Genomic DNA, 41,163 nt, shown 5'->3' on the forward strand with positions numbered 1-41,163 from the left:
AAGCGCAGCCGGTGAACGCGTGCTAGCGCTCGGAGCGCAGGTAATGAAGCTGCGCTGCCACCGACTGCTGCGCTGCGGAGCGCACTGAAGGATCGACCTCGGCGTATACATGGTCGGTGACGGAGCCGACGTCGGCATCATCAGCTGCCAGACCCAGCGCCACAAGCGCTGCCCGCACCTGATCAAGCCGCTCCAGCCTGTGCGTTCTATAGGCACGGACAACCTCGTCGAGATGCGGGAGCAAAGGGCCGTGGCCCGGCAGCACGCTGGCACTGCCCAGGGACTCGAGCGTGTCGAGAGACTGAAAATATTGGCCCAGGGTTCCATCCGGGTAGCTGAGGACCGTGGTGCCGTGTCCAAGAATCGTGTCGCCGGTCAGTACGGAACCGTCGGGGCCGTCGTCGGGTAAGTAGAAGCACACGGAATCTGCGGTGTGGCCCGGCGTGGCCATAACCCTGATTTCGACGCCGCCGGCGGTAACAATCTCGCCGTCATCGAGCGGATGGCCCCCGTGGCAATATCCGGGGTCGAGGGCGCGAACCGGCGCGCCGGTGATCTCGTGGAAGAGGGCGCTGGCCTCGGTGTGATCCCAGTGATGGTGGGTGATCAGCACCAGTTCCACGAGCCCGGCCGCTTGCAGGGCGGCTACATGGGTGTCGTCGGGCGGCCCCGGGTCAACCACAACCACGGCAGGTGAACCCGGCGCGGCGATGACATAGGAGTTGGTGCCGTCCAGGCTCATCGGTCCGGGGTTGGGCGCAAGGTGGTAGCGCGTAAGCGGGCTGCTCGGGGTCAGGCCGCCCTCTACAGGGGACACCGGTTAGCGGACTGTCTCTCGGATCTCGCCGAACGGAACCTCGGGGGAGACTTCCGCCTGGGTGTCGGGCCCGAGGTTCGTCGTGACCAGGACGCCGTGCTCGCCGCCGGCAATAGACTGCTTGAAAACGGGGATCAGGGCGGCGGCCGTGCTGTCGTCCAGCCCTGCAAGGTAGGCGCGGTAGGAATCGGGAAGCTCTGAGTAATCCGTCATGGTCCCCAAACTACGCCCGCGCGCGTCCCGCAACAACCGTCGGACCTCTTCGTCCGATACCTGCTCGAAGGCGCGGTAGGCGCTACCGACGGCGGGCAGGTTCGGCGCGGCCCACGGACTGACCAGCTCGTCGACGGCACTGCCCACTGTCACTGAGGCGCTGGACAGGAACACCGGTGCGGCGGCGACGATGCGCTTCACCCCGGCCTTTCGAAGAGCCGCTACGGCGGCGAGCATCGTGGCTCCGGTGGCAACGCCGTCGTCTACTATCACCACCGTCTTACCGGCCACGACCAGCGGCTCCATCCCCTCGCGGTACAGAGCTTCACGTCGCTGCAGTTCGGCGAATTCACGTTTCGCAACGGCTGCGAAGACGGCGTCGGCATCCCGTACCTGCTCCAGCACGCGCGGATTCCGGACCGTTTCGACGGCGCCGCCGATGGAGGCAAGGGCGCCCATCGCGAGCTCCGGGAACGAGGGGACCCCGACCTTGCGCACCATGACGACGTCGAGCCGTGCGCTGAGCGCTTCCGCCACCACTGCGGCGACCGGAACACCTCCTCGCGGAAGGGCGAGAATGAGCAGTCCATCGGCCTCGACCACCGGCATTAGCGCCGTGGCGAGGAGTCGACCGGCATCGGCTCGGTCGACGTATCGCTCTGGTTCTTCCTGAGTTCTCACCATCTTGGGCACCGGTCGGAAAGGAGGGTCTTTCATTCGAGCTTAGAGGATGATAAACCGGCAGTAGCCTTAGCAATTCGAGTCAGACGAAACCGAAACAACAGGAGAGAGGTACGTCATGGCAGAGCGGGGAAACACAACCCACGGTCCACAGGTGGACGACCAGATGAAACACGAGACACAGGGGCTGGTGCACAGTAACCATCCCACCCGTGCTGAGGACTGGCGTGAGACCGAAAGCGTGGACGACTCCGACGATACGGCCGAGGGCGATCAGCCCGTCTACGTGTCGCAAACCAACCAGGGCGAGGGAGCCGTCGTCGAGGACGGACTCACTCAATCGGTCGATGAAGCTGCCGGCAATGACGACGACGAGGAGGCGCAGTGACCAGCACCCTGCACATGCTCGCAGACCTCTACAGGAAGCCGGGTCCATGGGTGACCATTTACACGGATGCGAGTACCGGGACCGTTGATTCCCTCCACGCCGACGACGTCCGGCCGGACAATATTGCGACGGCGCTTGAGGAGGCGGGAGCGTCCAAGGAGGACCGCAAAGCGGTGGCTGAGGCCCTCCGCCAGTCTGCGAAAGGCATTCCGGATCCGGTGGCCCGGTTGCTCGTCGTCGCAAACGGCACGGTGGAGCTCGACGAGTTCCTGCCCGGCACCCTTGCACTGCCCGAGTTCACTTCGGTGAACGAAGTGCCGAACCTGTGTCCATTGCTTTGGCACCGTCCGGACGATTTCTCCTACGTAGTGGCCGAAGTAGGCCGCGACGGCGGCGAGATCCACCTTCGCCGCGCAGGTGGTCGGCAGGACGACGACATGACCCACATCGAGGGCGAGACCGAGAACCTCAAGAAGGTGCCAAGCGGTGGGTGGTCACAAGGACGCTACCAACATCGCACCGAGAATATCTGGAAGGCGAACGCCTCGGACATCGCCGGTGAGATCGACCGGATTGTCCGCAGCTGCCGGGCAAGGCTCCTCGTTGTCGCGGGTGACATCCGTGCCCGGAATCTGGTCGCGGAACAGCTGAGCGAACAGTCAAAGGAGATCCTCACCATCGTCGAAAGCCATAGCCGGACCGACGGTGCGGACAAGGGCGCCTACGCGCAGGAAATCGACAAACGAGTCGCGGAATGCATTGCGCGCAGGCAGGCGCAGTTGCTCGAGAGGCTCAACAACCAGAAGGCGCGGGCCAATCCCGAGTCAACGGAAGGCATCGGTTCGGTGGTGCACGCGCTGCAGCAGGCGCAGGTCGACACGCTGCTCCTCGAGACCGCCGGGCTGAACGGCCATCGGCTTCTTGCGCTGGGAGCAGAACCGTGGACCGCCGAGGTCGATGGGGAAACTGCAGGGTCACCCGTGCTCGGGGAGGTGCCGGCGCCGTCGTCGTTGTTGCGGGCGGCGGTACTCACCGACGCTGAGGTGGCACTCTTTCCTTCCGGCGCGCTCGACGGCGGACCAGTGGCTGCGCTGTTGCGCTGGCCGGTAGGGCCCACCGTTCCTTCCGCTCGCTGATGGGTGATCGGCTGGTAGCTGACGCTGTTGTCGAGCGGTTGACCGCCTGGGGAGTCGAGCGCGTGTTCGGCTACAGCGGGGACGGGATCAACCCGGTCCTGGGCGCGCTTCGGCGTGCCGGTGGGCCGGCCTTCGTTCAGGCTCGTCATGAGGAGAACGCAGCCTTCATGGCGGTGGGACACGCCAAGTACACAGGTGGAGTCGGCGTGATGCTCTCCACGCAGGGACCGGGTGCTGTTCACCTGCTCAACGGCCTGTACGACGCACGGATGGACAGCGTGCCCGTTGTCGCCCTGGTGGGGCAGCAGAGCCAGACGGTCCTCGGCTCGGCGTATCAGCAGGAGATCGACCTGCAGAGCCTGTTCAAGGATGTCGCCTCCGGTTTCCGCCAGCAGGTGAACAGCCCCGACCAGGCGCTCATGGTGATAGACCGGGCGTTCAAGGCGGCGCTCGCCACCCGCTCGCCCGCCGTCGTCATCCTGCCCCACGATGTGCAGCAGGAGCCCGCCCCGGAGCTGGAGCACGAGCACGGCGTCATCCCGTCCGCCCCGCTGTGGAGCCCAGGGAAGATGGTCCCGCAGGATCAGGACCTGCACGACGCCGCCGCCGTCCTGAATGCCGGATCGAAGCTCGCGCTGTTGGTTGGGCAGGGCGCACGGCTTGCGCAGGAGGAGGTGGTGGCGCTGGCCGAGAAGCTGGGTGCCGCCGTCGTGACCAGCCTGCTCGGTAAACCGTACGTGGACGAGGCGCTGCCGTACGCCGCAGGCACCATGGGACATCTGGGTACCAGCGCCAGTGGCTGGGTGATGGCCAACTGCGACACCCTGCTGATTGTCGGCTCGAATGATCCGTGGACCGAGTTCTACCCGCCGCCCGGTAAGGCCCGAGCGGTGCAGATCGACAATGACGCAAAGGCGATCGGCAACAGATACCCGGTGGAAGTGGCCGTGACCGGAGACGCCGCGGAGGCTCTCCGCGCTCTGCTGCCTCTGGTGAAGCATCGCACTGGTTGGCTGGCGGACGTCGAGCGCCATGTGGACGCCTGGCGGAGCCTTTCAGAGGCCCGGGCCTTCACCGCCGCGGATCCCGTGAACCCGGAGCGCGCTGTCCGGGAGCTGAACGGGCGCCTGCCGGATGATGCGCAGGTGGCTATCGACGTCGGCAGCTGCGTGTACTGGTACGCGCGCCAGCTGCATCTGCCTGCCGGCGTCCCCGCGCACCTGTCGAGTACCCTCGCAAGCATGGGGTGCGGTATCCCCTACGGTCTGGCGGCGAAGCTCGCGTCTCCTGACCGTCCGCTGGTGGTGCTGAGCGGCGACGGCGGCATGCAGATGACCGGAATGGCCGAGTTGATCACGGTCAGCAGGCTCTGGAAGAACTGGAAGAACCCGGTCTTCGCCATCTGCGTCCTCAACAACCGTGACCTCGCCGAAGTCAGCTGGGAGCAGCGTGAAACGGAAACCGAGCCGCGCTTCGATGACAGCCAGGACATTCCGGACGTGGACTACTCCGGCTACGCGCGGCTCCTCGGTCTGGATGGGGTGAGGGTGGAGAACCCTGACGACGTCGGTCCGGCCTGGGACCGTGCACTCTCCGCCGACCGGCCGTTTGTGCTCGACATCCGCACCGACGCTGACGTTCCGCTGCTTCCGCCGTTCCCCGGCGGGCAGGAGTTGGCCCAGTCGATGGAAAAGGCGCTGGAGACCGAGGGGAACAACCACGCCCTGGAGTTGCTGCGGGAGTACGTGCGGCTGGAAATCGAGGCTCAGCTCTAGCTCATCCAGAACGGGGTCATCCGGGCACGGGGGAGCGTCCCACCGAACGGGCGGATTCGGGGGGATAGTCCGGACTATCCCACGGAATCCACGAGTTCAGTGGGACCCGTCAAACCCGCTTACGTTTGTAGCTGCCGAACGTCAGCAGCAGACGGTGCGCCGTGATCACCAGCGCCAGCCAGGCGAGGCCCAGGGTCCACGCGACGGCAACGTCGGTCACCCAGTGGTGCCCGAGGTACACGCGGGTGGCGCCCATGATGAACGCGAAGGCGACGGCGCCGAGAACGGTCAGCGCCCGTGCGCGCTTCGAGTGCTGGCGCAGCACCAGCAAGTACGCCGTCACTCCCGCAATCACCACCGCATTCAACGTGTGGCCGCTGGGGAATGAGGGGGACACCTCGTAAGGCGGCACCGCGAACTGGAGGTCGGGCCGGAGCCGTCCGATCGCCTCCTTCCCCAGGACCGTCATCAACAGCGATCCGCCGGCAGCGGAGATCATGAGGAGGAACGGCGTGAAGGAGCGCCGCACCACGGTGAAGGCAAGTACCGCGCACGTTGCAAGGATGGGCATTCCCACCGGGCCCCCGAGGTGGGTGAACGCGGTTGCTGCGCCGTCGAGACCGGGGGACCGTAAGTCCACTGCCGCGTCGAGCGTCGGCTGGTCGAGCGCTGCGATTCCGTCGTCCTGGGCCACCGCCTCATACACCTCGGCAGAGGCGACCGTGAGCGACACCGCCGCGCCGATGCCGATGACCAGCATGATCACCAGTGTCCAGCGCGGTCCGATCCACTGGGCGACCGCCCTCACGCATGTGACCAGTAACCGGCCTACCGGTGTCGTCCACCGGGTGAGGTCGCGGGCGCCGACGTGACGGTCTTCGTTCTCCGGGTCCTGAAACGACATCTTCCGAGGTTAGCAACGCTGCCTGTTCTCTGCGTGGCCGTTCCGCGAGCGTAGGCTGGCCGCATGAATACACAAGCCCGGGACCTGCTGCGCGGGCTGCCCGTCTTCCCCGAGCAGATGCGTCCGTTCGATCCCGGCACCGCGCCGGCTTCACCGGTGGATCTGTTCACGGAGTGGTTGAGCGCCGCGATCGACGACGGTGTACCCGCCCCGCACGCAGTCACCCTGTCAACAACCGACGACGACGGACGCCCGGACGCCCGGGTGGTCATTCTCCGCGACCTCGACGAGAACGGATTCTCCTTTGCTACGAGCAGCGAGAGCCCGAAGGGGCGCCAGCTTCGGGAAACCCCCTATGCCGCACTGACCTTTTTCTGGCAGGCGGCGGGCCGGCAGGTGCGGGTCAGTGGTCCGGTGACGCCGGGCACGGCGGAGGAGAACGACGCCGACTTCCGCCGTCGTCATCCCACTGCACGCGCGCTCGTGCTCGCCGGCGGGCAGAGCGAGGTCATTCCCGAGGGGGAATCGGTGAGCGCCGCCGTCGAGCGGGAACTGGCGGGGATTGAGGGCAAGGGATCGGCGACGTGGACCGTCTACACCGTCGCCCCGGAGCGGCTGGAGTTCTGGCAGGCCGATGCGGAGCGTCGCCATACCCGCCTTCGCTACGTCCGCGACGGAGAGGGCTGGCGGCGCGACGTTCTCTGGCCCTAGTCCTAGTGGCCGAAGGAGTCGGAATCGGTGATGTCATCGTCGCCGGTGTCCAACGCCGACAGTGACTCCACCTCTTCCTGCTCCAGCTCGAAGCCGAACAAATTGATGTTCTGCTTGATGCGGAGCGGGTTCGCGGACTTTGGAATTGCGATCAGACCCAGCTGGAGGTGCCAGCGCAGCACGATCTGAGCGGGCGTCATGCCGTACTTGTCCGCGAGACGGTCCACGGCTGGATCCTGCAGGAGGGCGCCGCCCTTGCCCAGCGGGCTCCATGACTCCGTGATGATGCCGTGCTCGGCATGGAAGGCCCGCGACTCGGAACGGGTATGCCGGGGGTCGAGCTGGATCTGGTTGACGTCCGGTACCAAGCCCTCGTCGAGGACGCGCTGCAGGTGGGCGGGCTTGAAGTTTGAGACGCCGATGGCCCTGATCAAACCGTCCTCGCGGAGCGCGGCAAGGCCTTTGACAGCCTCGACGTACAGGTCCTGGTCCGGGTTGGGCCAGTGCACCAGCAGCAGGTCAATGTAGTCCACGCCCAGGCGGGCTGCGCTCTCCTCGTATGCTTTGCGGACGCCGTCGACGCTGTGCCATTGCTTGTTGAACTTGGTGGTGATGAAGACCTGCTCGCGGTCAATTCCAGACCTGCGGATACCCTCGCCGACCCCGGCTTCATTCCCGTAGTTCTCCGCAGTGTCGAACAAGCGGTAACCGGCGGATACGGCCTGCTCGACGGCGTCTGCTGCCTCCTCATCGTTGAGCGGCCAGGTGCCGAGTCCGAGCGCCGGAATGGACACTCCGCTCAGGAGTCCGATGGTTGGGGCCGCTGCGTCAGTCATAGTTCTCCTCGTATGGGTATGGGTATGGGTATGGGTCTTGGTCTGCCTTCTGCCCAGCCTTCTAGTTGGGCAGGGTGTGCGTCAATCCGTGACCAAGTGATCGGGTCCGGAATGGTGGTGCGAAACGGACCGGGCGGGCAGACTGGGACGGTGAGTCAAGGCCGGACCTCGTGGGTGCTGCACGTCGACCTGGATCAGTTCATCGCCGCGGTCGAGGTACTGCGACGGCCCGAGCTGGCGGGAAAACCGGTCATCGTCGGCGGCCGGGGTGATCCCACGGAGCGAGCGGTCGTCTCGACGGCGTCGTATGAAGCACGTGCATTCGGCGTCGGTTCCGGAATGCCGCTGCGCATCGCGGCCCGGAAGGTACCGGATGCCGTGATCCTGCCCGTGGATCACGAGGCGTACCTCGAAGCGTCAGAAGCGGTGATGGCCACGCTCCGCGCGCAGCCGGGCGCAACCGTACAGGTGCTGGGCTGGGACGAAGCCTTCGTTGGAGTGGAGGCGGGGGACCCGGAGGCATACGCCCGACGCCTGCGTGAAGCGGTGCTCGAGAACACCCGCCTTTCCAGCAGTGTGGGGATCGGCGACACCCTTGTGCGCGCGAAGGTTGCGACGGGCTTCGCGAAGCCTGCGGGGGTCTTTCGCCTGACCGAAGGCAACTGGCTCGAGGTGATGGGCGAGCGGCCGACGATCGACCTCTGGGGTGTGGGGCCGAAGGTGTCCCGCCGGCTTGCTGCGCACGGGATCGTCACCGTTGCCCAACTCGCAGCGTGTAATCCCGCCGATCTGGTCCCGGAGTTCGGTCCGAAGATGGGTCCGTGGTACGCACAGCTGGGACGCGGTGACGGCGAAACCGTGGTCGATGACACTCCCTGGGTTGCCCGCGGACACAGCCGGGAAACGACGTATCAGCAGGATCTCACCGCCCCCGCGCAGGTGGATGACGCCGTCAGGGAACTCGTGGCGCGGGTTCTCGAGGACGTTATCGCCGAAGGGCGCCCGGTGGTCGGTCTGACGCTGAAGGTCCGGTACGCGCCGTTCTTCACCAAGACCTATGCGAAGCGGATACCTGAGACGTTCGACCGCGAGGTGGTGCTGGACCGCGCTCTGGAGCTCGTCGGCAAGATTGAGCAGGGGCGGCCTGTGCGGCTTCTTGGTTTCCGGGCGGAAATGTCGATGCCGGAGGAAGCGCGGAAGGGGCACACTCCGACGCGCAGCGGGTGGTGAGAGCGCCGTCGTACTTCTGGGTTCCGCCCCGAAGCGCAAGCTCCCCGGATGCGGGCGCAACCGGGGAGCCTAGGGGCGAGCTGTTCAGCGCCTGACAGCTAGGAAACCGTCACCGGTTCCTTGCGGCCCGATACGCCGCGGACGGCCTCGTCGAACTCGGCCTCGATCTCCGCGTTCGGCTTCCAGGTCATCCGGCTGACCACGACGGCGACAAGCAGGTTGGCGAAGAACGCCGGGACGATCTCGTACATGGTGTCGGCGAGCGGTGAATTGCCCCAGACAAAGACAATCACAGCGCCAACGATCATTCCTGCCAGTGCGCCCGGCATGGTCAGCTTCTTCCAGAACAGCGAAAGCAGCACGGCTGGACCGAACGACGCACCGAAGCCTGCCCAGGCGAAGGCCACCAGAGCGAGGATCGACTCGTTACGGCCAGAGGCCAGCATCATGGCGACGACGGCAACAACCAGCACGCCGAGGCGGCCAAGCATGACGCCCTGCTTCGCGTTCAGAGTCTTCTTGGACACCATGTTGTGCAGGTCCTCGACCAGCGCCGAGGAGCACACGACCAGCTGTGACGAGATGGTGCTCATGATCGCTGCAAGCACTGCCGCCAGGACGACGCCGGCAACGAACGGGTGGAAGAACGCCTGTGACAGCGACAGGAAGACAGCCTCCGGATCCTGAAGGGTCAGGTCCGGGTTCTGCTGGAAGTATGCGATGCCGACCAGGGCGGTGGCAACGGCGCCGAGGACCGTGAGGACCATCCAACTGATACCGATCCGGCGTCCTGCCCTGGCGTCACGGGGGCTCCGCATCGCCATGAAACGGACGATGATGTGCGGCTGGCCGAAGTAGCCCAGACCCCAGGCCGCGGCGGAAATAACGGCGAGGATTGAACCGCCCGCGAAGAAGCTCAACAGGGACGGATCGACCGCGCTGATGGACTCGGTCATGCCCGTGAAACCGCCCACACTAACCAGTCCCATGATCGGGACGAGGAGCAGTGCGACAAGCATGAGGAGACCCTGCGCCACATCGGTGTAGGTAGCACCCATGAAGCCGCCGAACAGGGTGTAGAGGATGGTGACCGCCGCTACGAGGATCATGCCGAGGGTATAGCTGGAGTTGAAGGATGACTCGAAGAAGACGCCTCCGGCCACCATGCCGGAGGAGACGTAGAACGTGAAAAAGACCAGGATGATTACGCCCGAAACCACACGAAGAACGCGGGAGCGGTCCTTGAGCCGGTTCTCGAGGAAGCTCGGCACCGTGATCGAGTTATTCGACACCTCGGTGTAGCTTCGCAACCGTGGCGCGACGAACTTCCAGTTGAGCCAGGCGCCTACGGTCAGACCGATGGCGATCCAGATCTCGACCAGGCCGGATAGGTAGATCGCCCCGGGAAGCCCGAGCAGCAGCCAGCCGGACATATCGGAGGCTCCCGCACTGAGTGCGGCGACGCCCGGAGTGAGCCCGCGGCCGGCGAGCATGTAGTCGTCGAGATCGGATGTTCGCCGGTAGGCGTACCAGCCGATCCCCAGCATGGCGAGCATGTAAAGCGCCATGGCCAGGTACTGCCAGATCTGGTCAGTCATTGGTCAGATTCACATCTTCCTTGGAGTTGGCTGTGTGCAGCGGCCCACTATTCCAAGGGGTCGTCCAGTTTGGCCAATAAGGTGAACTGGCTCACAGAGTCTCCGGGCGGCAACCGCTCGAACGATGTTACTCACGGGTAATATGGAGCGATGCACCTGATCTTCCGGACTCTCTGGCTCCTCATCGCCTCCCGTCGACGCAAGGCAGTAAGCATCTGGGACCCGGCATCCCTGCCGCTGCGGGTTCAGCTCACGGACATTGATATAGCAATGCACGTCAACAACGGCATGTACCTCTCGCTGATGGATCTGGGGCGCTTCGACCTGATGATCCGGAGCGGCTTTTGGAAGGTCATGCGTCAGAAGGGCTGGAGCCCGGTGGTGAACGCGGAGACCATCACATTCCGGAAGTCCCTGCAGCTTGGCCACCGCTACACCATCGAAACCCGGATCGTCGGTTTCGATGAGCGCGCAATTTACTTCGATCAGCGCATGGTGCGCGACGACGAGGTCTACGCACGCGCCTATGTCGCCACGCGCTTACTCGGCTCAAAGGGACCCGTTCCAAATGCCGACATCTTCGAAGCGTTCGGATACCCGCCTGAGGATATGGTCCTTCCGGAATGGCTCCACGAATGGCGCTCGAACACCGCGCTTCCCAGCACTCGCAGGCCTGCGCCGCACGAATGGGTGCGCTAGGTATCGGCGCGGGTCGAGGGCGTCAGCCTCCGTTGAGGACTGCGCTCGCGACGACGAAGATCACGAAACCGAGAATCACTACGGCGATGCCGGCCATCATTACGTAGCTGACTTTCTTTTGGCCCTTCGGGGTGAGCTCGCCGTCGTCGATGGAGGGCTGCTTGTCCGGAGTCTCATTCATCAGGTGTCCTCAAGGTCGGCTTCGGCTGTCGTTCCATCGTAAGAAGTCCAGGATGAAAAGGAAAGGAAGCTTACTACCTCACCGGTAGCGGCGATGCAGGTCTTCCGCACTCAACGATGCTCCGGACGGTTCCGCACCGTTCGCCTCCGCAATCCACGGCCCTGTTCCGTCCGACTGGTCGAGGACGCCTTCCTCCAGCCATTCGTACCGGCCGTCCAGAACCCTTCCTGCGAGCCGGGAATCGGCGTTGTCTGTGTTACTCCACAGGTCGGTGAAAAGCTGCTCGATCCTCAACCGGGATTGCCGGCAGAACACGTCGGCGAGTTCGCCTGCCTCCTGACGCCCCTGTCCCTCCAGGTGTTTGGCGTGTGAGCAGGTTGCAGCCATTGCGAAGAGCTCCGCCCCGATGTCCACGATCCTGCCGAGGAATACCTGCCGGTGCTCGAGCTTCGCCTGCCATCGGGCCATACCGAGGAAGGTGTGACGGGCCAGGCGTCGGGATGCCCGCTCGACGAAGCGCACGTGGCCGGCGAGCCGGCCGAAGTCGGAATATGAGCGCGGGGACATGCCCGGCCCTGCCAACAGGTGCGGCAACCAGCCGGCATAGAAACTGCTGGCGCCGGCTGCCGCCTTTGCTTTTGCCCTCAGATCAGCGTCCGACGACGCAAGGTCGCCTGCCGCCGCGAGGTGGGCATCGACGGCCTCCCGTGCGATGAGAAGGTGCATGATTTCAGAGGACCCTTCAAAGATCCGGTTGATCCGCAGATCCCGGAGCTGCTGTTCAGCCGGCACGGCCCGCTCCCCGCGGGCTTTGAGGGACGCAGCAGTCTCATACCCGCGACCTCCCCTGATCTGCACCAGTTCATCGGCGATGCGGTAGGCCATCTCACTGGACCAGAGTTTCGCCAGCGCCGCTTCGATGCGAACGTCTTTCTGGCCCGAGTCAGCCAGCGCGGCTGAGAGCTCGAAAACGGATTCGAGGGCGAACGCCGTGGCCGCAATGAAGGAGATCTTCTGGGCGACCGCCTCATGTTTTCCGATCGGGCGGCCCCACTGCACGCGGGCATTCGACCACTGCCTGGCGATCTTGAGCGACCATTTCCCTGTTGCCGCACAGTTCGCGGGAATGGAGAGCCGGCCGGTATTGAGGGTTGTCAGGGCGATTTTCAGACCCTGGCCCTCTCTGCCCAGGCGGCTAGCCGCTGGAATCCGGACATTTTCGAAGCGGGTGACGCCGTTCTCGATTCCACGCAGCCCCATGAACGCGTTGCGGTGCGTCACCGTGATGCCAGGTGTGTCCGCTTCGACCACGAAGGCAGAGATACCACCCGGTCCACCGCTGTGAGGTGGCACCTTCGCCATCACCACTACCAGTTCGGCGATCACTCCGTTGGTGGTCCAGAGCTTGCTGCCGTTCAGGATGTAGGTGCCGTCGTCGTCGTCGGTATAGGTGGCGGTAGCGTTCATGCGGGCGGGGTCCGAGCCGACGTCGGGTTCGGTGAGGAGGAAGGCGGAGACCGCGCCGGACGCGCAGCGGGGAAGGTATTCGCGCTTCTGTTCCGGCGTGCCGAACATGCGGACCGGCTCCGGGACCCCGATCGACTGGTGTGCCGACACCAGTGCGCCGATGCTGGGGTGAACGGATGAGAGGAGCATCAGGGCTCGCCCGTAGTAGGTCAGCGAGAGGCCCAGGCCACCGAATTCCTTGGGAATTTTGATGCCGAAAACTCCGACGGAGGCCAGGTCGCGAAGGTATTCGTCCGGGATCAGCGACTCCTTCTCAATCCGTTGTCCCTCCATGGTGGCCAAAACCGAGGTAAGGCGGGAGAGGAACTGTTCGCCGTCGTCGTTCTCGGTGTAGGTGGAGGATGGCAAGGGGTGGATGAGGGAGATGTCGCAACGGCCCAGATAGAGGCCTTTCGCGAAGCTCGGCCGGTTCCATTCCGTCTCGCGGGCGGACTCGGCCACCTCCCGGGAAGTGCGCTCGTTGACGTTCTCCTGAAGTGCCTCGGCGCTCATGGCAGCCCCCTTCATTGGCAGGCTCCGCCAGCCGGAACCCGGCCATGGACTAATGCTACTCCCGAGTAGGAAAACGGAATCCTAGCGTCACAAAAAGAGTTATTAGAACGAGCCTTATGATTTCCCAAGGAATGCCCAAGGAGCGCGACGCACCCTTTCTGCAACCGAAGCTGATAGTAAGCAAGGTTTCGGTCTCACAAAGGGAGCTCTGAAATGTCCAATTCTCATTACGCGGTTGATCCACCGAAGGGACGCCGCACCCAACCCAAGAAGGTCACCGCCTCTGTCCTCACAAGCGTCATGTTGGTCGCAGCGCTTGCACCCCTGGCAGCCTCGCCCGCCCAGGCGGCCACCGCTGCTACCGGCCCCGTCAGTACGCTGCACGGTTATCCCGAATGGTTCGATGACGGGACCATCAAGCTTGCGCTCTGCTATGAAGCAGGCCGCGGTTGCCTGTCCGAGCCGCCTAATCCGGAACTGCCTGCCGCCTACCCGGACAACTTCCCGGACGAATCCTTCTGGTTCCAAGCCTCTGCGCAAGTGGGCACGCTGGGATCATACGAAGCTGCCCTCGAGGCGGCGCACGCCAACGAAGCAGTCATTCCCGGTGATCAAATCGGGTTCGGCCGGCTGAGGTTCCGCTTCGAAGGGCTTACCGCAGGACAGGTCTACACGATCACGCACCCCTACGGAACCCACCAGTTCACGGCTACGGCCGCCCCGGGTGGCGGTGGCGAGATCAATGCCACGATCGATAATGGTTGCCTTGAGACTCCCTGTGACTGGAACAGGGTTGGCGCAGCGTTCCTGGGCGACTTCGCCGTAGGGAGCACCGCGACATTCCTGCGACAGACCACGGCACCGGCGGGAACCATCGGTGATATCAACACGGCTCGCACAGTCACGGGTGCGCCGTCGGGAAACAACAGCGTTTCGATCGTCGGCCCCGGTGTTAACCAGTCGACGAACCTGTTCACGGTTCAGGGTCTGATCGCCGACGTTGTCGACGGAGCGCCATCGACGCCGAATCTTGATGACCTGAGCGACACCGGTCGCTCCAACGCCGACAACATCACCAACGACACCACGCCGACCTTCTCGGGCACGGCCACGGCAGGAGCCACTGTCGAGCTCGTCGTCAATGGGGTAGGTACAGGTGTTACCGCCGTAGCTTCGGCAACCGGCGCCTACACCTTGACTCCCACGACGGCGCTTACCAGCGGTGCCTACAGGGTTCAGGCCCGTGTCGTGACCGACGCGACCACGGGCGCAGTAGCTACTTCGGGAACCCTGCAGATGACGGTGGACACTGCCGCTCCTCTGGCCCCGACGTTCCAGAGCACGCCGTCGAACCCGACTGCAAGTAATACGCCGTCCTTCACGTTCAGTGGTGAGGCCTCGGCCACGTTGGAGTGCCAGTTGCTGCCGACGAACTCGGTCTGGCGTGCATGCACTTCGCCTCATTCCTACGACGCCCAGGTGAACGGTACCTACACGTTCAACGTGCGGGCCACCGACACCGCCGGCAACGTGAGCGCGAACGGTTCGTACACGTGGCAGATCGGCACCGCAACGACCCCTCCGCCTCCGGCCACCACCGCACGGCAGAAGGACATGAACGGCGACGGCCGGCCCGACCTCGTGGCACGCGACGGCGCAGGCACCCTGTGGATGTACCCATCCACGTCAGCCGGCGGCTTCGGCACCCGGATCCAGATGGGTACCGGCTGGGGCATCATGAACACCATCCTGCAACCCGGTGACCTGAACAATGACGGACGCTCCGACGTCCTGGCCCGCGATACCTCGGGACGGCTCTGGCTCTACACCGGAACCGGCACCGGCAGGATCAACGCCGGCGTCCAGATCGCCACGGGGACCAACTGGGGTGCTTTCAACTCCTTCGTCACCCCGGGTGACTTCAACGGCGACCGCCGGGCTGACCTTCTGGTCCGCGACGCCGCCGGCGCACTCTTCCTCTACCCAGGAAACGGTGCGAGCGGCTTCGGCACACGCACCCAACCGGGCAGCGGCTGGGGAGGGTTCACCTCCTTGGTCAGCACGGGTGACTTCAGTGGTGATGGCCGCTCAGACGTCATCGCCCGTAACTCCGCCGGAACACTGTTCCTCTACCGGGGATCGGGGACCGGCACCTTCAGCGGATCTGCCCAGATCGGAACCGGTTGGAACGGCTTCCACCTGATTGGCCCGGGTGCCTGGGGCACCGCTGACACCCGCGCCGACGTTGTCGCCAGGGACAGTGCCGGAGCCCTCTGGCTCTACCGCGGCAGCGGCACCGGAACATTCTCCGGAACCCGCACGCAAATCGGTACCGGCTGGGGCGCATTCACCATCGCCCAGTAAGGCACGCCGGCCATCTAGATAGCCGATGGCCCCTTTCCACTCCGGTGGGAGGGGGCCATCGACGTGCAGGGCGGGCCTCCGCGCGAACCTACCGGCGAGTAGGGATGCGGAATCCTACCCTGTCGCCTCACCGGACGGGGCCGAATTTCCCAAACCCCAAGAATTGTCCAAGGAGGACGGAGCACCCTGAAAAACACCGAAGCCGACAGTAAGCGGTTTTTGGTTTCGAACGAGGGAGCTCTGAAATGTCCAACCATCCATACGCGGTGGACCCACCGACGGGCCGCCGCACACTTCGCCTCACATCATCTGTTCTCACCGGCGCGCTGCTCATCACAGCACTCGCGCCCTTTGCCGCCGCACCCGCCCAGGCTGCCACCGCCGCAACCGGCCCCATCAGCACTCTGCACGGCTACCCTGAGTGGTACGACGACGGCACCATCAAACTGGCACTGTGCTACGAAGCAGGCCGTGGTTGCCTGTCCGAGCCGCCTAATCCCGAGCTGCCGGTGTCCTACCCCGACAATTTCCCGGACGAGTCCTTCTGGTTCGCCGCATCTGCCGACGTCGGCACGCTTGGTTCGTACGAAGCTGCCCTTGAGGCTGCCCACGCCAACGACGCTGTGGTCCCCGGCGACCAGATCGGTTTCGGCCGGCTGCGCTTCCGATTCGAAGGGCTTCAGGCCAACGGTTCCTATACCTTCACGCACCCCTACGGCGTTCACACCTTCACCGCTGACGGGGAAGGTGTCATCAACGAGACGATCGACGACGGCTGCGCCGATACACCCTGTAACTGGGAGGCAGTCGGCCAGGCATTCCTGGGAGACTACGCCGTCGGTACAACCGCGACGTTCCTGAGGCAGACCACCGCTCCGGCGGGAACCATCGGTGACATCAACACCGCCCGTACAGTCACGGGTGCGCCGTCGGGAAACAACAGCGTTTCGATCGTCGGCCCCGGTGTTAATCAGTCGACGAATCTGTTCACGGTTCAGGGTCTCATCGCCGACGTCGTGGACGGGGCACCGTCTACCCCCGACCTGGATACACTGAGCGACTCCGGCCGCTCCAACGCCGACAACATCACCAACGACACCACGCCGACTTTCTCTGGCACGGCCACGGCAGGAGCCACTGTCGAGCTCGTCGTCAACGGTGTAGGCACAGGTGTTACCGCTGTAGCTTCGGCAACCGGCGCGTACACCCTGACTCCTACGACGGCGCTTACCAGCGGTGCCTACAGGGTTCAGGCCCGCGTCGTGACCGACGCGACCACGGGGGCAGTAGCCACCTCGGGAACCCTGCAGATGACGGTGGATACTGCCGCTCCGGCGGCGCCGACGTTCCAGAGCACGCCGTCGAATCCGAGCGCGGACACTACTCCGTCGTTTACGTTCAGCGGTGAGGCATCCGCGAACTTTGAGTGCCAGTTGCTGCCCAGTAACGCTACGTGGCGTGCTTGCACCTCCCCGCACACGTACGACCAACAGCTTGCAGGTGACTACACCTTCAACGTCCGGGCCACCGACGTTGCCGGAAATGTAAGCGCCAACGGTTCGTACACCTGGCGGATCGGAACAACCACCACGCCACCTGCCGGCACAGCTGAGCAGAAGGATATGAACGGGGACGGTAATCCTGACCTCGTCGCACGCGATTCCAGCGGCAATCTGTACCTTTACCCCTCAACTGCCGCAGGCGGTTTTGGAACCCGGATTCTGATCGGCACGGGTTGGGGTGCGATGAACGCCATTCTGCAGCCGGGGGACTTCAGCGGTGACGGACGCTCGGACGTCATTGCCCGGGATACCTCCGGACGGCTCTGGCTTTACACCGGAACCGGCACCGGCAGGATCAACGCCGGCACCCAAATCGGCACCGGTTGGGGCGGCATGACCGCGCTGGTCACGCCGGGTGATTTCAACGGGGACCGTAGGGCAGACCTGCTGGCCCGCAGTAGCACAGGCGCACTCTTCCTCTACCCAGGAAACGGTGCGAGCGGCTTCGGCACCCGCACCCAGCCCGGTTCGGGATGGGGCGGCTTCACGGCCATCCTCAGCACTGGTGATTTCAGCGGCGACGGGCGGTCCGACGTCATCGCCCGTAACTCCAACGGCGCACTGTTCCTCTACCGGGGATCGGGGACCGGCACCTTCAGCGGTTCGGCCCAGATCGGAACCGGTTGGAACGGCTTCACCATTGTGGGTCCCGGAGCGTGGGGAACCGCCAACACGACCAGTGACCTGGTAGCCCGCGACAGCACCGGCAGGCTTTACGTCTACAACGGCAGCGGCACCGGCGGCTTCGCCGGAGCCCGTACCCAGATCGGCACAGGCTGGGGAGGCTTCACCATCGCCCCATAACCGCCGAAAAACACAGTTGAATACCGTGTCGATCCCCTCCCGTTCAGGCGGGAGGGGATCGACATGTGCAAGCACGAAGGCCGCCAAGCCAATAGATTAGGAAGATGGCTGAGCTCACACCCCTGGCGCAACTGGCAGAGAAGCACCACATCGGAACCACATTCAAGGGATGGGACGGAACTCCGCAAACGGTGAGCGACGCCACCCTCATCGCGGTCCTCACCGCTTTGGGCGTTCCCTGCGCGGATGACGACGACGTCGCCTCCTCCCTCCGTGCCGCCGAAGCGGCGCCGTGGCTCAGTACGCTGCCCGCCGCCGTCGTGATTCGCCAGGGCGACCCCACCACGGTGGCCGTTAATGTCGAGCCGGGTGCCGCACCCTCCCTCCGATTGGAGCTTGAGGACGGCAACCACTTGCCGTTGACCCCGGAAGCGGCGCAGGAGAAGGAGGTGGCCGACAAGACCATCAGCCGCTTCGAGGTGAAGATCCCGCTCGACCTGCCACTGGGGTGGCATACGCTCCTTGCGAACGATGGGTCGACCGACAGCAGCTGCACCGTCGTCGTGACGCCACGCAAGCTCAGCACCGCCGATCGCCTCAGCCGAACGTGGGGGCTCATGGCGCAGCTGTACTCCGTGCGGTCCCGGTCGTCGTGGGGGATCGGTGACCTCGACGATCTTGCTCGGCTGGCCGAGATCTCCGCTGACAAGGGTGCCGGATTCGTGCTGATCAACCCGCTGCACGCGGCGCAGCCCAAACCGCCGGTGGAGGCGTCCCCTTACCTGCCGAGCACGCGCCGTTTCTTCAACCCCATCTACCTGCGTGTGGAGAACATTCCCGAATTCAAGAAGCTTACTGACACCGACTCGGACACGGTCCGCGAGCTGGCATCCCGTTTCAAGGATGCAAACCAGAATGCGGAAGTCATAGAGCGGGATCCCAGTTACGCCGCCAAGCTGGAGGCGCTGGAACGCCTTTTCGCCGTACGGCGCACGCCTGAGCGGGAGGACGCATTTCGGCAATTCCGGAAGGAGGCCGGGCCGGGGCTCGAGAATTTCGCCCTGTGGTCGGCCCTCGCCGAAATCCTGCCCGAAGGGGCGCCTCAATGGGATGACCCGGAGTTCCTCGAGGCCCAGCGTTCCAACCTTGCCGACCGCATCGAGTTTCACGCCTGGCTCCAGTGGCTCTGCGACCAGCAGTTGGAGGAAGCCCAGCGGGCGGCAATCAACGCCGGAATGAACCTTGGAATCATGCACGACCTGGCGGTGGGCGTTCACCCCGCCGGCGCCGATGCCTGGACGCTGCGCGACGTGCTGGCCTCCGGTATCAGCGTCGGTGCCCCGCCTGACATGTTCAACCAGCAGGGCCAGGACTGGGCACAACCCCCGTGGCACCCGGAACGGCTTGCTGAATCCGGGTACGCGCCCTACCGGGACATGCTGCGCACCATCCTCCGGCACGCGGGCGGAATCCGGATCGACCATATCCTCGGTCTCTTCCGGTTGTGGTGGATTCCGCAAGGGTCCATGCCCGGGGACGGCGCCTACGTTTACTACGACCATAAGGCGCTCATCGGAATCCTTGCGCTGGAGGCAGAACGGGCCGGCGCCGTCGTCGTCGGTGAGGACCTTGGCGTGTTCGAGCCGGGCGTCCAGGAGTACCTGGCTGAGCGTGGCGTGCTCGGCACGTCGATCCTGTGGTTTGAGTACGACGACGATGAGCCCCGCCCTGCGGAGCAGTACCGGACGGCGTGCCTCACCACGGTCACCACGCACGACCTGCCGCCGACTGCCGGGTACCTGGCCCACCGCCACGTTGAGCTGCGCGAACAGCTCGGACTGTTGAGCCGGCCGGTGCAGGAGGAGAAAGCTGCAGACCGGGAAACGCAGGAACAGGTACTCTCCCTTGTGCGATCCACTACGGGGACTGCGCCTGCCACGGTTCAGGAGACGGTGGAAGCGATGCACTCCTTCATCGCCCGGACGCCTTCCGTACTGCTCGGCGTGGCGCTGACGGACGCCGTCGGCGAGGAGCGCACCCAGAACCAGCCGGGAACCACCGCAGAGCAGTATCCCAACTGGCAGGTCCCGCTGGCGGGACCGGACGGCGTCGTGCTGGTTGAAGACCTGCCGAAGCTGGCCCGGTTCGACGCGCTGGTCCGGGCAATCGGGGACTAACAACGCATACCGTTCATCGCATCACGATGACCGTTCACCGCTCGACGGCGATACTTGCCCCGGGCAATGTGTGACCTACTGCACAATGTTCTGTGGTGGGGGCCGAGCGGACGATGACGTCCAACATATAGAGAAGGGGCATTTCGTCCATGAGCTGGCTTGACAGGGAACACACCATCGCCCCACCCGGATACAACCGCTGGCTGATTCCGCCGGCGGCACTTGCCGTGCACCTGTGCATCGGCCAGGCATACGCCACCAGCGTCTACAAGACGGCGCTCGTGGAACACTTCGACGCAAGCCTGACCCAGATCGGTCTGATCTTCTCCATCGCCATAGTGATGCTCGGCCTGTCCGCCGCCGTCATGGGCACCTGGGTGGACACGAACGGACCGCGCAAGGCCATGTTCACCTCGGCAATGTTCTGGGTGAGCGGTTTCCTGGTGGGTGCGCTTGGCATTTTCACCAACCAACTGTGGCTGGTGTATCTCGGCTACGGCGTCATCGGCGGAATCGGTCTCGGTATCGGCTACATCTCGCCCGTGTCCACGCTGATCAAGTGGTTCCCGGACCGTCCGGGACTGGCCACCGGAATGGCGATCATGGGGTTCGGCGGTGGCGCGCTGATTGCCAGCCCGCTGTCCACCCAGCTGCTCAAAATGTATGACCCGAACTCGGGCAGCGAAGGATGGGTTGCCAGCGGCGACGCGGTGGGGATGCTCTTCGTGACCCTCGCAGTGATCTATCTGATCTACATGGTGTTCGGTGCTTTCACTATCAAGGTCCCCGCCGCCGACTGGCGTCCCGACGGCTTCGACCCGAGCACGCTGAAATCGAAGCCACTTGTCACCACTGACAACGTCTCGGCCAAGAACTCCATCCGCACCAAGCAGTTCTGGCTCGTTTGGGTTGTGCTCTTCTGCAACGTGACGGCGGGTATCGGCATTCTTGAGCAGGCTGCACCGATGATCCAGGACTTCTTCCGCCAGCCCGACGGACTCAGCGCTGTTTCGGTGGCGGTGGCCGGGGGCTTCGTTGGCCTGCTGTCCATCGGAAACATGGTTGGACGCTTCGTCTGGTCAAGCACCTCGGACCACATCGGACGCAAGCGCATCTACATGGTCTACCTCGGCGTCGGTGCCGTCCTCTACACGGTGCTGGCCCTCGCAGGCGCTTCAACCACGATCCTCTACGTGCTGCTCGCGTTCGTGATCATCTCCTTCTACGGCGGCGGTTTTGCCACCGTCCCCGCGTACCTTCGCGACCTGTTCGGCACATTCCAGGTGGGCGCCATTCACGGCCGACTGCTGACGGCCTGGTCCGCAGCCGGCATCGCCGGACCCCTGATCGTCAACGGGTTCCTCGACGCACGCGGAACGCCCGGACAGTTGGTTGCTGCGGATTACCAGCCCGCCCTGTTGACCATGGTTGGCCTGCTGATTGTCGGTTTCACCGCAAACCTGCTGATTAGGCCTGTGGATTCCCGCTTCCACGAACCAAAGAAGACCACCGAACCTGCGATGGAGGCATGAGATGGAAATGACCAAGGCTCGTCTGACTGTTGTCTGGGCGCTGGTGGCAGTGCCGCTCGCCTATGGAATCTTCCAGACCCTCACGCGGGTGGCCGCGCTTTTCACGGGATAGTCGCCAGCCCGTTCTACATCAGCGAGAGCACGAACGCGAGGACAAACCCTGCGGCAGTGGCAAGTGCCACTGCGGGTCCGCCGTGTTCATAGGCCTCCGGCATGAGGGTGTCAGCAAGCGACGCGATGACGGCTCCGGCGGCGAAAGCGAGTGGAAGCGAGATCGTCTCCGGGTCGGCGCCGGAGAGCGGTCCGGCACCGATAATGACGGCGATCACAAGCAGGACCGCACACGCCGTCCAGAGTCCGAGAATGCGGCCCTTCGGCATCCCCTGGCTCCGCATGGAGGCCGAGCCCACCAGCGACTCGGGTAGGTTCGAGACGAAAATAGCTGCGAGGAGCGCGAGTCCGCCGCTGCCTTCACCGAGAGCGACACCGAGCGCCACGTTCTCCGGCACGCCGTCGAGCGTGACAGCTGCAAGGAGGGCCAGACCGGCAGCGCCGCGCGCAGAGGTGCTGGAAGGCTTCTTCTCCTGGGCAGCGGCGTCCGTGTCGAGCTTGGGGCTGCCCTCGTACTCGTCCGCCGGAATATCCTGGTCGCCCGGCTGAGCCCACTTGTCGAGCAGTGCGCTCAGGACGGTGAAGACAACCGCGCCCGCAAAGAGGCCCACAGCAGCGAGAACGAGCCCGCCATGCTCATAGGCATCCAGGAAGAGTTCGAAGGCGAGCGCGGTAATGAGCGACCCTGCGGCGAAAGCCAGCAGGATCGCCAGGATCCGCTTCGGCAGCTCGAACCGGATACCGATCAGCGAACCGATGATCAGCGGCGTCGAAGCCACCAGACCGAAAAGCAGGGAGGTACCCATGCCGGAAGTATAAGCCTTGCGCGGGATTCGTCGATTGGTTGCAGGATCATCGGGTATGAACGACGATCCTCCAACCGATCGACGATTATGCCGAGTGGAGCAGTCGGATCAGACGCTTGCGGTGAGCTCCGCCGTCGGGATGGCTTCCTTCGCCGGGAACGACGGCGCGTGCACGCCTGCCATTTCCTCCATGACGCGCACAACCTGGCAGCTGTAACCGAACTCGTTGTCATACCAGACGTAGAGGACCAGGTTCTTGTCGTTGCAGATGGTGGCGAGGCCGTCAACGGTGCCGGAGCGGCGTGAACCAACGAAGTCGGTTGATACGACGTCGGGGGAGTCGATGTAGTCCAGCTGCTTGCGGAGGTCAGAGTGTAGCGACATCTCGCGGAGGTAGTCGTTGACATCGTCCTTCGTGGACGCGTCCTCCAGCGAGAGATTCAGGATAGCGATCGACACGTCCGGGGTAGGTACGCGGATTGAGCTGCCGGTGAGCTTGCCCTGCAGTTCCGGCAGCGCCTTCGCAACAGCCTTTGCGGCACCCGTCTCGGTGATGACCATGTTGAGGGCTGCGGAGCGCCCGCGGCGGTCGCCCTTGTGAAAGTTGTCGATCAGGTTCTGGTCATTGGTGAAGGAGTGGACGGTTTCGACGTGCCCGTGCACGACACCGAACTCATCGTTGATCGCTTTGAGCACCGGCGTGATGGCGTTGGTGGTGCAGGACGCCGCGGTTACGATCCGGTCGTCAGCGGTGATGTCCGTGTGGTTGATGCCGTGGACGATGTTCTTGAGCGCGCCCTTGCCCGGCGCAGTCAGCAGAACCTTCGCAACGCCCTTGCTCTGGAGGTGCTGGCTGAGCCCCTCCTCGTCACGCCAGCGCCCGGTGTTGTCCACGACCAGCGCGTCCTTGATGCCGTACTGCGTGTAGTCGATGGTGGACGGATCATTGGAGTAGATGACCTGGATGCGCACGCCGTTGGCGGTGATGGTGTTGGTTGCCTCATCCACCTGGATGCTGCCCTCGAAGGAGCCATGCACCGAATCACGGCGCAGCAGGCTGCCGCGCTTCATGAGATCGTTCTCGGCACCCTTGCGCACCACGATCGCACGCAGGCACAGCCCGTGCCCGCCGCCGGCCTTCTCAATCAACAGCCGAGCAACCAGGCGGCCGATGCGCCCAAAACCATAGAGAACGACGTCGGTGCTCGTCCGCTCGTCGGCGCCGCGCTTGCCCACGACGTCGGCCAGTTCCTCACGGAGGAACTCTTCCAGGGTAGGACTGCCGGCCTCCTCCTGAATCAACCTGTACTTCTGGCTGAGGCGGGCGACGTCGATGGATGCGGCACCAAGGTCCAGGTCCGCGAGGGTGCGCAGCAGAGGCGCGGTCTCTTCGAGGAGCAGCTCTTCCTTGCTCATGCGGCGGGCGAAACGGTGCGCCTTCAGGATGCCCATGGTGGACTTGTTGATGAGGCTGCGCCCGTGGATGCTGGTGACCACGTTGTTCTCACGGTAGAGGCGGCCGATGACGGGAATCATCCCCTCGGCGAGTGCCTCCCGGCTCATCCAGGTGTCGCGGGTGACTGAAGGGTTGTGATCCACGATGATCAGGTCCTCTCTCTCACCGGATTGTCCGGCGTTGCCGCTCCTCCGAGAAAGAAAGGGCGGCTGATTTTGTTGGTCTGTTGCCGTGCAGATCCGGTCGACATCGACGTCGGGCGGTGCGGCACGGTGATGCTGCAAGGATATCCGCCGCTACCTGCCGCAGATAACTCCTCAGGCCCATCTGTGACCAACGGCATAAGCCCCGAAAAGGCCGGAACGCCTCTACGGACATCTCATCCGAAGGAACTAGGTCATGCGGGGGAGCAGAACAGGACCGGCCGCTGACTACACTGGCGCAGGAACACTTCGGAGGGTGCTGGACGTCGACATGCTGAATATATTGAGGCGGCTCGTGCCTCCAACGGGCTCCGAGGAAAGCCGCTGGGAGCGGCCCAGCCCCACCCAGGAGCAGCTGCGCAGGGACCTGATCGGCGTTGTCGTTTTCTTCCTGATCAGCGCCGTCGCGCTGGAGTTGAGCAGGGGCGTCGGGGCCATGGCCGAGGAACGCAGCCCCATCTGGCTGCAGCATTGCGTTCTCGCCCTGATGATCTTCCCGCTCGTGCTCCGGCGCCGCTTCCCCGTCGCGGTCATGCTGGTGATGTCCGCGCTCTTCATCATCCTCAGCCTCTGGATTCCAGCCCTCTCCATCCAGCTCTCGTATCAGGTTGCCTATTTTGCCTCGCTGTACTCGGCGGTGGCGTGGGCCAAGGACAGGCGCGTGCTGTGGCTCGGCACCACCGTTGTGGTGGTCGCCATGACGCTGTGGCTGATCCTGTCCCTCACGGTTTCGAACACATTCGACGGCATGCTGGAGCGGGTCTCCGAGGGGGACGAAACCTGGCGGGGAATCCTTGACCCGCTGACCTCCGCGGCGGTCTACAACTTCATGGTGAATTTCGCGTACTTCGGCGGCGCCATCCTGGCCGGACTGTCCTCCTGGCGCAACGCCCTGCAGCGCACTCAGCTGGCTCAGCAGGCCGAGCAGATCGCGCAACAGTCCGCCGAGCTTGCCCGGCGGGCCGTCATCGAGGAACGGCTCCGGATTGCGCGTGAGCTTCACGACGTCGTGGCCCACCACGTGTCCGTGATCGGAGTCCAGGCCGGCGCCGCCCGCCGTGTGATGGACCGGAAACCGGACGTCGCGGCTGAATCGCTGCGCACCATCGAACAGGCCAGCCGTCAGGCCGTGACCGATATGCGGAACCTGCTGGGCGTGCTGCGGTCGGACACCTCGGTTGAAGAAGCCGACGACGGCGGCCGCCATCCGGAGCCCGGGCTCCCCGACATCAGTGCCCTGGCTGAGTTGCAGCGTGAGTTCGGCCTGGATGTCACCTTTTCCCGGATTGAAGACGTTTCGGGAGCCCTCGACGACGTGTCGGCGCCGCTGGCGCTTTCCCTGTACCGGACGGCGCAGGAATCCCTCACCAACGTCCGCCGCCATTCCACCGCCTCGGCAGCCGTCATGACCCTGCGGACCGGGCAGACCGCGGAACAGCGTTGGGTGGAACTCGAGACGGTGGACAACGGAAGGCCGCGCCCGCGAGCAGAACCCGGGTCAGGGTTCGGGCTGCAGGGCATCCGGGAACGGGTAGCGCTGCATCGCGGTGCCGCTGAAATCGGTCCCCGGGCGGACGGAGGCTGGCGGGTCCGCGCCCGCTTCCTGATGTCCTAAGCACAGGTCATCCCGAACGTCCTCACCATTCCCAAAACTTCACACCGAAAGACGTCATGGACAAGATTCGAGTACTGCTAGCTGACGACCAGGGGCTGGTCCGTGCCGGTTTCGCCACCATGTTGTCCGTCGAGGACGACATCGAGGTGGTGGGACAGGTCACCAACGGGCAGGAGGCGGTCGACTTCGCCACCTCGCACGATGTCGACGTCATCCTCATGGACGTGCAAATGCCGGTGCTGGACGGCATCAGGGCCACGGAGCAAATCACCGCAGCCGGCCGCGGCAAGGTCATCATCCTGACCACCTTCGAGCGCGACGACTACCTGTTCGACGCGATCCGCGGCGGTGCGAGCGGCTTCCTCCTGAAGAACGCCGAACCGGAAGATCTGATTGCAGCGGTCCACGCGGTGGCCGGCGGCTACGCGCTGCTGGCACCGGAGGTTACTGTCCGGGTGATCGAACGGTTCACCAGCCAGTTCGATGGTGCCGGCACCGCCCCGGCGCACAAGCACCCCACACCGGAGCAGCAGCACAAACAGCGGCTGCTCGCCTCGCTGACGCAGCGTGAAAAGGAAGTCCTGGTGTGCATGGCGTCAGGGCTCAGCAACGCCGAGCTTGCCGGGAAGCTGTTCCTCGCCGAGGCTACGGTCAAGTCCCACGTGTCCTCCCTGCTGGGCAAAATCCAGGTGCGCGACCGGGTACAGGCAGTCGTGTTTGCCTACGAAAGCGGGCTCATCCGTCCGGGTGAATGAAAGTTCCGTCTTTCGGCGCATCCCCGAACTGGCCCGCCTCCCTAGTGTTGATCCCAGGAAGACCAAACGGGAGGAAACCCATGTTGCAGGTGCAGAACCTGACCCGCCGTTTCGGCGAGAACACCGCCGTCGACGATGTGAGCTTCACTGTCCCTTCGGGCAAGATGACCGGGTTCGTCGGCGCAAACGGTGCCGGCAAGACGACCACCATGCGCATGATCATGGGTGTACTCACCGCGCAGGCCGGGGAGGTGCTGGTTGATGGACGTCCGGTCACCGCGAATGACCGCGCCACCTTCGGGTACATGCCCGAGGAGCGGGGCCTCTACCCGAAGCAGCCCATTCTCGATCAGCTCGTCTACCTCGGGCAGCTGCACCGGATGAGCCAGTCGGATGCGCGGTCGCGGGCGCAGGAGCTGCTTGAACGGTTCCAGCTCGGCGACCGGGGCAAGGACAAGCTGGAGTCGCTCTCGCTCGGTAACCAGCAGCGGGTGCAGATTGCGGCGTCGCTCCTTCACCGCCCGTCCGTACTCATTCTCGATGAGCCCTTCTCAGGCCTGGACCCGGTGGCCGTCGATTCGATGGTGGAACTGCTACGCGAACACACCGCGCAGGGGGTTCCTGTCCTCTTCTCAAGCCACCAGCTCGACCTCGTGGACCGGCTGTGCGACAACCTGGTGGTCCTGCAGAAGGGCCGGCTCGTCGCCTCGGGGACAGGCGACGAACTCCGCGCGACAGCGCCCCGGCGTCACCGGCTGACGGTCTCACCCGACGCCGGCTGGGTACGTGAGGAAACCGGTGTGCGCGTCATAGACGTGGCAGGACGGGACGCCGTCGTGGAATTGGACAACGACGACGACGCCCAACGCCTCCTCGCCGCTGCCATGACGCGGGGCAGTGTGCACGAGTTCAGCAGAATCCGACCCAGTCTCAGCGAAATCTACCGGGGGGTATCCCAATGAGCACCGAAACCGCATACAGGCAACAGCAGCGAGGGCCGGCGTCGTCGTCCCCTTCGGGGCACAACCCGCAGCCGGCCTGGCTGATCGTAACGCTGCGCGAGGTCATGGTGAAGGCAAAGGATCGCGGCTTCGCGATCTCGACACTCGTGACCCTGGTGCTGATTGTCGCGGGCGTCGTTTTCAACGCCTACATGTCCACCCGGGGCGAGGAGTACACCGTCGCGGTGAGCTCGAACGCCGGGGAGTCTGTGGTCGCCCTCGCACATGAAGTAGGCCAGGACGACGACGGCAACACGGCCTTCGAGACGATAGCCACAGTGTCCGATGATGCAGCGCTTGAGCAGGTCCGGACCGAGGGAGCCGACGCAGCCCTCATCCGCGGGGGCGACGGTACGTGGACCCTGACCGGCAAGAACGAGGTACCCCGAGGTCTGAGCAGCGGCCTGGGTGCCGCCCTGGAGGCCTACGCCCTCGAGTCGAATGCAGCAGCTGCGGGGACCACTTCCGAGCAGCTGCTCAGGGGGTCGACGCTGGAGGAGTCGCTCCTGGAGGGCAACGCGGAAAACCAGGCCGTTGCGGACGTGGCCGGCTTCGCGTTCAGCTTCCTGTTCTACATGGCGTCCATCATCTTCGGAATGGCTATTGCCAATTCGGTGGTGGAAGAGAAGCAGAACCGCGTGGTGGAGATCCTGGCCACTGCGATCCCTGTGCGGCAGCTGTTGTACGGCAAGGTGCTGGGCAACACGATCCTGGCGATGATCCAGCTGGCGCTGTACGGCGGAGCGGCGCTGCTCGCGTTGAACCTCACGGACACCGCGGACATCATCGGCAGCATCATCCCCGCGTCCGGGTGGTTCATGGTGTTCTTCCTGTTCGGTTTCCTGATCCTGGCCGCCATGTGGGCGGTGCTCGGGTCGCTGGCCAGCCGTGCGGAGGATCTGACGAGCAGTTCGACACCGGTCATGGCCCTGATCTTCGCTGCACTGGGTGCCGGGTTGTTCGCCTCGGGCCAGCTGCTCGTCATTGCGTCCTATGTGCCGGTGGTGTCATCCGTTGCGATGCCGATCCGCATGCTGAACTCCGAGGTCGCGCTCTGGGAACCGATCCTGTCACTGGTGCTCGCGCTCGCTGCTGCGGTTGCGTTGCTCCATCTCGGCGAGAAGATCTACCGCCGTGCCGTGATGCAAGGCGGTGGAGCGCTGACCCTGCGCAAGGCGATGAAGCTGGAGCAGTAGGGCAATCCCGCAGAATTGGCCCTTGGGTTCAGAAAACGCCGGTTCGATCCGACGGACGTGCATCCAAGGGCCATTTCTGTGCGCGCCGTGGCGGTAGAGGTGGGGACGATTCCCACGAGCACTACGTTGGTACTGGCAAGACACCATCTCCCACGGAAGGTACTCAGTCATGGCCGGATTCGGCTCGCTCGGCAAGATCGCGAAGGAACTCGCCCGCAACCCCAAGGTCCGCGAAGCGCTCAACAGCCCCCAGGCCAAACAGATGGGCAGCAAAGTAGTGGACCGCGTGGCTGACGTTGCGGACAAGGCAACCAAGGGCAAGCACCAGGACAAGATCCAGAACGCCCGCGGCCAGGCGCAGAAGCATCTGCGTGGACCGGGTGAAGGCCCCGACGCAAACCCGAACAATCCCGGGTCCCCCCGCCGCTGAGCTTGAGCGAGGCAGCGGACTTCATCGACGCCGCGCTACAGCGCGAGGCGTCGTGGGAACGGGCGGATGCACTGAACGCGCTCGACGACGGCCTTCGCTACTACGGTTCCTCGGTCGGCGCCGTGCGCGGCACCGTACGGGACGCCGGCCGCAAGTTCCGAGGGATGGACCGGCAGGACGTGCTTTTCCTCAGTGCCGAGCTGTGGTTCGAGCCGGTGTTCGAGCGGCGTCTCGCCGCCGTGGTTCTGCTGCAGTCCTCCGTTCCCCTGCTCCGGCACTCGGACCTCGCCCGCCTGGAGCGTTACGTGCGGGATAGCCGGAGGGAGTCGCTGGTGGATCCAGTGGCGGTCGACGTCGTCGGGCCGTTGGCTGCGCGCCTGACCGGGCCGGAGCGCTCCCACGCCGAGGAGGTGCTGGACCGCTGGGCCGCAAGCGCCGACCCCTGGCTCCGGCGTGCAGCCCTGCTTGCTCCGCTGCGCGAACTGCGCTCAGGCGAGGGAGACGGTGATGCCTTCCTCCGACGTGCGCATCTGGTGCTGGAGAAGAACGACGACGGCGGGCCGGTCCGCGGCGCGTTCGAAGTGCTTCACGCAGAACTGGGGAAGAGGCGGCCCGAGCTCCTGGTTGAGCTGCCCCAGAGCTAGCGCCCGAAGAGTCGCCCGACAAGAGCCGTGCTACTCCAGCCGTCGGCGTTTCGGGAAGGCGATCCGGTCCAGGTCATTCGCGGCGACAACCTGCGTGCCGACGGCGGCTGCGGCCGCCTGCTCCTGCAGGACGCTCACATCTGGATAGCGGGACGAGAAGTGGGTCAGCACCAGAATGCCGGCGTGCCCGTTCCCGGCGAGCGCGCCCGCTTGACCGGCGGTGAGGTGGAGGTACTGGGAGGCGAGGCCGGCGTCGTCGTTACTGAAAGTGGATTCCGCAACCAGGAGGTCCGCGCCGTCCGCCAGTGCGTCTGCGCCCTCGCACTCGGCCGTGTCCATGACGAAGGCGAAGCTCTGTCCGGGGCGGGGAACGCTCACGTCCTCGAGCGCGGCGCCACGGAGATGTCCTTCCCGCTGCAGGCGGCCGACGTCGGGCCCCGTGATTCCAGCCGCAGCGAGACGTTCCGGGATCAGACTGCGGGACGCCGGCTCGTTGAGTCGGTAGCCGTACGCCTCGATCCGGTGCCGCAGCGGTTGCACCTCGAGCCCGTCGGCGATGGTACCCGGTGACCCATGCGGGCTGAGCCGAAGGTCGAGGCCCGGAGTGGCGAGCGACACCAGCGCACGGACGGCCTCTTCGCCGGACGCGGGGTAGTGGAGGTGTACGGGATGGTCGACGCCGTCGAGCACCATGCGGGACAACACGCCGGGAAGGCCGAAACTGTGGTCGCCGTGGAGGTGCGTGAGGCAGATTCGCGTGATGCTTGACGTCCCGACTCCGGCATACGTCATCTGCCGCTGGGTCCCTTCACCCGGGTCGAAAAGCAGGCCTTCACCGTCCCAGCGGAGCAGGTAGCCGTTGTGGTTGCGCGTTCGGGTGGGAACCTGTGAGGCGGTGCCGAGGATCACGAGTTCGCGCATGGATTCGAGTGTGCCATTGTTGCGTCGGCTTCGGGCGACCTCGCTTGTTATCACGCCTTCCAGCGAGCGGCAGGCAGGAGTTGACGGAGTCCCAAGCTGTCCGTTCCCTCCCCAAAGTCCTCCCGTGGGGAGTAACGTGTTCGGCATTAGGAAGGCCGAACTGGGGAGGACCGTGTGAGCAGCGATACCAATGACTTTGAGGACGAGGTTGCCGACGGTCTGAAGAATCCGCGGAATCCGATTCCGCGCGACGTGGTCCAGGCGGATCAGGACGAGGATGAAGCGAGCGGCACAAAGCTCGGAGTGAACGAAGCTGCCGGACCCGCCGAAGAGAAGGATAAAGAGACCGACGACGAGCGCGAGCTCACCACCGACATCAGCCCCAGCGACTAGGACTCGTAACCGATGAGCCAGTGAAGGCCGTGACGGTCGATCACCTGGCCGTCCGAAGCGCCCCACGGCTTGGGCCCCAGGGGGTCAACGACCGAACCGCCTTCTGCCAGTCTGTCGAACCATTCATGGAGGACGTGTGATTCTGCGGTGCCGAGCAGGGAGAGCATCAGCCCCTCGAACCGGACACTCTTTCCATCGGCTCCTGCATCCGATCCTGCCAGCGCAACCATGCCGCTGAGCGTTCCGTGAGCGATTGCGTCAGGCGTGCCCTCGTCGCGGCCGAAATCCTGGTGGGTGTGCAGGGATAGCTCCCCGCCGAAAACGTCCGCATAGAAGGTGAGTGCTTCGCGGGCAGTACCGGGGAAGCTGACGTAAACCTGGGGTGCTGTCATGGGCACAGCCTACAGAGTCGGGGCTAACGCCGGGCGGCCGGCTCCTCCGAGGCTTCGAGGGCTTGCCAGCCTCCCTTGCGGAACACAGGCGTGCCCAGCAGAAGCACGACGACGGTAAGTAAGACAGCGCCGAGCATGACCACCGACATGGACGTGGCGTTGCCGCCGAGCAGGCCTACCACCGGGCTCACGATTCCGGCCACCCCGGACTGAAGGGCGCCGATGACGGCGGCCGCCGTGCCGGCCATGTGGCCGTACGAGTTGAGCGCGAGAACTGAGGCGTTCGCCGGGATCATCCCCTGGGTTCCAAGAACCAGCCACAGGCACGCGATCAAACCGACCACGCCACCGAATCCAGTGGCCGCAACCACAACCAGGATGACCGCGAAGACCAGCTGGGCGACGGCGGCAGTGCGCAGAAGCCGGGCAGGGGCGACCTTCCGGACGAGCGCTGCGTTCACCTGTGCTGACAGCACCAGCGCCAGGCCGTTCAAAGCGAAAATCAGGGCGAACTCCGCCTGGCTCAGCCCGTACTGGTCCTGAAACACGAAGGGGGATCCCACTACGTAGCTCATGATCACGCCGAGGCCGAGTCCGGGAATGACGGCAAGGGACATGAAGCGGACGTTCCTGAGCAGGTGCCAGTACCCGCCCGCGACGTGCCGGAGGTGGGCCGGTCGTCGTCGTTCCTCGGGAAGCGTCTCGGGCATGAACCGCCACACGATCACGACGAGTACGGCGCCGATCAGGGCCAGGGCGTAGAAAACTGCACGCCACTCCCACAGGCCCGCGACCGCCTGACCGATGGTGGGCGCGAACAGCGGGGCCACACCGATCACGAGCATGAGGCGGGAAAGTAGGCGGGCGGCATCGGAGCCAACGAACCTGTCGCGGATGACCGCTATGGCGACGACGGCAGCTGCCGCGTTGAAGAACCCCTGCAGAACGCGCAGGACGATGAGCGTGCCGATGTCGGGCGCAACCGAGCAGAGCAGCGAGATGACCACGTGCAGCATGATGCCGACGATGAGCGGGAGCCTTCGTCCGAACCGGTCGGAGAGCGGCCCGATCACCAGCTGGCCTACGCCGCCGCCGAGGAGCATCCCGGAGAGGGTGAACTGCACGGCCGCCTGGCTGGCCCTGAGGTCCTCGGCTACAGCAGGAAGCGAGGGCAGGTACATGTCGGTGGTGACGGCCGGGAGCGCGGCCAATGCCCCCAGCATCAGGATGTACTTGATGCCGGGAATATAACGGGGAGGGTGGGCCTGGGACGCAGGCGGTTGAGTCACCCGATTAACTGTAGGCCGATTTGTGGCCCCGTGGTGGATTGTTGAAACGTTACGGCAGGCTCAAGACCGGGTGCGGATAGGGTGGAGGAGTGACTGTACGGGGGACTGTCCTGGAGGCTGAGCGCCTTCTTGTCGGGTACGCGGGAGCGCCTGTCTGCGGCGAAATTACCGTGTCTGTCGCTGCCGGGGAGGTGCTCGGCGTCGTTGGTTTCAACGGTGCGGGCAAGTCGACGGCGGCCCGCACACTGGCGGGGCGTCAAGTGCCCATCTCGGGTGACGTGAAGGTGCATGGACTACTGGCCAACCCGGACGCCGTTCCCTTCCGCCGGGAGGTGTCCGCCGTCTTTGATGAGGATCTCTTCTTTCCGTCCCTGACTGTGCGCGAACACCTGTTGCTGGTGGCCCGTGGCCATTCGCTGCCCGAGCCGGAAGCCTCTGTGGAGGAGGAGCTGACCTTCTTTGGTCTCCACGCCCGCGCCGACGTCGTACCCGAGTCACTCTCCTCAGGACAGCGCCGGCGCACCCTCCTCGCCGCCGGACTGATGCGTCCCGCGTCGCTGCTCATCCTCGACGAACCGGAACAGCGGCTGGACCCAGTGATGCGTGAAGCGCTCGGCCGTCGAATCCGCACCATGGCCGACAACGGCACAGCTGTGGTGCTCGTGACGCACGACCCGCAGCTGCTCAGGGACACAGCCTCGTCCTGCCTGGTCATCGACGACGAGGTGACACTCGGAGCACCCGATGCGGGGGCGGCCATCATCGCGGGCTCCCGATGACCGCTCTTGCCGAACCGCACCCGGCGGTCGACCGGGCTGAAGAAATTGTCCGCTTCACCCGGTGGTCCGCCCGCCGTTACAACCGCGCCCGCACCTCGCTGCCCGACCTGTTCGTCGACGTCTACGTCAGCGTGCTTGCGTTGGGCTGCGCGGCCGCCCTTGCGGTTTCCTTCGTTCTGGCCCTGCGGGGTGAGTTCGCGAAACGTGCCACGTCCGACGGCGGCCTCATCACCGACCCGGTGTTTGTCCTGCCCAGCCAGGCGCTTGAGATGATGTTGACGTTCACTGCGCTCGCCGCCGTCGTCGTGCTGTCCCGACGGCTGGGACCGCTTGCCCTCGGGGGACCGGAGAGCGCGTGGTGGCTCTCCCTGCCGCTGGACCGCCGGCCCATGGTGTGGGGGCCGTACCTGCGCAGGACCGCCCTGTCGGGCGCCGGCGCAGCCGCGGTGTACGCGCCGTTCAGCATCCTCACCGCGCTTGAACGCAGCCCGCTGACGCACGCGTATGCCGCTGCCACGTTCGGGGCGGCTGTCGCAGCGGTGATCGGCATCGCCGGGCTGCTTCAGGAACGTCCCGGTGCGGTCGGACTGAAGGTGGCGGCCGGCGTCGTTGTGGCAGGCGGTGCGGTGGGTGCTGCTCTCGTGCCATCGATATGGACTGCAGGCGCCGCCGTGGTGCTGGCCGTTCTTCTGGTGGCCCTGGTTTCGCCGCGGGCCGGTCTTGTGCCCGGCTCGGAGCTGGCACGTGCGGGCGCGGTGTCCGGGCACGTGGGAGCCTCGTTCTACTTCATGGATACCAACGAGTTGCTGCGTGCTGTACGCGCGGAGAACCGGGCAGCTCATCGCCGCGGCTCCCGGTTCTTCGCCCGACCCTCCCGACGGCCGTTCGCGGCGCTGCTGCGCGCCGACATCGTCGCGTTCGTGCGCTTGCACCCGCTACCGACGACGGCGGTGCTTTGGCTGGTCGCCTGTGCTGCGGTGATGATGGTGGACGGCGGGCTGCCGCTGTTCGCGCAGCTGGCGGTTCTGGGAATCGCGGGATGCGCTGCATCCTCCGGCTTCGGGGCAGTGGCGCGGAGGGCGGCGCTGGTGCCGGAACTTGATGGGCTGGTTCCCGTGAGCGCCGCTTTGGTTCGAACCAGCCGGGCGTTCATGCCCGCCGTCGTCATGACGTTGTGGATGATCCTGCTCGGTGCCGTGCTGGTGGTCCTTGGCGCGGCGGGACCGATGCTCATCCTGCTGACAGGACTCGCCGGGATCGGGATGGGCGCGGGAACGGTGCGAGGCGCCACGAGGCCTTCGACCGACTGGTCTGCGCCACCGGTTGAGACTCCGTTCGGTCCGGTTCCCCGAGCGCAACTGGCGTCGCTCATGCGCGGAGTTGACGTGACGGTATTGAGCCTGATGCCGGTCCTGCTCACCCTCTACCTCGGAGCCGTGGCGCTGCCGGTGCTACTGGTGCAGGGCGTGATCAGCGTCGTCGTATTTCTTGTGGTGGCGATGACGAACCCGCATGACAAAGCTAGCGCTTGAGGTCCCGGCTCAGGTCGCGCCTGCGCATCCGCTCCCCGAGGAAGAACATGGTGAGTCCCTCCGCCAGGAGGAACGCTCCGACGGCGACGAGGAACCAGTCGAGTCCGGTGCCCGTGCCGTTGATGAGGTCGCGCACCGGCAGCACGAACAGGAAGAAGCCGGCGAGCAGCGATGTGCCACCCGTGAGCAGAAGCTTGGTATAGGTCATGACGTTCCCCTTGGAGCTGGTTACTCCATTCAAACAGCCGTACCGGAAGCTTGGAAGCGAAACCTAGACCGGGTCCGCAGCGGCCGCGAACTGGCTCATGTACAAGCGGTAATACGCACCCTGCGCTTCCAGGAGCTGCGCGTGGTTGCCCTGCTCCACGATCCGGCCCTCCTCCATCACCAGGATGATGTCCGCATCACGGATGGTGGACAGGCGGTGGGCAATGACGAAGCTGGTCCGGTCGGTCCGCAGCGCCGCCATGGCATGCTGCACCAGCAACTCCGTCCGGGTGTCGACCGAGCTGGTGGCCTCATCCAGGATCAGCAGTGACGGGTTGGCGAGGAAGGCACGGGCGATCGTGATCAGCTGCTTCTCGCCTGCACTGACGTTGTTCCCTTCTTCATCGATGACGGTTTCATAGCCGTCAGGCAGCGCGCGCACGAACCGGTCCACGTAAGTTGCCTTCGCCGCTTCCATCACCTGTTCCTTGGTGGCGTCCAGGTTGCCGTAGCGGATGTTCTCGTAGATCGAGCCCCCGAACAGCCAGGCGTCCTGCAGCACCATGCCGACCTTGGAGCGCAGCTCGGCGCGGCTGATGTGCGTGATGTCCACGCCGTCCACGGTGATGCGCCCTGAATTAAGCTCGTAGAAGCGCATGACGAGGTTAACCAGCGTTGTCTTGCCCGCACCGGTCGGGCCTACGATCGCCACCGTCTCACCCGGACTTGCCTCGAAGGACAGGTCCTCGATGAGCGGCTTGTCGGGGGAGTAGCTGAAGCTGACCCGCTCGAACTCGACATGGCCTGTGGTCCGCTCGGGCAGGGATTCGGTCGCCGTGTCCGGATCTTGCTCATCGGCGTCGAGCAGTTCGAAGACGCGTTCCGCGGACGCCACGCCGGACTGCAGCATGTTGGCCATGCCCGCCATCTGGCTCAGCGGTTGATTGAACTCGCGGGAATACTGGATGAAGGCGGTGGCCTCGCCGAGGGTCATTGAACCGGACGCCACGCGCAATCCGCCCACCACCGCGATGCCGACGTAGGACAGGTAGGAGATGAACTGCATGACCGGCATGATCATGCCGGAGACAAACTGTGCGCCGAAGGACGCCTTGTAGAGGTCGTCGTTCTTCTGGTCGAAGATCTCCAGCGATTCCTTCTCCCGGCCGAACACCCGCACCAGGTCGTGGCCGCTGAAGGACTCTTCGATATGTCCGTTGAGCTGCCCGGTGTGCTTCCACTGTTCCGCGAAAAGCTTCTGGCTGCGCACACCGATCATCCCGGCACCGAGGGCCGACAGGGGCAGCGCAACCAGGGCGATGAGCGCAAGCTGCCAGGAGACCACGAACATCATGACGGTGATGCCGATCAGGCTCAGCGCCGACATGATGAGCTGCGCGAACGCCTGCTGCAGGGCCTGCTGGACGTTGTCGACGTCGTTGGTCACTCGGGAGAGCAGGTCGCCTCGCTGCCGGGTGTCGAAGTAGTTCAGGGGGAGGCGGTTCAGCTTCGCCTCCACGTCGCGGCGGAGGTTGTAGACCACCCGCATGACCACTTTGTTCAGCAGGTAGCCCTGGAGCCACATGAACAGGGAGGCGACAAGGTACATGCCGAGCACGATGTAGATCAGGCGCCCCAGCAAGCCGAAGTCGATACCCACACCCGGGGTCACTTCCATGCCGGTCAGCATGTCCGCGAACTGGTCCTGCCCCTCAGCACGCAGCCCCTCGATGACCTGCTCCTGGCTCACGCCGCTGGGCAGGTTGCTGCTGATGACACCGCTGAAGATGACATCCATGGCGCTTCCCAGCACCCGAGGCGCAATGACATTGAGTACGACGGCGATGACCACCATCGCGAGTACCACCACGATGGCTGCCTTCTCCGGGGCCAGCAGGCCAAAGAGTCGCTTGGCGGAGGGCCAGAAGTGCTTGGCCTTCTTGGCCGGGACGCCGCCGAACATGTCGCCGTCAGCTTCAGAGGGACGGAATTCCTCGTCGAGCACCTGCGATTCAGCATCCGCCGCCGCACCCGGAGTAGGGGCGACCACCGGGTCGATGGTCCGGTCTGCGTCGGAACGGAGGTCTTTGTCGGTGCTCATGCCACTTCCTCCGCGGTAGTCTGCGATTCCACGATCTCCTGATAGGTCGGAGAAATCTCGAGCAACTCCTCGTGCGTACCGCGGGCGACGATTTCACCGTGTTCCATGACCAGGATCTGGTCGGCCTCGGTGATGGTGGTGACGCGCTGGGCAACGATGATGACTGTGGCGTCGTTGGTTTTCGGCTTCAACGCCGCACGCAGCCGCGAATCAGTGGTGACGTCGAGTGCCGAGAACGAGTCATCGAAGAGGTACACCTTGGGCTTTGCCACGAGGGCCCTCGCGATGCAGAGCCGTTGGCGTTGACCGCCGGACACGTTCGTTCCTCCCTGTGACACCCGCGCCTCGAGCCCGTGTTCTTTTGCCTGTACGAAATCTGCCGCCTGGGCGACCGTAAGGGCGTCCCAGAGGTCGTCGTCGTGCGCGTTCGGGTTGCCGAACCGCAGGTTGTGCGCGATGGTGCCCGAGAACAGGTAGGGGCGCTGGGGTACCAGCGCCACGCGCTCGGTAATGTCCCTGCGGGCCATATCGGTGACGGGGATTCCGTCCAGCAGGACCTGGCCGCCGCCGACGTCAAAGAGCCTCGGCAGCATACTGATCAGCGTGCTCTTTCCTGCGCCGGTGCTCCCGACGATTGCCGTGGTCTGGCCAGGGCGGGCCGTGAAGCTGATGTTGTTCAGGACGGGCGCCTCGGCCCCCGGGTAGGCGAAGGTGACGTTACGGAACTCGACCACGCCGGCCTTGCTGGCCGGCTGCAGCGGCTGGTCCGACTCGTGAATCGCCGGTTCGGTGTCCAGCACCTCGCCGATGCGCTCGGCACAAACGGATGCGCGGGGGATCATCATCGCCATGAACGTCCCCATCATGACTGCCACCAGGATCTGCAGGAGGTACTGCAGGAAGGCGGTCAGGGCGCCCACCTCCATTTCACCTGCGTCTACCCGCAGGCCGCCGAACCACAGCACGGCCGCTGTGGCGAGGTGCAGGATCATGCCGATGGCCGGGAACATGAGGACGAACAGTGACCCCACCGCGAGCGAAACATCCGTGAGCTCCCGGTTGGCCTTGCCGAAGCGCTTGGCTTCGTAGGGCTCGCGCACGAAGGCGCGGACCACGCGGATGCCGGTGATTTGCTCACGCAGCACCCCGTTGATGTTGTCGATCTTGACCTGCATGGTTCGGAACAGCGGCATAAGCCGCCAGACCAGGAACCCGACGACGACGAACAACGCCGGCACTGACACCCACACCAGCCAGGACAGCTCGAGGTCCTCACGCAGGGCCATGAAGATGCCGCCGATGCACATGATGGGGGCAGCGACCATGAAGTTCAGACCCATCAGCACGAGCATCTGCACCTGTTGGACATCATTGGTACCGCGGGTAATCAGGCTCGGGGCGCCGAAGGAACTGACTTCCTGGGCAGAGAAACCGGACACCCGGTGGAAGACGCTCTTGCGCACGTCCCGGCCCAACGCCATAGCGGCCTTCGACCCAAAGTAGACGGCGGCAATGGCAGCAGCAACCTGAATGAGGCTCACCCCGAGCATCACCATGCCCGTGTCCCAGATGTATCCGGTGTCGCCGCGGGCCACGCCCTCGTCGATGATCTGCGCGTTCAGGCTGGGCAGGTAGAGGGCAGCGATGGTCGACACCAGTTGCAGTGCAACCACTGCCAGGACTAGTGGCGCATAGGGCCGCAGGTAATGGCGGACCAATTTGATCAGCATGGAGCCGGTTCCTCGAATAGTGGGCTGACTGGCGGACGGCCTCTTGTGCTGAGGGGGGTGGCAGCCATGCTAAAGGCGCTAAACCACAAGAACCGCACTTCAGGTTAGTCCTGCGCCCCCGTCGGGACATCACCCGAAAGGAGGATCTGCGCGCTCAGCGTCGCTGGTTGGCTCCGAGGGAGACAGGGTTCACGAGCACACCGACTTCCTCCCGCATCCACCAGAGACCGGTCGCCCTCTTTTCCTCGCGCGTGGAGAAGCGGTACCGGAACATGCGAGCCCGGATATAGCGGGGGCGCTCGCCGTTGAACGGGTCGTGGCGGAGAAGCTTCAGGATCTTCGGGTCCGCTTCGAGGAGCTTCACGAGCAGCGGAGTGAACCAACCGCCGTCGGACCCCAAGGCCAGGAACCACATGAGCCAGTCCAGACGGAGGTGGTACGGGGCATACTGGCGGGGCATCCGGCCAGGGTCACCGGGCTTGCCCTTGAACTCGTACTCTTCCCAGCGGGAGCCGGGTGCGCCGTCGTCGCGCGTTCCTTCAATGATCACCTCGTTCCGGACCTTCGTGACGCTGCCAAAGGCTCCGTAGGCGTTCACCAGATGGAAGCGGTTGAAGCTGGCGTTCATCAGCTGCCGCTTGGCGAACAGGTTGCGCAGCGGCGGCCAGCTCAGCCAGGCGATGAAAACGGTCATCAGCACGACGACGGCTGCAAACCAGACCGGCGTCGTGCTGTATGCGGGCGCGATAGCGAGGCCGAAGGCTTCGTAGAACGAATCCGGCACCGCGCCGAAGGCGAGGACGATCGTGATCCAGTTGAGCCACGCGAAGTTCCCCGAGACCACGAGCCACGCCTGGGTCACGATGATGATCACGGCCGCCCACCCGGCGACCGGCTGCGGCGCGAAGAGGAAGAACGGCACCACCAGCTGGGTGAAGTGGTTACCGGCGACCTCCATGCGGTGCAGCGGCTTCGGCAGGAGGTGGAAGAAGCGGCTGGCGGCGTTGGGCATGGGCTGGGTTTCATGGTGGTAGTAGAGGGCGGTGAGATCACGCCAGGATCGGTCGCCGCGTATCTTGATCATGCCGGCGCCGAACTCCAGCCGGAACACCAGCCACCGGATGACCAGCAGCACCAGGAACGGCGGGGCCACCTCGTTGGATCCGAGGAACGCCACGAGGAACCCGGCCTCGAGCAACAGGCTCTCCCAACCGAACCCGTAGAAGACCTGGCCGATGTTGACGACCGAAAGGTAGAGCCCCCACAGGATGAGGAACGCGAGCATCGGCAGCCATGGGGGTCCGGCCTGCGGGATTCCGAGCACAAGCAAAGCTGCGATCGCGACGCCGACCCAGCACACCGTCAACAGGAGCCGGTCGGAGTAACGCCAGCGGAAGAGCGTGGGCCCGGCACGCTTCCCTGCCCGCTCGATGAACCGTGGCGCGGGCAGCAGCCCGTTCTCGCCGAGCAGCGCCGGGAACTGGTTGATGGCCGAGATGAAGGCGATGAGGTAGATGGCGGCGACCCCGCGCTGAAGTATCTGCCGCCCCACTTCGTATCCTTCGGCGTCGAGCACGCCGCTCAACCACTCCATGCTCCAACGAAACTCCCGTACAGGAGGGGGCGTCAAGGGGCACCGGCGGCTACTATTTCGGTACTCAAGCGGAAAGCCGCTGCCAACCTGGGGGCCCACATCATGCGATCAACTCTTGTTTCATCCTGCGTGCTCGGAGCAGCGTTGCTCCTTACCGGCTGCAGCGGTGGTGGCGAAGAACCCGAGGTGGGGCCGGCCAGCGCCACCGCCCCGGTGAATGCCGGTGTGAGCGCCGAGCCGTCAGCGGAAAGCACCGCCTCGGCCACTGCGCCGGCTTCTTCCGCTCCGGCTTCTGATCCAGCAGTGGCGCAGGTCAGTAAAGCGGAACTTGAGGCACGCATAACGGCCCTGACCGATTCACTCGGTAATCCGCTGCAGCTT

Annotated in this window: 35 protein-coding genes and 1 pseudogene; 20 read left to right on the forward strand and 16 right to left on the reverse strand. The window is 64.8% G+C overall.

Annotated features, from left to right (window positions below):
- Positions 1-22: 22 nt before the first annotated feature.
- Both RIF85_RS03425 and RIF85_RS03430 read right to left on the reverse strand, forming a co-directional pair.
- Positions 23-817: an MBL fold metallo-hydrolase gene (locus RIF85_RS03425; protein ID WP_309070510.1), complete on the reverse strand. Its 795-nt coding sequence runs from the start codon at positions 815-817 to the stop codon at positions 23-25.
- Positions 818-820: 3 nt separating this feature from the next.
- Positions 821-1,714 (reverse strand): phosphoribosyltransferase family protein, encoded by an 894-nt coding sequence (locus RIF85_RS03430; RefSeq protein WP_309070511.1) that lies wholly within the window; start codon positions 1,712-1,714, stop codon positions 821-823.
- 115 nt (positions 1,715-1,829) lie between these two features.
- Between RIF85_RS03430 and RIF85_RS03435 the strand changes: the two genes are divergently transcribed.
- From RIF85_RS03435 to RIF85_RS03445, 3 genes are read left to right on the forward strand one after another with little or no spacing between them, the layout of a single operon-like run.
- Positions 1,830-2,099: a hypothetical protein gene (locus tag RIF85_RS03435; protein ID WP_309070512.1), complete on the forward strand. Its 270-nt coding sequence runs from the start codon at positions 1,830-1,832 to the stop codon at positions 2,097-2,099.
- Entirely contained in the window at positions 2,096-3,235 is a 1,140-nt protein-coding gene (locus RIF85_RS03440) for a Vms1/Ankzf1 family peptidyl-tRNA hydrolase (protein WP_309070513.1), read from the forward strand. Before RIF85_RS03435 ends, RIF85_RS03440 begins: the two co-directional genes overlap by 4 nt.
- Positions 3,235-5,010: a thiamine pyrophosphate-requiring protein gene (locus tag RIF85_RS03445; RefSeq protein ID WP_309070514.1), complete on the forward strand. Its 1,776-nt coding sequence runs from the start codon at positions 3,235-3,237 to the stop codon at positions 5,008-5,010. The genes RIF85_RS03440 and RIF85_RS03445 overlap by 1 nt, the downstream gene beginning before the upstream one ends.
- Positions 5,011-5,119: 109 nt before the next feature.
- On the opposite strand, the gene RIF85_RS03450 is transcribed toward RIF85_RS03445, so the two are convergent.
- Positions 5,120-5,914 (reverse strand): phosphatase PAP2 family protein, encoded by a 795-nt coding sequence (locus RIF85_RS03450; RefSeq protein ID WP_309070515.1) that lies wholly within the window; start codon positions 5,912-5,914, stop codon positions 5,120-5,122.
- Between the two features lie 63 nt (positions 5,915-5,977).
- On the opposite strand from RIF85_RS03450, the gene RIF85_RS03455 reads away from it, so the two are divergent.
- Complete coding sequence (locus RIF85_RS03455; protein WP_309070516.1) at positions 5,978-6,625, forward strand: pyridoxal 5'-phosphate synthase; 648 nt, start codon at positions 5,978-5,980, stop codon at positions 6,623-6,625.
- A gap of 2 nt (positions 6,626-6,627) precedes the next feature.
- Here the strand turns inward: RIF85_RS03455 and RIF85_RS03460 are convergent, their stop codons facing one another.
- Positions 6,628-7,461 (reverse strand): aldo/keto reductase, encoded by an 834-nt coding sequence (locus RIF85_RS03460; RefSeq protein WP_309070517.1) that lies wholly within the window; start codon positions 7,459-7,461, stop codon positions 6,628-6,630.
- A 174-nt stretch (positions 7,462-7,635) separates the two neighbouring features.
- Between RIF85_RS03460 and RIF85_RS03465 the strand changes: the two genes are divergently transcribed.
- Positions 7,636-8,691, forward strand: coding sequence for a DNA polymerase IV (locus tag RIF85_RS03465; RefSeq protein WP_309070543.1), 1,056 nt, complete (start codon positions 7,636-7,638; stop codon positions 8,689-8,691).
- Positions 8,692-8,789: 98 nt separating this feature from the next.
- Here RIF85_RS03465 and putP read toward each other — a convergent pair whose 3' ends face one another.
- Positions 8,790-10,289: a sodium/proline symporter PutP gene (gene putP, locus RIF85_RS03470; RefSeq protein ID WP_309070518.1), complete on the reverse strand. Its 1,500-nt coding sequence runs from the start codon at positions 10,287-10,289 to the stop codon at positions 8,790-8,792.
- Positions 10,290-10,439: 150 nt separating this feature from the next.
- On the opposite strand from putP, the gene RIF85_RS03475 reads away from it, so the two are divergent.
- Complete coding sequence (locus tag RIF85_RS03475) at positions 10,440-10,988, forward strand: acyl-CoA thioesterase (RefSeq protein ID WP_309070519.1); 549 nt, start codon at positions 10,440-10,442, stop codon at positions 10,986-10,988.
- Between the two features lie 22 nt (positions 10,989-11,010).
- Here the strand turns inward: RIF85_RS03475 and RIF85_RS03480 are convergent, their stop codons facing one another.
- Together RIF85_RS03480 and RIF85_RS03485 are read right to left on the reverse strand one after the other, a co-directional pair.
- Complete coding sequence (locus RIF85_RS03480) at positions 11,011-11,169, reverse strand: hypothetical protein (RefSeq protein ID WP_309070520.1); 159 nt, start codon at positions 11,167-11,169, stop codon at positions 11,011-11,013.
- Positions 11,170-11,247: 78 nt separating this feature from the next.
- On the reverse strand, positions 11,248-13,188 hold the full coding sequence (locus RIF85_RS03485; protein WP_309070521.1) for an acyl-CoA dehydrogenase family protein: 1,941 nt from the start codon (positions 13,186-13,188) through the stop codon (positions 11,248-11,250).
- Between the two features lie 213 nt (positions 13,189-13,401).
- Here RIF85_RS03485 and RIF85_RS03490 point away from each other — a divergent pair, with 213 nt between their 5' ends.
- The 4 genes from RIF85_RS03490 to RIF85_RS03505 all read left to right on the forward strand — a co-directional run bounded on the left by RIF85_RS03490 (position 13,402) and on the right by RIF85_RS03505 (position 21,627).
- Positions 13,402-15,552, forward strand: coding sequence for an FG-GAP-like repeat-containing protein (locus tag RIF85_RS03490; protein WP_309070522.1), 2,151 nt, complete (start codon positions 13,402-13,404; stop codon positions 15,550-15,552).
- A gap of 1,016 nt (positions 15,553-16,568) precedes the next feature.
- On the forward strand, positions 16,569-17,918 hold the full coding sequence (locus RIF85_RS15920; RefSeq protein WP_375164826.1) for an FG-GAP-like repeat-containing protein: 1,350 nt from the start codon (positions 16,569-16,571) through the stop codon (positions 17,916-17,918).
- Between the two features lie 104 nt (positions 17,919-18,022).
- Positions 18,023-20,095 carry a 4-alpha-glucanotransferase gene (gene malQ, locus RIF85_RS03500; RefSeq protein ID WP_309070524.1) on the forward strand — a complete coding sequence of 691 codons (2,073 nt, stop codon included), beginning with the start codon at positions 18,023-18,025 and terminating at the stop codon, positions 20,093-20,095.
- A gap of 149 nt (positions 20,096-20,244) precedes the next feature.
- On the forward strand, positions 20,245-21,627 hold the full coding sequence (locus RIF85_RS03505; RefSeq protein WP_309070525.1) for an OFA family MFS transporter: 1,383 nt from the start codon (positions 20,245-20,247) through the stop codon (positions 21,625-21,627).
- A 125-nt stretch (positions 21,628-21,752) separates the two neighbouring features.
- Here RIF85_RS03505 and RIF85_RS03510 read toward each other — a convergent pair whose 3' ends face one another.
- Together RIF85_RS03510 and RIF85_RS03515 are read right to left on the reverse strand one after the other, a co-directional pair.
- Entirely contained in the window at positions 21,753-22,544 is a 792-nt protein-coding gene (locus tag RIF85_RS03510) for a ZIP family metal transporter (protein WP_309070526.1), read from the reverse strand.
- A 108-nt stretch (positions 22,545-22,652) separates the two neighbouring features.
- Complete coding sequence (locus tag RIF85_RS03515; protein ID WP_309070527.1) at positions 22,653-24,143, reverse strand: glyceraldehyde-3-phosphate dehydrogenase; 1,491 nt, start codon at positions 24,141-24,143, stop codon at positions 22,653-22,655.
- A gap of 331 nt (positions 24,144-24,474) precedes the next feature.
- Here RIF85_RS03515 and RIF85_RS03520 point away from each other — a divergent pair, with 331 nt between their 5' ends.
- The 6 genes from RIF85_RS03520 to RIF85_RS03545 all read left to right on the forward strand — a co-directional run bounded on the left by RIF85_RS03520 (position 24,475) and on the right by RIF85_RS03545 (position 29,844).
- Positions 24,475-25,818, forward strand: a complete 1,344-nt coding sequence (locus RIF85_RS03520) for a histidine kinase (protein ID WP_309070528.1) — start codon at positions 24,475-24,477, stop codon at positions 25,816-25,818.
- A 56-nt stretch (positions 25,819-25,874) separates the two neighbouring features.
- Complete coding sequence (locus RIF85_RS03525) at positions 25,875-26,573, forward strand: response regulator transcription factor (RefSeq protein WP_309070529.1); 699 nt, start codon at positions 25,875-25,877, stop codon at positions 26,571-26,573.
- Between the two features lie 80 nt (positions 26,574-26,653).
- Positions 26,654-27,535 (forward strand): ATP-binding cassette domain-containing protein, encoded by an 882-nt coding sequence (locus RIF85_RS03530; RefSeq protein ID WP_309070530.1) that lies wholly within the window; start codon positions 26,654-26,656, stop codon positions 27,533-27,535.
- Positions 27,532-28,770, forward strand: a complete 1,239-nt coding sequence (locus tag RIF85_RS03535; RefSeq protein WP_309070531.1) for an ABC transporter permease — start codon at positions 27,532-27,534, stop codon at positions 28,768-28,770. Before RIF85_RS03530 ends, RIF85_RS03535 begins: the two co-directional genes overlap by 4 nt.
- A gap of 169 nt (positions 28,771-28,939) precedes the next feature.
- Positions 28,940-29,200: an antitoxin gene (locus RIF85_RS03540; RefSeq protein ID WP_309070532.1), complete on the forward strand. Its 261-nt coding sequence runs from the start codon at positions 28,940-28,942 to the stop codon at positions 29,198-29,200.
- 2 nt (positions 29,201-29,202) lie between these two features.
- Complete coding sequence (locus RIF85_RS03545) at positions 29,203-29,844, forward strand: DNA alkylation repair protein (protein WP_309070533.1); 642 nt, start codon at positions 29,203-29,205, stop codon at positions 29,842-29,844.
- A 30-nt stretch (positions 29,845-29,874) separates the two neighbouring features.
- Here the strand turns inward: RIF85_RS03545 and RIF85_RS03550 are convergent, their stop codons facing one another.
- The gene (locus RIF85_RS03550; protein WP_309070534.1) at positions 29,875-30,765 is read right to left on the reverse strand and encodes a ribonuclease Z; all 891 of its coding nucleotides are present in this window, start codon (positions 30,763-30,765) and stop codon (positions 29,875-29,877) included.
- A 174-nt stretch (positions 30,766-30,939) separates the two neighbouring features.
- On the opposite strand from RIF85_RS03550, the gene RIF85_RS03555 reads away from it, so the two are divergent.
- The gene (locus RIF85_RS03555) at positions 30,940-31,158 is read left to right on the forward strand and encodes a hypothetical protein (protein WP_309070535.1); all 219 of its coding nucleotides are present in this window, start codon (positions 30,940-30,942) and stop codon (positions 31,156-31,158) included.
- Here RIF85_RS03555 and RIF85_RS03560 read toward each other — a convergent pair.
- Positions 31,155-31,550 carry a VOC family protein gene (locus RIF85_RS03560; protein WP_309070536.1) on the reverse strand — a complete coding sequence of 132 codons (396 nt, stop codon included), beginning with the start codon at positions 31,548-31,550 and terminating at the stop codon, positions 31,155-31,157. The two genes, RIF85_RS03555 and RIF85_RS03560, sit on opposite strands and share 4 nt — an antisense overlap.
- 23 nt (positions 31,551-31,573) lie before the next feature.
- The gene (locus RIF85_RS03565) at positions 31,574-32,839 is read right to left on the reverse strand and encodes a multidrug effflux MFS transporter (RefSeq protein ID WP_309070537.1); all 1,266 of its coding nucleotides are present in this window, start codon (positions 32,837-32,839) and stop codon (positions 31,574-31,576) included.
- Between the two features lie 89 nt (positions 32,840-32,928).
- Here RIF85_RS03565 and RIF85_RS03570 point away from each other — a divergent pair, with 89 nt between their 5' ends.
- Positions 32,929-33,618, forward strand: a complete 690-nt coding sequence (locus tag RIF85_RS03570) for an ABC transporter ATP-binding protein (protein WP_309070538.1) — start codon at positions 32,929-32,931, stop codon at positions 33,616-33,618.
- Complete coding sequence (locus tag RIF85_RS03575) at positions 33,615-35,150, forward strand: DUF6297 family protein (protein ID WP_309070539.1); 1,536 nt, start codon at positions 33,615-33,617, stop codon at positions 35,148-35,150. Before RIF85_RS03570 ends, RIF85_RS03575 begins: the two co-directional genes overlap by 4 nt.
- On the opposite strand, the gene RIF85_RS03580 is transcribed toward RIF85_RS03575, so the two are convergent.
- The 4 genes from RIF85_RS03580 to RIF85_RS03595 form a co-directional block, all read right to left on the reverse strand.
- Positions 35,140-35,358, reverse strand: a complete 219-nt coding sequence (locus RIF85_RS03580; protein ID WP_309070540.1) for a hypothetical protein — start codon at positions 35,356-35,358, stop codon at positions 35,140-35,142. The genes RIF85_RS03575 and RIF85_RS03580 overlap by 11 nt on opposite strands.
- A gap of 63 nt (positions 35,359-35,421) precedes the next feature.
- A complete protein-coding gene (locus tag RIF85_RS03585) occupies positions 35,422-37,320 on the reverse strand; it encodes an ABC transporter ATP-binding protein (protein WP_309070544.1) in 1,899 nt (632 codons plus the stop codon).
- A gap of 134 nt (positions 37,321-37,454) precedes the next feature.
- Positions 37,455-39,188, reverse strand: coding sequence for an ABC transporter ATP-binding protein (locus RIF85_RS03590; protein ID WP_309070541.1), 1,734 nt, complete (start codon positions 39,186-39,188; stop codon positions 37,455-37,457).
- Positions 39,189-39,342: 154 nt separating this feature from the next.
- The gene (locus RIF85_RS03595; RefSeq protein ID WP_309070542.1) at positions 39,343-40,782 is read right to left on the reverse strand and encodes a lipase maturation factor family protein; all 1,440 of its coding nucleotides are present in this window, start codon (positions 40,780-40,782) and stop codon (positions 39,343-39,345) included.
- Positions 40,783-40,884: 102 nt separating this feature from the next.
- Between RIF85_RS03595 and RIF85_RS03600 the strand changes: the two are divergent.
- Positions 40,885-41,163, forward strand: a pseudogene (locus RIF85_RS03600) (hypothetical protein); the annotation flags it as partial.

This window comes from Arthrobacter sp., from assembly GCF_031179385.1.
Taxonomy (GTDB): domain Bacteria; phylum Actinomycetota; class Actinomycetes; order Actinomycetales; family Micrococcaceae; genus Arthrobacter_D.

What these genes read in the sequence shown, in the direction of transcription:
- RIF85_RS03430 (WP_309070511.1), bottom strand. Translation starts at nt 1,714, where the DNA reads ATGGTGAGAACTCAGGAAGAACCAGAGCGATACGTCGACCGAGCCGAT.
- RIF85_RS03435 (WP_309070512.1), top strand. Translation starts at nt 1,830, where the DNA reads ATGGCAGAGCGGGGAAACACAACCCACGGTCCACAGGTGGACGACCAG.
- RIF85_RS03445 (WP_309070514.1), top strand. Translation starts at nt 3,235, where the DNA reads ATGGGTGATCGGCTGGTAGCTGACGCTGTTGTCGAGCGGTTGACCGCC.
- RIF85_RS03450 (WP_309070515.1), bottom strand. Translation starts at nt 5,914, where the DNA reads ATGTCGTTTCAGGACCCGGAGAACGAAGACCGTCACGTCGGCGCCCGC.
- RIF85_RS03455 (WP_309070516.1), top strand. Translation starts at nt 5,978, where the DNA reads ATGAATACACAAGCCCGGGACCTGCTGCGCGGGCTGCCCGTCTTCCCC.
- RIF85_RS03460 (WP_309070517.1), bottom strand. Translation starts at nt 7,461, where the DNA reads ATGACTGACGCAGCGGCCCCAACCATCGGACTCCTGAGCGGAGTGTCC.
- putP (WP_309070518.1), bottom strand. Translation starts at nt 10,289, where the DNA reads ATGACTGACCAGATCTGGCAGTACCTGGCCATGGCGCTTTACATGCTC.
- RIF85_RS03475 (WP_309070519.1), top strand. Translation starts at nt 10,440, where the DNA reads ATGCACCTGATCTTCCGGACTCTCTGGCTCCTCATCGCCTCCCGTCGA.
- RIF85_RS03480 (WP_309070520.1), bottom strand. Translation starts at nt 11,169, where the DNA reads ATGAATGAGACTCCGGACAAGCAGCCCTCCATCGACGACGGCGAGCTC.
- RIF85_RS03485 (WP_309070521.1), bottom strand. Translation starts at nt 13,188, where the DNA reads ATGAGCGCCGAGGCACTTCAGGAGAACGTCAACGAGCGCACTTCCCGG.
- RIF85_RS03490 (WP_309070522.1), top strand. Translation starts at nt 13,402, where the DNA reads ATGTCCAATTCTCATTACGCGGTTGATCCACCGAAGGGACGCCGCACC.
- malQ (WP_309070524.1), top strand. Translation starts at nt 18,023, where the DNA reads ATGGCTGAGCTCACACCCCTGGCGCAACTGGCAGAGAAGCACCACATC.
- RIF85_RS03505 (WP_309070525.1), top strand. Translation starts at nt 20,245, where the DNA reads ATGAGCTGGCTTGACAGGGAACACACCATCGCCCCACCCGGATACAAC.
- RIF85_RS03510 (WP_309070526.1), bottom strand. Translation starts at nt 22,544, where the DNA reads ATGGGTACCTCCCTGCTTTTCGGTCTGGTGGCTTCGACGCCGCTGATC.
- RIF85_RS03520 (WP_309070528.1), top strand. Translation starts at nt 24,475, where the DNA reads ATGCTGAATATATTGAGGCGGCTCGTGCCTCCAACGGGCTCCGAGGAA.
- RIF85_RS03525 (WP_309070529.1), top strand. Translation starts at nt 25,875, where the DNA reads ATGGACAAGATTCGAGTACTGCTAGCTGACGACCAGGGGCTGGTCCGT.
- RIF85_RS03530 (WP_309070530.1), top strand. Translation starts at nt 26,654, where the DNA reads ATGTTGCAGGTGCAGAACCTGACCCGCCGTTTCGGCGAGAACACCGCC.
- RIF85_RS03535 (WP_309070531.1), top strand. Translation starts at nt 27,532, where the DNA reads ATGAGCACCGAAACCGCATACAGGCAACAGCAGCGAGGGCCGGCGTCG.
- RIF85_RS03540 (WP_309070532.1), top strand. Translation starts at nt 28,940, where the DNA reads ATGGCCGGATTCGGCTCGCTCGGCAAGATCGCGAAGGAACTCGCCCGC.
- RIF85_RS03550 (WP_309070534.1), bottom strand. Translation starts at nt 30,765, where the DNA reads ATGCGCGAACTCGTGATCCTCGGCACCGCCTCACAGGTTCCCACCCGA.
- RIF85_RS03560 (WP_309070536.1), bottom strand. Translation starts at nt 31,550, where the DNA reads ATGACAGCACCCCAGGTTTACGTCAGCTTCCCCGGTACTGCCCGCGAA.
- RIF85_RS03575 (WP_309070539.1), top strand. Translation starts at nt 33,615, where the DNA reads ATGACCGCTCTTGCCGAACCGCACCCGGCGGTCGACCGGGCTGAAGAA.
- RIF85_RS03580 (WP_309070540.1), bottom strand. Translation starts at nt 35,358, where the DNA reads ATGACCTATACCAAGCTTCTGCTCACGGGTGGCACATCGCTGCTCGCC.
- RIF85_RS03585 (WP_309070544.1), bottom strand. Translation starts at nt 37,320, where the DNA reads ATGTTCGGCGGCGTCCCGGCCAAGAAGGCCAAGCACTTCTGGCCCTCC.
- RIF85_RS03590 (WP_309070541.1), bottom strand. Translation starts at nt 39,188, where the DNA reads ATGCTGATCAAATTGGTCCGCCATTACCTGCGGCCCTATGCGCCACTA.
- RIF85_RS03595 (WP_309070542.1), bottom strand. Translation starts at nt 40,782, where the DNA reads ATGGAGTGGTTGAGCGGCGTGCTCGACGCCGAAGGATACGAAGTGGGG.